At 38.3% G+C, this 57,671-nt stretch carries 52 protein-coding genes and 1 tRNA gene (2 of these 53 cut by a window edge); 28 read left to right on the forward strand and 25 right to left on the reverse strand.

All coding sequences use genetic code 11. The features are described from left to right. From EGI31_RS02270 to EGI31_RS02295, 6 genes are all read left to right on the forward strand, one after another. Positions 1 to 558 carry the end of a molybdopterin molybdotransferase MoeA gene (locus tag EGI31_RS02270; RefSeq protein ID WP_255035510.1) on the forward strand. Its footprint begins 630 nt before the window's first position, so only the last 558 of its 1,188 coding nucleotides appear in the window; its start codon lies off the left edge, out of view; the stop codon is at positions 556 to 558. An 18-nt stretch (positions 559 to 576) separates the two neighbouring features. Continuing rightward, complete coding sequence (locus EGI31_RS02275) at positions 577 to 1,170, forward strand: 5-formyltetrahydrofolate cyclo-ligase (RefSeq protein ID WP_255035511.1); 594 nt, start codon at positions 577 to 579, stop codon at positions 1,168 to 1,170. Between the two features lie 231 nt (positions 1,171 to 1,401). Next, a complete protein-coding gene (locus tag EGI31_RS02280) occupies positions 1,402 to 2,394 on the forward strand; it encodes an aspartate-semialdehyde dehydrogenase (protein ID WP_255035512.1) in 993 nt (330 codons plus the stop codon). Positions 2,395 to 2,516: 122 nt separating this feature from the next. After that, a complete protein-coding gene (locus EGI31_RS02285; RefSeq protein ID WP_255035513.1) occupies positions 2,517 to 2,861 on the forward strand; it encodes a hypothetical protein in 345 nt (114 codons plus the stop codon). A gap of 50 nt (positions 2,862 to 2,911) precedes the next feature. Beyond that, a complete protein-coding gene (gene bla / locus EGI31_RS02290) occupies positions 2,912 to 3,787 on the forward strand; it encodes a class A beta-lactamase, subclass A2 (protein ID WP_255035514.1) in 876 nt (291 codons plus the stop codon). Continuing rightward, positions 3,784 to 4,626 (forward strand): hypothetical protein, encoded by an 843-nt coding sequence (locus EGI31_RS02295; RefSeq protein ID WP_255035515.1) that lies wholly within the window; start codon positions 3,784 to 3,786, stop codon positions 4,624 to 4,626. The genes bla and EGI31_RS02295 overlap by 4 nt, the downstream gene beginning before the upstream one ends. A 1-nt stretch (position 4,627) precedes the next feature. Here EGI31_RS02295 and EGI31_RS02300 read toward each other — a convergent pair whose 3' ends face one another. The 5 genes from EGI31_RS02300 to EGI31_RS02320 form a co-directional block, all read right to left on the reverse strand. Further along, entirely contained in the window at positions 4,628 to 5,266 is a 639-nt protein-coding gene (locus tag EGI31_RS02300; protein ID WP_255035516.1) for a GNAT family N-acetyltransferase, read from the reverse strand. Positions 5,267 to 5,433: 167 nt separating this feature from the next. Then, positions 5,434 to 6,198 (reverse strand): ThuA domain-containing protein, encoded by a 765-nt coding sequence (locus EGI31_RS02305; protein ID WP_255035517.1) that lies wholly within the window; start codon positions 6,196 to 6,198, stop codon positions 5,434 to 5,436. Between the two features lie 127 nt (positions 6,199 to 6,325). After that, complete coding sequence (gene nhaD / locus EGI31_RS02310) at positions 6,326 to 7,603, reverse strand: sodium:proton antiporter NhaD (RefSeq protein WP_255035518.1); 1,278 nt, start codon at positions 7,601 to 7,603, stop codon at positions 6,326 to 6,328. Positions 7,604 to 7,747: 144 nt separating this feature from the next. Continuing rightward, a complete protein-coding gene (locus EGI31_RS02315; RefSeq protein WP_255035520.1) occupies positions 7,748 to 9,037 on the reverse strand; it encodes a Gfo/Idh/MocA family protein in 1,290 nt (429 codons plus the stop codon). Positions 9,038 to 9,285: 248 nt separating this feature from the next. After that, complete coding sequence (locus EGI31_RS02320; RefSeq protein WP_255035521.1) at positions 9,286 to 10,065, reverse strand: (Fe-S)-binding protein; 780 nt, start codon at positions 10,063 to 10,065, stop codon at positions 9,286 to 9,288. 235 nt (positions 10,066 to 10,300) lie between these two features. Here EGI31_RS02320 and EGI31_RS02325 point away from each other — a divergent pair, with 235 nt between their 5' ends. Further along, positions 10,301 to 11,752, forward strand: a complete 1,452-nt coding sequence (locus tag EGI31_RS02325) for a tagaturonate reductase (protein ID WP_255035522.1) — start codon at positions 10,301 to 10,303, stop codon at positions 11,750 to 11,752. A 76-nt stretch (positions 11,753 to 11,828) separates the two neighbouring features. On the opposite strand, the gene EGI31_RS02330 is transcribed toward EGI31_RS02325, so the two are convergent. The 6 genes from EGI31_RS02330 to EGI31_RS02355 form a co-directional block, all read right to left on the reverse strand. Further along, on the reverse strand, positions 11,829 to 12,596 hold the full coding sequence (locus EGI31_RS02330; protein ID WP_255035523.1) for a DUF2189 domain-containing protein: 768 nt from the start codon (positions 12,594 to 12,596) through the stop codon (positions 11,829 to 11,831). A 129-nt stretch (positions 12,597 to 12,725) separates the two neighbouring features. Further along, positions 12,726 to 13,985 carry an ATP-dependent Clp protease ATP-binding subunit ClpX gene (clpX, locus tag EGI31_RS02335; protein ID WP_255035524.1) on the reverse strand — a complete coding sequence of 420 codons (1,260 nt, stop codon included), beginning with the start codon at positions 13,983 to 13,985 and terminating at the stop codon, positions 12,726 to 12,728. Between the two features lie 107 nt (positions 13,986 to 14,092). Continuing rightward, positions 14,093 to 14,857, reverse strand: a complete 765-nt coding sequence (locus EGI31_RS02340; RefSeq protein ID WP_255035525.1) for a sterol desaturase family protein — start codon at positions 14,855 to 14,857, stop codon at positions 14,093 to 14,095. Positions 14,858 to 14,979: 122 nt separating this feature from the next. Beyond that, complete coding sequence (locus tag EGI31_RS02345; RefSeq protein ID WP_255035526.1) at positions 14,980 to 15,651, reverse strand: ClpP family protease; 672 nt, start codon at positions 15,649 to 15,651, stop codon at positions 14,980 to 14,982. A gap of 121 nt (positions 15,652 to 15,772) precedes the next feature. Further along, complete coding sequence (locus tag EGI31_RS02350) at positions 15,773 to 17,116, reverse strand: trigger factor (protein WP_255035527.1); 1,344 nt, start codon at positions 17,114 to 17,116, stop codon at positions 15,773 to 15,775. 75 nt (positions 17,117 to 17,191) lie between these two features. Then, positions 17,192 to 17,273, reverse strand: a tRNA-Leu gene (locus tag EGI31_RS02355). Positions 17,274 to 17,478: 205 nt separating this feature from the next. Between EGI31_RS02355 and EGI31_RS02360 the strand changes: the two genes are divergently transcribed. The 6 genes from EGI31_RS02360 to EGI31_RS02385 all read left to right on the forward strand — a co-directional run bounded on the left by EGI31_RS02360 (position 17,479) and on the right by EGI31_RS02385 (position 23,399). Next, the gene (locus EGI31_RS02360) at positions 17,479 to 19,746 is read left to right on the forward strand and encodes a RelA/SpoT family protein (RefSeq protein WP_255035528.1); all 2,268 of its coding nucleotides are present in this window, start codon (positions 17,479 to 17,481) and stop codon (positions 19,744 to 19,746) included. A 7-nt stretch (positions 19,747 to 19,753) separates the two neighbouring features. Then, positions 19,754 to 20,296: a hypothetical protein gene (locus tag EGI31_RS02365; protein ID WP_255035529.1), complete on the forward strand. Its 543-nt coding sequence runs from the start codon at positions 19,754 to 19,756 to the stop codon at positions 20,294 to 20,296. An 80-nt stretch (positions 20,297 to 20,376) separates the two neighbouring features. Next, positions 20,377 to 20,847 (forward strand): Fur family transcriptional regulator, encoded by a 471-nt coding sequence (locus EGI31_RS02370; RefSeq protein ID WP_255035530.1) that lies wholly within the window; start codon positions 20,377 to 20,379, stop codon positions 20,845 to 20,847. Positions 20,848 to 20,869: 22 nt separating this feature from the next. Then, positions 20,870 to 22,150 carry an adenylosuccinate synthase gene (locus EGI31_RS02375; RefSeq protein WP_255035531.1) on the forward strand — a complete coding sequence of 427 codons (1,281 nt, stop codon included), beginning with the start codon at positions 20,870 to 20,872 and terminating at the stop codon, positions 22,148 to 22,150. Beyond that, on the forward strand, positions 22,147 to 22,671 hold the full coding sequence (locus tag EGI31_RS02380; protein WP_255035532.1) for a hypothetical protein: 525 nt from the start codon (positions 22,147 to 22,149) through the stop codon (positions 22,669 to 22,671). The genes EGI31_RS02375 and EGI31_RS02380 overlap by 4 nt, the downstream gene beginning before the upstream one ends. A gap of 260 nt (positions 22,672 to 22,931) precedes the next feature. Next, positions 22,932 to 23,399, forward strand: a complete 468-nt coding sequence (locus tag EGI31_RS02385) for a LytR/AlgR family response regulator transcription factor (RefSeq protein ID WP_255035533.1) — start codon at positions 22,932 to 22,934, stop codon at positions 23,397 to 23,399. A gap of 86 nt (positions 23,400 to 23,485) precedes the next feature. Here the strand turns inward: EGI31_RS02385 and EGI31_RS02390 are convergent, their stop codons facing one another. After that, positions 23,486 to 26,458, reverse strand: a complete 2,973-nt coding sequence (locus tag EGI31_RS02390) for a serine hydrolase domain-containing protein (RefSeq protein WP_255035534.1) — start codon at positions 26,456 to 26,458, stop codon at positions 23,486 to 23,488. Between the two features lie 224 nt (positions 26,459 to 26,682). Between EGI31_RS02390 and EGI31_RS02395 the strand changes: the two genes are divergently transcribed. The 3 genes from EGI31_RS02395 to EGI31_RS25275 all read left to right on the forward strand — a co-directional run bounded on the left by EGI31_RS02395 (position 26,683) and on the right by EGI31_RS25275 (position 30,885). Then, the gene (locus EGI31_RS02395; protein WP_255035535.1) at positions 26,683 to 28,299 is read left to right on the forward strand and encodes an ABC-F family ATP-binding cassette domain-containing protein; all 1,617 of its coding nucleotides are present in this window, start codon (positions 26,683 to 26,685) and stop codon (positions 28,297 to 28,299) included. Positions 28,300 to 28,468: 169 nt separating this feature from the next. Next, a complete protein-coding gene (locus EGI31_RS02400; RefSeq protein WP_255035536.1) occupies positions 28,469 to 29,350 on the forward strand; it encodes a tetratricopeptide repeat protein in 882 nt (293 codons plus the stop codon). A 110-nt stretch (positions 29,351 to 29,460) separates the two neighbouring features. Then, the gene (locus tag EGI31_RS25275) at positions 29,461 to 30,885 is read left to right on the forward strand and encodes an amidohydrolase family protein (protein ID WP_255035537.1); all 1,425 of its coding nucleotides are present in this window, start codon (positions 29,461 to 29,463) and stop codon (positions 30,883 to 30,885) included. Between the two features lie 88 nt (positions 30,886 to 30,973). Here the strand turns inward: EGI31_RS25275 and fabG are convergent, their stop codons facing one another. From fabG to EGI31_RS02430, 5 genes are all read right to left on the reverse strand, one after another. Continuing rightward, positions 30,974 to 31,708: a 3-oxoacyl-[acyl-carrier-protein] reductase gene (gene fabG, locus EGI31_RS02410; RefSeq protein WP_255035538.1), complete on the reverse strand. Its 735-nt coding sequence runs from the start codon at positions 31,706 to 31,708 to the stop codon at positions 30,974 to 30,976. Positions 31,709 to 31,776: 68 nt separating this feature from the next. Further along, positions 31,777 to 32,871 (reverse strand): glycine cleavage system aminomethyltransferase GcvT, encoded by a 1,095-nt coding sequence (gene gcvT, locus EGI31_RS02415; RefSeq protein WP_255035539.1) that lies wholly within the window; start codon positions 32,869 to 32,871, stop codon positions 31,777 to 31,779. A gap of 205 nt (positions 32,872 to 33,076) precedes the next feature. Then, the gene (locus EGI31_RS02420; protein ID WP_255035540.1) at positions 33,077 to 33,715 is read right to left on the reverse strand and encodes a pyridoxamine 5'-phosphate oxidase family protein; all 639 of its coding nucleotides are present in this window, start codon (positions 33,713 to 33,715) and stop codon (positions 33,077 to 33,079) included. 34 nt (positions 33,716 to 33,749) lie between these two features. Continuing rightward, positions 33,750 to 34,382, reverse strand: coding sequence for a LysE family translocator (locus tag EGI31_RS02425; RefSeq protein ID WP_255035541.1), 633 nt, complete (start codon positions 34,380 to 34,382; stop codon positions 33,750 to 33,752). Then, positions 34,379 to 34,798 (reverse strand): GNAT family N-acetyltransferase, encoded by a 420-nt coding sequence (locus EGI31_RS02430; RefSeq protein WP_255035542.1) that lies wholly within the window; start codon positions 34,796 to 34,798, stop codon positions 34,379 to 34,381. The genes EGI31_RS02425 and EGI31_RS02430 overlap by 4 nt, the downstream gene beginning before the upstream one ends. A gap of 83 nt (positions 34,799 to 34,881) precedes the next feature. Between EGI31_RS02430 and EGI31_RS02435 the strand changes: the two genes are divergently transcribed. Then, on the forward strand, positions 34,882 to 36,357 hold the full coding sequence (locus EGI31_RS02435; protein ID WP_255035543.1) for an aminotransferase-like domain-containing protein: 1,476 nt from the start codon (positions 34,882 to 34,884) through the stop codon (positions 36,355 to 36,357). A 211-nt stretch (positions 36,358 to 36,568) separates the two neighbouring features. Beyond that, positions 36,569 to 36,988, forward strand: a complete 420-nt coding sequence (locus EGI31_RS02440) for a hypothetical protein (protein ID WP_255035544.1) — start codon at positions 36,569 to 36,571, stop codon at positions 36,986 to 36,988. A gap of 16 nt (positions 36,989 to 37,004) precedes the next feature. On the opposite strand, the gene EGI31_RS02445 is transcribed toward EGI31_RS02440, so the two are convergent. Further along, on the reverse strand, positions 37,005 to 38,285 hold the full coding sequence (locus EGI31_RS02445; protein WP_255035545.1) for an NAD(P)/FAD-dependent oxidoreductase: 1,281 nt from the start codon (positions 38,283 to 38,285) through the stop codon (positions 37,005 to 37,007). A gap of 170 nt (positions 38,286 to 38,455) precedes the next feature. Here EGI31_RS02445 and EGI31_RS02450 point away from each other — a divergent pair, with 170 nt between their 5' ends. The 4 genes from EGI31_RS02450 (at position 38,456) to EGI31_RS02465 (ending at position 40,996) form a co-directional block, all read left to right on the forward strand. Beyond that, positions 38,456 to 39,280 (forward strand): SGNH/GDSL hydrolase family protein, encoded by an 825-nt coding sequence (locus tag EGI31_RS02450; RefSeq protein ID WP_255035546.1) that lies wholly within the window; start codon positions 38,456 to 38,458, stop codon positions 39,278 to 39,280. 54 nt (positions 39,281 to 39,334) lie between these two features. Then, on the forward strand, positions 39,335 to 40,051 hold the full coding sequence (locus EGI31_RS02455) for a glucosamine-6-phosphate deaminase (protein WP_255035547.1): 717 nt from the start codon (positions 39,335 to 39,337) through the stop codon (positions 40,049 to 40,051). Positions 40,052 to 40,060: 9 nt separating this feature from the next. Further along, the gene (gene arfB / locus EGI31_RS02460) at positions 40,061 to 40,474 is read left to right on the forward strand and encodes an alternative ribosome rescue aminoacyl-tRNA hydrolase ArfB (RefSeq protein ID WP_255035548.1); all 414 of its coding nucleotides are present in this window, start codon (positions 40,061 to 40,063) and stop codon (positions 40,472 to 40,474) included. Positions 40,475 to 40,639: 165 nt separating this feature from the next. Then, on the forward strand, positions 40,640 to 40,996 hold the full coding sequence (locus tag EGI31_RS02465) for a protease inhibitor I42 family protein (protein WP_255035549.1): 357 nt from the start codon (positions 40,640 to 40,642) through the stop codon (positions 40,994 to 40,996). A gap of 57 nt (positions 40,997 to 41,053) precedes the next feature. On the opposite strand, the gene EGI31_RS02470 is transcribed toward EGI31_RS02465, so the two are convergent. Further along, the gene (locus EGI31_RS02470) at positions 41,054 to 42,478 is read right to left on the reverse strand and encodes an amidohydrolase (protein WP_255035550.1); all 1,425 of its coding nucleotides are present in this window, start codon (positions 42,476 to 42,478) and stop codon (positions 41,054 to 41,056) included. 56 nt (positions 42,479 to 42,534) lie between these two features. Next, positions 42,535 to 43,086: a YqgE/AlgH family protein gene (locus EGI31_RS02475; protein WP_255035551.1), complete on the reverse strand. Its 552-nt coding sequence runs from the start codon at positions 43,084 to 43,086 to the stop codon at positions 42,535 to 42,537. Positions 43,087 to 43,191: 105 nt separating this feature from the next. On the opposite strand from EGI31_RS02475, the gene EGI31_RS02480 reads away from it, so the two are divergent. Beyond that, positions 43,192 to 44,277, forward strand: coding sequence for a Gfo/Idh/MocA family protein (locus EGI31_RS02480; protein ID WP_255035552.1), 1,086 nt, complete (start codon positions 43,192 to 43,194; stop codon positions 44,275 to 44,277). Positions 44,278 to 44,414: 137 nt separating this feature from the next. Continuing rightward, positions 44,415 to 46,592 carry a metallophosphoesterase family protein gene (locus EGI31_RS02485; protein ID WP_255035553.1) on the forward strand — a complete coding sequence of 726 codons (2,178 nt, stop codon included), beginning with the start codon at positions 44,415 to 44,417 and terminating at the stop codon, positions 46,590 to 46,592. 31 nt (positions 46,593 to 46,623) lie between these two features. Here the strand turns inward: EGI31_RS02485 and EGI31_RS02490 are convergent, their stop codons facing one another. After that, a complete protein-coding gene (locus tag EGI31_RS02490) occupies positions 46,624 to 48,039 on the reverse strand; it encodes an AAA family ATPase (RefSeq protein WP_255035554.1) in 1,416 nt (471 codons plus the stop codon). A 264-nt stretch (positions 48,040 to 48,303) separates the two neighbouring features. On the opposite strand from EGI31_RS02490, the gene EGI31_RS02495 reads away from it, so the two are divergent. Further along, positions 48,304 to 49,815, forward strand: coding sequence for a serine hydrolase domain-containing protein (locus EGI31_RS02495; RefSeq protein ID WP_255035555.1), 1,512 nt, complete (start codon positions 48,304 to 48,306; stop codon positions 49,813 to 49,815). Between the two features lie 2 nt (positions 49,816 to 49,817). Here EGI31_RS02495 and EGI31_RS02500 read toward each other — a convergent pair whose 3' ends face one another. Then, positions 49,818 to 51,494: a GH39 family glycosyl hydrolase gene (locus tag EGI31_RS02500; RefSeq protein WP_255035556.1), complete on the reverse strand. Its 1,677-nt coding sequence runs from the start codon at positions 51,492 to 51,494 to the stop codon at positions 49,818 to 49,820. 123 nt (positions 51,495 to 51,617) lie between these two features. Here EGI31_RS02500 and EGI31_RS02505 point away from each other — a divergent pair, with 123 nt between their 5' ends. After that, positions 51,618 to 53,696, forward strand: coding sequence for a molybdopterin-dependent oxidoreductase (locus EGI31_RS02505; protein WP_255035557.1), 2,079 nt, complete (start codon positions 51,618 to 51,620; stop codon positions 53,694 to 53,696). A 91-nt stretch (positions 53,697 to 53,787) separates the two neighbouring features. Continuing rightward, entirely contained in the window at positions 53,788 to 54,252 is a 465-nt protein-coding gene (locus EGI31_RS02510) for a DUF4190 domain-containing protein (RefSeq protein WP_255035558.1), read from the forward strand. An 85-nt stretch (positions 54,253 to 54,337) separates the two neighbouring features. Here the strand turns inward: EGI31_RS02510 and EGI31_RS02515 are convergent, their stop codons facing one another. Further along, positions 54,338 to 54,727 carry a hypothetical protein gene (locus EGI31_RS02515; protein WP_255035559.1) on the reverse strand — a complete coding sequence of 130 codons (390 nt, stop codon included), beginning with the start codon at positions 54,725 to 54,727 and terminating at the stop codon, positions 54,338 to 54,340. 21 nt (positions 54,728 to 54,748) lie between these two features. Then, positions 54,749 to 56,371 (reverse strand): S41 family peptidase, encoded by a 1,623-nt coding sequence (locus EGI31_RS02520; protein WP_255035560.1) that lies wholly within the window; start codon positions 56,369 to 56,371, stop codon positions 54,749 to 54,751. Positions 56,372 to 56,691: 320 nt separating this feature from the next. Between EGI31_RS02520 and EGI31_RS02525 the strand changes: the two genes are divergently transcribed. Next, on the forward strand, positions 56,692 to 57,291 hold the full coding sequence (locus tag EGI31_RS02525; protein WP_255035561.1) for a hypothetical protein: 600 nt from the start codon (positions 56,692 to 56,694) through the stop codon (positions 57,289 to 57,291). Between the two features lie 46 nt (positions 57,292 to 57,337). On the opposite strand, the gene EGI31_RS02530 is transcribed toward EGI31_RS02525, so the two are convergent. Continuing rightward, a protein-coding gene (locus tag EGI31_RS02530) for an SDR family oxidoreductase (protein ID WP_255035562.1) crosses the window boundary here: on the reverse strand, positions 57,338 to 57,671 show its 3' end. Its footprint extends 530 nt past the window's final position; only the last 334 of its 864 coding nucleotides appear in the window; the start codon falls outside the window, past its right edge — the gene reads right to left on this strand; it ends in the stop codon at positions 57,338 to 57,340.

Here is a 57,671-nt window from a genome sequence, read left to right on the forward strand (position 1 = left end):
AATGTCTCTGTCTCATATTTTCATATTGCTGATGATTTAGAAAACTCCATCTTGAAAATCGCTGAATTGCTGAAAAACTTTGAAGTTTTGATTTTTTCAGGTGGAGTATCAATGGGTAAAAAAGATTTTATTCCTGAAGCTTTAAAAGCCAATAATGTCGAAACTATTTTCCACAAAATAGCCCAGAAGCCGGGCAAGCCGATGTGGTTTGGTAAAACGGCAAAAAACATGGTATTTGCTCTACCTGGAAATCCGGTTTCAACTTATCTCTGTACCATCCTTTATGTTTTGCCTTTTTTAGAGAAATGCTTGGGTTCATTAAAAAAAGATTTTGAAAAAGTAATTCTAGGAGAAGACATCCAGTTCAAACCACAACTAAGCTATTTTTTACAAGTAAAAATCGAAAACGTTGCGGGTACTTTAATGGCATTTCCGCTTAAGCACAATGGCTCTGGAGACTTTATAAGCCTTAGCGATGCCGATGGATTTGTAGAATTACCAAACTCCGAAGATATTTTATTTAAAAAAGGTCAAATTGTAAATTTTTTCGCAATATGATTAAAATCGCAACAAACTGTGAGAAAAACTGAAGCAAGAGTGCACTTTAAAGACCTCCGAAAGGGTCTAAATTCTCAAGAAATTGAAAAAATGAACGGGCGGATACGCGACCTGCTGTTTAGTAGACTCATGATTCACCGCTATTCGCCAATTCATTTGTATTTACCTATAAAAAGAAATAATGAGGTAGATTCTCTTCTGATTTTAGAAACCCTTCGTCGGGATTTTGCTCCTGATATTTATATTTCCAAAAGCTTAGATAATGGTGAATTGCTCCATGTAAAATTTGAAGCCACCACCAATCTAGAAACTAACCGATGGGGAATTGACGAACCCTTAGACTTAACCGATTCCCTTAGTTCGGAGGCCTTCTTTGAACTATTCAAAACCGAAGACATTCTGATTTTTGTTCCTCTCTTGGCTTTCGACAAAAAAGGAAATCGAGTGGGCTATGGCAAAGGTTATTACGATAGATTTCTACAATACGCCACCAAAGACACCACCATTGTTGGACTTTCGCTTTTCGAACCAATAGATTCTATTGATGATACCGACCAATTTGATGTAAGAATGCATTTTTGTATTACTCCAGAACGCATTTGGGCTTGGTAAAACCCTTTCGCTATATTGATTATCGGCATCATTTACTACTATTAGACCAATTGAAAAATCGTTTCACTAATATAGCCCTCCTATTTCATTTCAAAATTCTTTTTCTTAATTTTGCATCCCATTTACACCCATCAATACGTTTACAACAAATTCAACAAAAAGAGAATAGACCTCTCTCTTTATCAATAATTTAAATACCCTGCCATGGGTCGGGGGGTAAGATTAATTATCATGAAAGTTGCAGTAGTAGGAGCTACCGGTCTAGTGGGTGGCGAAATCTTGAAAGTTTTGGCGGAAAGAAATTTCCCAGTATCCGAAATCATCCCAGTTGCCTCTGAGCGTAGTATCGGGAAAAAAATCTTATTTAAGGGCCAAGAATTTACCGTTGTAGGTTATGACGATGCCATCAAAATGAAACCCAATGTCGCTATTTTCTCAGCTGGTGGTGGTACATCTCTAGAAATGGCACCCAAATTTGCCGAGGCCGGCATTACGGTTATCGACAATTCCTCGGCTTGGCGTATGGACCCAACCAAAAAATTGGTGGTGCCAGAGGTAAACGCTGATGTGTTGACCGCAGAAGACAAAATCATTGCAAATCCAAACTGCTCAACCATACAGATGGTGGTAGTAATGAAGCCTTTGCACGAAAAATACAAAATCAAACGAGTGGTGGTATCTACCTATCAGTCTGTTACGGGTACTGGTAAAGCTGCTGTTGACCAACTTTTTGCTGAAAGAGCTGGTGACGATAGCGTTGCTAAAGTGTATCCTCATAAAATCGACCTGAATGTTCTTCCTCATATCGATGTGTTCCAGGACAATGGTTACACCAAAGAAGAAATGAAGATGATCAAAGAAACCAACAAAATCATGGGCGACGATAGCATCAAGGTTACAGCTACCACGGTTCGTATTCCTACTATTGGTGGTCACTCTGAGGCGGTAAACATCGAGTTTGAGAATGATTTTGATTTGGCAACTGTTCGTGAATTACTGGCAGCTACTGAAGGTGTGATTGTACAAGACGACCCTGCCAATTTCCTTTATCCAATGCCCATCACAGCACACGGGAAAGACGAGGTTTTTGTAGGCCGTATCCGTCGAGACGAATCTCAGGCTAATACACTAAACCTTTGGTGTGTAGCAGACAACCTTCGTAAAGGTGCCGCCACAAATGCCGTTCAAATTGCAGAATACCTTTTGAAAAAAGGAATGATTTGATTGTGAAGGTTAAAAGATAATACTAAAATCCCGCTGAGCAATTGGCGGGATTTTTTTGTTTCAAAAACTTTTCTTGCCTTTTTTCATAAATAAGAATAACTTTAGGATATTATCACTTCTCCATGCGAATTGTATTGTTGATATTTATTATAATCGGAGTTTTGAGCGAAGCAAATGCCCAAAGGAAGGGACTATTGTTTAGCGAAAAAATCGATTTTGATAAACAGCCAAAGCAAATAGTTGAAAAACAAGAAGCCGAAATAACCGAAGAAATGGATAGGTTTTTAGGCTTTGGATTTCATTTTTCAGTAAAAAAAGTTCCTTTAGAATCGCAAAACTCCGACCGAAAAAACAAAATTAAAGAGGGCATTTCGTTACAGTTAGGGTTTCAGATGCCCAAATATCTAAGAACCAAACCTCCAGAAAAACTCTTGAAAGCAGGCTGGAAAATGGGTCTAAATCTTTAAATTTCTTACTTCTAAAAGAATCACAAATACCTTTAAAATCATCATTTTTTATGCGTTTTTTAAAAGTTCTAGTTCTGTTTTCCATCTCGATAAATGTTTTTGGTCAAACATTAGAAAATACTTTTCAGAAAATCTTAAAAGATCGAAATGCCAAAGTTGGGGTATCCGTTTATGATTTTAAAACCAAAAAATCTTATGGTATCAACCAAACCGAGCATTTCCCCATGCAAAGTGTTTTTAAGTTTCACATTGCTCTGGCGGTTTTGGATTTGGTTGACAAGGGTAATTTAAGCTTGGCACAGAAGGTTTACATTTCAAAAGAACGCATGCAGCCCGATTGGTACAGTCCTTTGCGAGATAAATACCCACAAGGAAATGTAAAACTAACACTTGCCGAAATTCTAAAACCAACCGTATCTGAGAGCGACAATGTAGGTTGTGAAGTTTTACTCGACCTTATTGGTGGGCCAAAAGTGGTAGACGATTATCTCAAAAAAATAGGCATGAAAGACGTACAAATTAAACACAATGAAACCGTTATGCAGGCCTCTTGGGAGCCACAGTTTGAAAATTACTCTTCGCCAAACTCTGCGGTAGAGCTCTTAAAAGCCTTAAACAATGGAAAAATATTATCGTCGAAAAGTAGAGCATTTGTTCAAAAATTGCTTCTGGAGACCTCCACTGGCCCAAATAGATTAAAAGGATTGTTACCAAAAGGAACTGTCGTTTCACACAAAACTGGAACCTCGGGTAACAACAAACAAACTGGCGAAATGGCCGCAGTAAACGATATCGGTATAATTACTTTACCAAACGGAAACCAGTTTGCGATAGCCGTTTTTGTGAGCAAATCGAAAGAAAAAATAGAAACCAACGAAAGAATTATTGCTGAAATAGCGAAGGCTACCTATGATTTTTTAAAATGAGCGATTACGAAATTTTAGTGGGTGAGTTTACCTCATGGACTTTACCAAAAGAAAAATGGACACACGAGGCCCATTTGATTGTAGCCATCTGGTATTGCAAAACCTATGATTTGCCAAAGGCTTTGGATTTGTTACGATATCATATCAAAACCTACAATACTTCGGTAGGAACGCCCAATTCCGAAACACAAGGTTACCATGAAACCCTGACTCGGTTTTGGCTTTTGATAGCCGCAAATTTTGTGAAATTAAACGAAACAAAAACGTTTGAAGAAACTGCTGAGGTGTTTGTAAATTCAGATTGGGCAAGTCGAAATCTGGCTTTTAACTATTATACCCAGGAGACTTTATTTTCATTTGAGGCAAGAAAAGAATGGGTAGAGCCTGATTTGGAAAAGCTGCCGATTGAGAATGAATTTGCTTTTTTGCCAGAAAAACACCACTTACTTTCTGATGTAGAATTTTCCCAACAGTTTTACAACAAAACCCTTAGCCCTGAGATTTTTACACACGAGGCACACTTAAGATTGGCTTGGATAATGATTCAAAATCATGGCCTCAAACTCGGTGCAGAAATAATTTGCGAACAGATTTTGGCTTTTGTAAAACCTCTTGGAGCGGAGGAAAAGTTTAATAAAACCTTAACCGTTGCCTCCATGAACATGGTCAACCATTTTATGGAAAAGGCCAAAACTGATACTTTTCTGGATTTTATTCAAGCCTTTCCACCATTAAAATATGGCTTCAAACAATTGCTAGATCAACACTATAGTTTTGACATTTTAAAAGACGAAAGGACTAGGAAGGAATATATTGAACCGGATTTGCTTGTGTTTTAAATTATAAAAACTTTGAAACTTGAACCTTTTTAGCAATGGAAGAGACTATTTTTAATAGGTTGTCTTCATCCTCACCCGAAATCCCATATAGCTCAGAATAAAGTACTTTTACCAACCTATGGATTTCTTGTCCAGAAAACTCGCTTTCTACATTCTTTGGTACTACCATTAGGATTTGTTCGGTTGGGAGAGTCTTGTCTAATGCGGGTAGAATATATTTTACGTCTTTCAGCCAATATGCACCATTTTTTTGGTAAAAAGCTATTCGTTTTATTCTTGAAGGTTTGTCTTCTCCATATTCTGGATCATCCACTTCCATCAAAAGGTGTTTATGGTGCCTCTTGGAATAGCTTTTTAGAAATTCAAAGAGCCTCTCTCCTATTTGTTGGCCTCGGTGATTTTCCTTGACGGCCAAATAGTCTAAAAGTAAAAAATCAGACCCACGTAAATCAAACAAGAACCCAATGCCTACCACTTCATTATTGATTTTAGCTGCAAAAAGTACTTCTTTGTCTTCTTTAAGTCTGATTTTTAATGTTTCTAAAGTCTGACGCTCGTTTGCTGGAAATGACGTTTCATAGATTTGAAAGATCTCTTCAAGAGTATCTTTTTGGTCTATTTCTATCTTTGTTATGTCCATTTTTTATTCTGGCCCAGAGTTTCTCAGAGGTTTTCTTTTTATTCACTTTGCGATTTTGAGTTTCACAAAGTTTTCGCTTTGCTCATTTTGGTTTTTTAAACACATAGGCACATAGAAAACTAAGATTTTTATCTAAATGCCTTGTGCCTAAATGCCTTTTGCTTTTTTTACTCAATCCCCTTCCCTGTAGCAGCCCAATAGATGCCGCCATAGATGTGGTCAAGGAAGGTTTGATCTGAGAATGTGGAAGGAATATGACCTAAAGCTGTATAAAATGCTCTTCCACCATCATAAGGGTGATACCAACTGATAGGGTGGACTGCTCCCATGCCTTTGCCTTCGTTTGGTCCCCATTTGGCAGCAGGGTTATATGTTTTTTCGTCAACGGTTACCAGAATTTTCAAATCATTGGATTTTGCTGGAGTTTGGAACTCGTACCATTCGTCGGTCCAAAGGAGTTTTTTCGGGAAACGCTCCATTCCTGGGAAATTGCTGTCTTGTACTCTCAAATAGGCCGTTTGGTTTGCTGGATGAATTTTGAACATCATGCCCACCATTTTGGTGTACCAAGGCCATTCATATTCGGTGTCTGAGGCACTATGAATACCTACCCAGCCTTTGCCTGCTTGTATAAATTTCTCGACTGCTTTTTGTTGTTCGTCGTTCAAAACATCTGCGGTGGTGTTCAAGAAAATTATAACCTGATACTTCTCTAGATTTTTCTCATTGATAAACATGGTGTTTTCTTGCCAATCGACATCGAAGAAATGTCTTTCTCCCATTTTTCGGATGGCCTCCACGCCTTCATGAATTGACTCATGGTGCCAGCCTGCGGTTTTTGTAAACAATAAAACTTTGAATTGTTTTTGAGAAAATGCCGAAATGCTAAATAGAAATAGCACAGCTAAAGATAAAAAATACTTGTTTTTCATGATAATTTTGATTGGTTGAATATTAATATCCAAAAATACGAAAAGATTTGGTTTGTGGTCGTCCTAAACACAAAAGACCTTCAGGCCGTTGCCTAGAGGTCTTTTTCTATCGATTAATTTCTAAAAACTAAAATATCATTTTTTGCAATAAAAACACGCCAATTCCCGCAAAATATCCTATCAAAGCCAGCCAACTCATTTTTTTTAGATACCAGAAGAATTCTATTTTGGCAATTCCCATGGCAGCAACACCTGCCGCCGAGCCGATGATCAAAATACTTCCGCCTGTACCCGCACAAAAAGCCAAAAGCTCCCAAAATGGATCATCCATCGGAAATTGTTCTAAGCTATACATACCCATGGCTGCAGCCACCAATGGCACGTTGTCAACAATTGCGGACAAAAGACCTATTATAGTCACCACTACAGTTTGATTTTTTAGATTATCGGTTAGCCAAGTGGCCACGGAGGTTAACATTCCCATGGTTTGTAATGCTCCTACGGCCAATAATATTCCAAGAAAAAACAAAATGCTTGGCATGTCTATTTTTTCTATGACTCTGAAAATTGACAGCCTGTTTTTTACATCTTCCGATTTGTTCTTAATCAAGGTCTCTGCCACAGCCCAAATGGTTCCTAATGCCAATAACATCCCCATAAATGGAGGCAAATGAGTGACCGATTTAAAAACTGGAACTGATAATAAACCTATTAGTCCAACCCAAAATATTATGTTTTTGCCAAATGTAACTTCTTCAGAATCAGTATTTTTGCTATTTTCTTCTTTTATAGGCAATGTACCTTTCATTTGAGAAGAAAGTACTAGTAAGGGTATCAGCAGACTCACAATTGAAGGTAAAAACAATTGTGAAATAATATTACCAGTTGAAATTTGTCCACCAATCCAAAGCATAGTCGTTGTAACGTCACCAATTGGAGACCATGCTCCACCAGCATTGGCAGCAATAACAATCATTCCCACATACATCAGTCTCAATTTACTATCATGTACTATTTTGCTTACAAGGGTAGCCATCACTATGGTTGTAGTAAGGTTATCCAAAAGTGACGACATAAAGAAAGTAATTAAGGCAATAATCCATAATAGCCCTGATTGACTTTTGGTGCTTATTCGATCGGTAATTATCTCAAAACCACCATAGGTAGCTATAAGCTCAACAATGGTCATGGCTCCCATTAAAAAGAACAAAATGCTAGCAATTTCGCTCAAATGTTCGTTCAGATGATGCAAGGTTTCCTCTATATTGGTAGATACCAAAGCTACAATGGTCCAGCAGAGTACACCTGTCAATAATGCCGATGCCGACTTATTAATTGATAATTTATGCTCTAACACGATAGCTGCATAACCAATGATAAAAATGAGAACTATCAGTCCTTCCATGCGATTTCTTTAATTGTTGTACCTCAAAAATACGGGGTTTATATTTATGAGCCTTCGTACAATTTGGAGTTTTGCTAAAAAACAGCTACCAAAAATTGAAATAATCCAGTTTATATATAAAAAAATTAAATTATTCCAGGTTTATCAAGCATTTATGAGGTTCCATTCGTTTCTGTATGGCCTCCACAGCAATTTATTTGCTTTTTTGTTTTTGATAAATCGCTCAGTTTCAGGATTCCATTTCAGTGATTTACCCAACCTATACGAAATCAAGCCCAAATGCATCGGCAGGGTCATTTTTCTGGCGTATTCGAGATTACTTTCTGGTTGCTTTCTGCTCTTTACGGAATCTATGAAGTTTTGCTGATGCCCCGGAGAACGGATTATAGAAATAGGAACATCCGGAACATCGAGCATAGTAATGCCATTGATTGTAATTTCTTTGCTACCATAATCACATATTAACGTTCCTTTTTCTCCCTCAAAATACGCCCCAATGCCTCTGGTAGCGGCTCCAGGAACATTTGGCGGTGTAGATGTCCAGAAAATTTTCAAATCATCAAATTCGTATTCTATTTCAATAGTCTTAGGTGCATCTCCTACTCCATCTGGCTTTTCGCCCTTGGCAGTAACCTTTCGGAGGTTTTGAGGATTTAGAGACATCCAAACAATATCTGCAATATGACACCAAAAATCCTGAAAAACTCCACCCGAATAATCCAAAAAGTAGCGATAAGTAAAATGCACTCTCTCAGCTGAATATTCGTGATAAGGAGCCGGCCCGAGCCACATGTCATAGTTGAGATTGGCTGGTGGTTTTTGATAATTTGAAGGACCTAGAACCGGCGGAAGGCCTGTTTTCCAAAGTCTAACCGTCTTTATTTTTCCCAAAACACCCGACTTTATGATTTCCTGTACCCGGTGATAATTGTCTCCTGCGTGTATCTGTGTACCGAGCTGAAATATTTTATTATGCTTTTTTTGTGCCGTCAACATCATTTGGCCTTCTTTTACGCTGTACGAAAGTGGCTTTTCACCGTAAACATCTTTGCCAGCCTCGAAAGCCAAAATGGCCAATTGGGCGTGCCAATGGTCAGGCGTAGCCACCGTAATGGCATCTATATCTTTTCTATCCAAAACCCTTCGAAAATCATCAAAAAGCTCAAGTTTTCGGTCTGGATATTTTTCAGAGTATTTTTTGGCAGTGCTGTTGAGATGGTCGGAGTCTAAATCACAAATACCCACCACGTCAACCTCGGCTAAAGCTGCGAACCAATTCAAGTGGCTATTGCCCATGCCACCAAGGCCAATATGTGCTACTCGCACTTTGTCGCTAGCCGCAATTCTCTTTGCAAAACTAGGAAAGGCAGCCATTCCAAGGGAAGCTAAGCCGGCTTTTTGAAGGAATTCTCTACGGGATGTAAGATTTTTCATATTCTTTATAAGGTTGAATTATTTAGAATATGAAAGTACGTGATTTTTGATTTGTGTAAAACAATTTTCCAAAATTGTTTAGACATCCTCAAATAACAAAGAAAGGATTTTTAGAATTTAACGGTAGACTCAAAACTTTTGAATATTGATACACAAACTAGACAGACATTTATTTGTGCTTCGAAATAATTTAGCACAGGGTTTTCACACAAGCCTAAATCAGGTCCGACCTGCGATCTGACCGTAGCTTACAAACTTTCCGCCAAAAGCTCGGCCAAGTCATAAACCTTTACCTCGTGTTCCTTCTCTTTATTTTTCACGCCATCAGACATCATCACCATGCAAAACGGACAAGCTACGGCTATGGCTTTTGAACCTGTGGACAAGGCATCTTCAATTCTTTCAATATTTACGTCTTTTGTGCCTTTTTCTGGTTCTTTAAACATCTGTCCACCGCCTGCTCCACAGCAAAGGCCGTTGGTTTTGCATTTTTTCATCTCTACCAACTCCGCATCCAAAGCTTTTATTAATTCACGTGGGGCTTCATAAATGTCGTTGGCACGACCTAGGTAGCAAGAATCGTGGTAAGTAATTTTCTGGCCTTTGAATGACCCACCTTCTACCTTAAGTTTTCCAGAATTTATAAGCTCCTGCAAATAAGTTGAATGGTGGATAACATCGTAAGTTCCTCCCAATTCTGGATATTCGTTTTTGAGGGTATTAAAACAATGCGGACAGGCAGTTACTATTTTTTTCACCCCATATCCGTTCAGAACTTGAATGTTCTGTTGAGCGAGCATCTGAAAAGTAAACTCATTGCCTGCTCGTCGAGCCGGATCTCCTGTACAGGCCTCCTCAGTACCCAAAACAGCAAATTTTATGTCCAAATGATTCAAGATTTTTACAAATGCACGGGTCACCTTCTTATACCTATCGTCAAACGAACCTGCACATCCTACCCAAAAGAGTATTTCTGGTTCTTGACCGTTAGCCATCATGTCGGCCATTGTTGCTACTTTGTAATCCATAATTATTTAAGATTTAAAACAAAAATAGTATGCTTGCATAACAATTGCAAATTGTTTTATTTTTTATTGTTCGGTTCCATGAGAAAATAGTACTATTTTGATGTGCCACCAACACAATGGTACAAATATGACCACCCAAGGGCATTTGTTGTCAATTTATCACCGAATAATAGTTGGATTTTACTAAAAATTAAGGCAAAAATTTGATATTTTTGAGGTTTAAAATAAACATTCAATGCTTAACAGAACCACTAAAAATATTACCACAAAATATCCCGAAAAAGTCCTCCAATTTGGTACCGGAGTGCTCCTCCGAGGTTTGATAGACTACTTCATTGACAAAGGCAACAAAGCAGGGGTTTATGATGGCAGTGTGGTAATGGTTAAGACTACTGGTCCAGATGTTTCTGAATTCACTAACCAAGATAACCTTTATACCATTTCGGTAAGGGGTTTAGAAAACGGCCAAACAGTAGAGGAAGATATTGTGGTAGATTGTATCAGCCGAACATTGAGTACCAAAACCCATTGGGAAGAAATATTAAAAACAGCGGAAAATGCTGATATACAATTGGTTGTATCCAATACCACCGAAGCGGGTCTGCAATATGTAGAGGAAAACATATTGGAAAGTTGCCCAGAATCCTTCCCAGGAAAACTGACAGCTTGGCTACATAAAAGGTTTATGACCAATCAAGCGGAAACGTTGGTAATTCCGACTGAATTGATTGTTAACAACGGAGGCATTTTGAAAGAAATCGTTTATAAACACGTTGCAGCAAACAACTTAGGCGATTCGTTTTTAGTTTGGCTAAACCAAAAGGTGAAATTCTGCAGTTCGTTGGTAGATAGAATAGTGCCTGGCAAACCAAATGAGGAAGAAACGAATAAACTTTTTGATAAAATTGGCTATGAGGACACCCTGATAATCAAAGCCGAAGTGTACAGATTGTGGGCTATTGAGGGTGAAGGTATTGAAGATTTACTTGGTTTTGCGGAAGCTGACAATGGGGTAAAAATCGCTAAAAATATTGAGAAGTACCGCGAATTAAAACTTCGTTTGCTAAATGCTCCTCACACTTTGTTGTGTGGAATGGCCTACCTGTCTGGTTTCAGACTTGTGAAAGAAGCCCTGTGCGACGAAATGATGGAAAAGTATATCACCATATTGATGTTGACAGAATTGGGACCAGCTATTCCACTAAATCTTGACCAAAAAACTACTCACCGTTATGGAAGAGAGGTAATGGATAGATTCAGAAATCCATACCTCGAACACCAATGGCTGAGCATTACGCTTCAGTACACCTTAAAAATGAAAGCCCGTGCAATTCCTTTATTGCTAAATTACTACGAAACTTTTGATTCTGTTCCGCAATACTTTGCGAGGTGTTTTGCTGCTTACCTGTTATTTATGAAAGTAACAAAAGAAGAAAATGGCAAATATTATGGCGAACATGAAGGTGAAGAATATCAAATTAACTGCGACTCTGCTCCGTACTTCAAATCGGTGTGGGAACACAATTCAGCTCATGAAGTAGTGTCTTTGGTTCTCAGAAATCAAGAAATATGGGGTTGTGACTTAACTACTCTAAAAGGCTTCGAAAGTAATGTTGAAAATCATTTGTCTAACATGATGATGTGTGGCGTAAAAGATGTAGTGTCCGCCCTAAATGTGTACGCATAAGAGAGGTCAATAAACACAAAAAAGCCTTTGATTTACTTTCAAAGGCTTTTTTGTTATAAACACTCAGATGGCTGATTTAAATCCCCTCGCCTATTTGGCTAATCTCGTCAGAAACTTTCCCATCCTCTGGTAATCCACAAATATCTTCAAAGGCAGCGTATAAACTACAAATACCCAGTGGTAATGTAAAAATAATTCCGATACCCAAAAGCAAAAATCCAGCGGCAGTAACTACCCCAACAACTATTAAAAATAACAGCATCATAAACCAATTTTTACCCACCAATTTCCTGCTGATTTCCATAGCCGCCCACGATTCTTTGTTATGAAAAACGGCAATTAAAGATGCAAAACACCAGCTAACGGCAAAATATACCATTACCAACAATCCAACTCCCAAAATTGGAAGTGGTCCCGCAAGTATAGCACTAATTATTTCGCTCGAATCACTGTCTCTCAAAGCAAAAATACTTACGCCCACCGAAATCAAAAAGGGCATCATGCAAACCACAAAAACCAACATCGTAATTAGAGAAATAACGATTATCTTTCCTGCATAATTAAATCCTCCAAAAAAAGTATTGAATGTAGGAAGTGTATTTTCTTGTGAAATTTGTTTCGAAACCAAATAAAAACCAAATACCAAACACGGAGAAATTACCAAGGAACTTATAATATTCAAAAAGGGAATCATATTTACAACAGTGGTTATCAGAAAATACAAGACCGTATAGCCTATGTATGCTCCCATATTGGCCTTGAAAATCTCGTAACCGCGGGATATGTAATCACCAATTTTTACTTCGTATCCGCTTGCTAAACTGCTAGTTAGTTTTTGTGACATATTAATAGAGGTTTTAATTTAAAATGGTGCAATTTAGAGATTACTTTTAAAATTCCAAGAAGCTTATTCGCATAAAACAAAAAACCCCCGACATTAAATGACGAGGGTTAGATAAATATTTTCAAATCTTTATGCCACCAATTTCACCTCATAAAAGGTAGAGTGCTCGAACTTCCGCTGAGCGTAATCTTTGGTAACCACAAAAGATTTTATACTCTTGTCAGATGGCAACTCAAACATGGCGTCTGTCAAAATAGCTTCACAAATAGAACGCAAACCTCTTGCTCCAAGATTAAACACAATGGCTTGGTCTACTATGTAGTCCAAAGACTCGTCGTTAAATTCAAGCTTTATTCCTTCCATATCAAACAGTTTTTTGTATTGTTTAATCAGAGCATTCTGTGGTTCGGTAAGAATCTTGCGAAGAGTTTCTTTATCCAACGGATTCAGATAAGTCAAAAGTGGCAAACGGCCGATTAACTCTGGAATCAAACCAAACGACTTCAGGTCTTGCTGTGTTACAAACTTCAAAAGACTATCTTCGTTGTTGAAGTCAAGTCCTTTGGCATCTACTTTGAAGCCAATCGGTGCTTTGTTAATTCTTTTACCAATATGACGAGCTATACCATCAAAAGCACCGCCACATATAAACAGTATATTCTCTGTATTAACCTGTACCAGCTGTTGGTCTGGGTGTTTTCTTCCTCCTTGTGGTGGCACACCTACTATTGAACCCTCCAGAAGCTTCAATAATCCTTGCTGTACACCTTCGCCGCTAACATCTCTTGTGATAGATGGATTATCAGATTTTCTAGCAATTTTGTCTATTTCATCTATGTAAACTATGCCCCTTTCGGCTAGTTCCGCATTGTAATCTGCCGCCTGAAGCAATCTGCTCAGTATACTCTCTACGTCTTCACCTACATAACCGGCTTCAGTAAGAACAGTAGCATCGGCAATGGCAAATGGTACTTGGAGCATTCTGGCAATAGTTCTTGCCAAGTAAGTTTTACCTGTACCCGTCTCGCCCACCATAATGATGTTCGACTTTTCTATGTTTACGTCCTCGTCGCCTTTAGGCTGCGAAAGTCTCTTGTAGTGATTATAGACAGCAACAGACAACACCTTCTTGGCTTCGTCTTGACCAATAATAAACTTATCGAGGTATTTTTTTAGTTCGATAGGTGGTTTTATGTCGAATTTAGGAATGTCTCCTTTTTTCTTCTTTTTGGACTTTGGCCCTACACCATAAAGTTCTTGCTGAATCAGTTCATAACCTTGCTCAATGCAAAGGTTACATATATGCCCATCTGTACCCGAAAGTAGCAGCTCTACTTCATTTTTCTTTCTCCCACAAAAAGAGCAGTTGGGTTCTTTATTTGATGCCATTTCTTAATATTTTTACAAAAATAATGGTTTTTGGTGGTGAAACCAATCTTATACACAATATGCAACGTAAGAAGCCAGAGTTTCTAAATAATTTTGCAAAAATAACCCTAAGGCCTTGGTAATGATTGAAATTTAGAGTCGTAATTCGTAGAAACAGTACCCATCCATCTATCCCAAAACATAAAATACAAGCCGTAATTTCCTTTAAAATATTGATGATGAAGATTATGGCTGACTGAGGTATTCATCCATTTACCCAAAATGGTTTTTTCAAATCCACTCGGATAAAGCTCCCAACCTAAGTGTCCGTAAACATTGTAAGCCGTCATAAAAAGTAAAAATGCCACTAAAACATAAAAATGAACGGGAATAGTAAAAGCAAAAATCACAAAAATTCCAGCCTCCACAATGGCCTCGGTGGGCTGAAAAGCAAACGATGCCCATGGCGACGGGTTGGTAGATTGGTGGTGGACGTGGTGAAAAAACTTGAAAACTCTGGGGTGATGCATAAGTCTGTGTACCCAATAAAAGTAGGTATCGTGCATCAAAAGAAGTAAAAAAAATGAAATAAAGAGATAAAAATACCCATACTGCGAGGCCTCGTAGTAAGTATGTGTATATGGCCTAACCACTGGATTATAAAGTCCAACTCCCACCAAGGTAAAAATCAAAAATGTTAACACCGAATAAGCAATTTCTCTCAAATAATCTTTGTTTTTCGGAAATCTCTGCTGGATTTTAGATAAGCTAAATTGCTTTTTAAAAACGACATAAAATATCAAGAAGGCCACCCCAGCTAAAAACAGATAACGAAGTAAATTGGCCATAAAGACTATACCAGCAAATTCAAACGTTGAAAATTCTTTTGGCATTTTTCAAATGAAATTTAAAACCTAAAAAACTAGCTATCATAAACTTACAATAAAATCCTTTAAAAAAGAAAAAGCTCTCCATTTCTGAAGAGCTATTGGCGAATAACTTATTTGATCTTAAATCAATTTCTGTACAAAACCTCGTCAATCAAACCGTAGGCTTTGGCCTCCTCTGCTTTCATCCAGTAGTCTCTGTCAGAGTCAGCTTCTATTTCTTCAAATGTTTTACCTGAGTGTTTCGCAAGAATTTCATAAAGTTCTTTTCTCAACTCAATGATTTGTTTCACGGTTATTTCCATGTCGCGTGACTGTCCTTGAGCTCCACCGCTTGGTTGGTGAATCATCACACGGGCATGAGGCAATGCCGTACGCTTGCCAGCTGCACCACCTGCTAACAACACCGCTCCCATAGAGGCCGCTAATGAAGTACAAATGGTAGCTACTTCAGGTCTTACATATTGCATGGTATCGTACATTCCAAGACCAGCATAAACTGATCCACCCGGACTATTGATGTACATTAAAATGTCTTTTTTGGCATCTACCGACTCTAAAAACAACAACTGAGCAACAACGATATTGGCGATTTGGTCGTCAACACCAGTTCCCAAGAATATGATTCTGTCCATAATCAAACGAGAGAATACATCAATGGCTGCAAAACGCATCGGTCTTTCTTCGATAATGTTGGGAGTCATGTTGGTTACATTGTGCTTCATGTAGTCGTCTATCATCAGACCACTCATTCCTTGGTGATGCACTGCATATTTTCTAAATTCTTCTCCTAAATGCATTTTATTAAATTTGTTTATCTTAAAACTATCTAAATTATCTAAAAGTTCAATACCCCAAAACGAAAAAATCGGGTTTGAGCGAACCCAGTACCCGATTTTTATTCCTAATATTTCAAGAAAATTATACTTTGTATTTCTCCGAGGCTATCTCGTTAAATTCTTCTACCATCACCGTCTTGGTTTCTTTCTTCACCTTTTCCTTAACAAAACTCAAGACTTTTCTACCAAATGCTTTCTCGTAATGCTTCTTGGTGGCTTCATTGTTTTTCTCGCCCAATTGTTTCTTGGCCATGCTGTCAATGAATTCCTCCATGCCTTCAAAACCACCCTGCTGTCCAAAATATCCTCTGATTTCGTTTTTCACTTCTTCCAAAACGTCATCATACTGAATTTTCAGGTCGTTTTGTTTGGCTATCTCAGTTCTGATCAAATCCAATTTTAAACCTCTCGCTATGGAATCGTATTCCTTTTCTACGTCTTCTACTGTAGCTTTTCCTTGGTTTATCTCAACCAACCATTTCTTTAAAAACTCAGTCGGAAGCTCGATTGGTGTGCTGTCCAAAAGCATTTTATCTACATCAAAATCTAACAAAAAGTCAGATTCTCTGCTGTAATTTCCTTTGATAATTTCGGTAAGTTGGTTCAAAAACTCCTCTTCGCTAGTGGCTTTTCCTGGCCCTAAAACTTTATCAAAAAGCTCTTGCGTTAATTCAGAAGGTTTCATTCTTGTGATTTTTTCAACCACAAATTCGAATTCTCCTTGTAACGCAGCTGCGTCTTCGTCAGATTTACCAGTAGCAAAACCTAATTCTTTGTCCGTCTCAAAAATAGTCTGTATGTCCAATTTTAAAGAACTACCTTTTTCAAGACCCACAAATAGTTTTTGCGTTTCTGGTTTTACTTTATCGGTTGGAATTCCCGACTGAAACATAAAATCAGTTGACTCTTGGCTAAGTTTTCCAAAAATTATGTCACCTATCTCTGCTTCTTCTGGCTCTGTTTCTACTCCAAATCTGTTTTTAAGATCTTCAATGGTCTCGTTTATCTGTTTTTCAGAAGGCTGAATCTCATATTGCGTCAGGGTCGGAAGTTTTTCTAAATCCACAACAAAATCAGAAGCAAAACCAATTTCATACTCAAAAACGAACTCTTTCTGAGCTGCCCAGTCAATTTTATATGCGTCTTCTTTGGGAGTTGGTTCACCAACTACGTTAAGTTTATTTTCTTGAATAGTTGAATTCACAGCATCACTGGCCACTTTGATAACCTCGTCAACCAAAACTCCCTTACCGTAAATACTCTTAATATATTGAAGAGGCACATGTCCCGGTCTGAATCCTTTAACTTGAGCCGTTTTTGCGTATTCTTTAAGTTTTTTATCTACTAAGCCTTTGTAATCTTCCTCGCCAACTTCTACTGTCAGGTTAGCCAATGTAGAAGAAACTTTGTCAAATTTTGTTTGCATTTACTTGAATTTTTGTTCGAACTCTATAAAATTTAAAAACCCTTCAACCATACTTGAGGATTGAAGGGTTAGAAGTACGGGCGGAGGGAATCGAACCCCCACGCCTTGCGGCACTAGATCCTAAGTCTAGCACGTCTACCAGTTCCGCCACGCCCGCAAATGAATACGTCTTTCGATTATTCGGGGTGCAAAGTTAGATTTATTTTTTTATTAATCAAAAAAACCCCAAATGTTTTTTGAGAATTTTAATGAAATTTCTTTTTAAGCAAACCTAAACGCGATTTTGTTTTAGAAAATATTAGTTTTTGCATACATTAGCAGAAATTACGTCTATTTAAGAAGGAGGAAAATAATTGATGGGATTGAGCAAAGAAAACATATTACCCGTTGAATCGCCACATGAATACTACACTGAGGCCGAAAAAAAGGAAATAACCAAGTGGTATAAGAAAATTTTGCGTGGGGCCAAGGAGCATATCAAAGAAGGTGACACCAAATTGATAAGGAAAGCTCTGGACATTTCTATGGAGGCCCACAAAGAAATGCGACGTAAATCTGGCGAACCGTACATCTATCATCCACTAGAAGTAGCCTATATCTGTGTGGAAGAAATAGGCCTCGGTCCCACCTCTATTATATGTGCACTCCTTCATGATGTGGTTGAAGACACTGCCATAACTTTAGCCGAAATAGAAAAGGACTTTGGCCCTAAAGTGGCACAAATTATAGATGGGCTGACCAAAATCGCAGAGAACTTCGAGCAGACACAATCTGCTCAAGCCGAGAATTTTAGAAAAATGCTCTTGACCCTTTCGCAAGATGTAAGAGTAATTTTGATTAAACTTGCAGACAGACTACATAACATGCGTACACTGGGTAGCATGGCTCGCAACTCTCAGCTCAAGATTGCTCACGAGACCATATATATTTACGCACCGCTCGCACACAGATTGGGACTATACCAAATCAAGTCAGAACTTGAAGATCTTTATCTAAAATATACCGAGCCTGAAGTTTATAAAGACATTTCGTCAAGGCTGAATACCTCCAAAACCGCAAGAAAGAAATTAATCGACGGTTTTATGAGGCCTATATCAAAACGACTCAAAGAAGCCAAGCTTGATTTCTACATAAAAGGTAGGCCGAAGCACATTTATTCTATTTGGAAAAAACTGAATGCACAAAATGTAACCTTCGAGAACATCTACGACCTTTTTGCGATACGTATAATACTTCGAGGTATTCCTCCACAAGAAAAAGAAAAGGAAAAAGCAGCCTGTTGGCAGGCGTACTCCATAGTTACAGATGAGTATAGGCCCAACCCTGATCGATTGAAAGATTGGATTTCAACTCCACGAGCCAACGGGTATGAGTCTCTACACACCACCGTTATGAGCAATGCGGGTGTGTGGGTTGAGGTGCAAATTCGTACCGAAAGAATGGATGAAATCGCCGAAAAGGGATATGCCGCACACTGGAAATATAAGGGAGCGGATACTTCGCTTGATAAACCTCTGGATAATTGGCTGAACCAAGTACGAGATACGCTTGCTTCAAAAGACAGCTCGGCCATTGAGTTTTTAGAAGATTTTAGAGGTAATCTTTTCAATGAGGAAATATTTGTTTTTACGCCAAAAGGTGACCTCAAAGTACTGAGAAAAGGAGCAACAGTTTTAGACTTTGCGTTTGACGTACATACCGAAATCGGTAGGAAATGTACAGCAGGAAAGGTAAATAGCCATTTGGTGCCGATTAGTCATGTCTTGCAAAATGGCGACCAAGTGGAGATTTTGACCACCAAAAACCAAAAACCATCCGAAGACTGGCTCAGGTTTGTAGTAACCTCAAAAGCCAAAGCAAGAATAAAAGATACCCTCAAAGAATCAAACAAGGGCTATATAACCGAGGGTAAAGAAATAATAATTAAGAAACTAAAAAACCTTGGCTTAGAAAATAACCTTGAGACTTTTAACCAACTGAGGGCGTTTTTTAACAAGAAAGACTACAATGAACTCTTTTATTTCTTTGGGAAAGGTTACATTCTACCTGATGAGATCAAGAAGTTCAAACACGAAAGAGAGGCCCTTGTTAATCGTCAGAAAAAAATTGTAATCGACGAAAAGGCCTTCAAAGATGCCAAGAGTTTTGAAAAAGAAATAAAACAAACCAAAGGCAATGACACCCTGCTCATCGGTGACGACATGCAGCACATAGACTTTACTCTTTCCAGGTGTTGCAATCCAATTCCAGGTGATGACGTGTTTGGATTTTTGACTATAAACGAGGGTATAAAAATCCACCGAAATCTCTGTCCAAATGCCCAACAATTGCTTTCGAACTATGGCAATAGGGTGATAAAAGCCCGTTGGGCGAGTCAAATTGAAAAGTCTTATTTGGTTTCGATAGACTTGAGCGGCATCGACAGGGTGGGTATGATTCAGGATATTTCAAAAGTGATTTCGGGCGAACTCCACATAAACATGAGGGGTTTGTCCGTAGAAACATTCGATGGAATATTTGAGGGAAAAATTAAAGTTTATGTCTTTGATACCAAGCATTTGGATATTCTGATGTCAAAATTGGAGGAAATAGATGGTGTAAGTAATGTATCAAGAGGACAAACCGAATAAATAGGCCATGAATAAATCAAAAATATTAAAAACATCCATTTTCATTTTTACACTAATTATAAGTCTTAATACCTATAGCCAAGACTCAACTTTTGTTGCAAGTTTAACACATCAAAGAGGATTTATTGACACCAGAATTCTACACCTCGGCGTAAAATCTTCATCAAAAAACACATTGGCGTTGTTTGAACAAGCCAATGCCCAGAAGTCTATAAAACTTTACAAAAAATCGAAATACTTTCTGCCCGTAGGGCCACCATTGGTTCTAGGAGGAATATATTTAGGCTATGACGCCATAAAAGGCACAAAAATGCAAGCAGAAGTCGATGGTAAACTGTACACTTATTATGTCCGACCGATAGAACAACTTTTAGGCGGAATTGCGGTTTTCGCGGTAGGCATATGCATGATAGAATACGCCAACGAATTCAAGGCCAAGTCGGTGGATTTGTACAACGAAAATCAAAAAAACAAACAGAAATCAGACAAACTTGACCTCAAAGTAGGTTTCACGCCATCGGGTAAGGTTGGCCTTTATGCTAACTTTTAACAATTTTATTTTTTCTACCATTAAATCCCTTAATTTTGCATTTTAAAATTACCTAAGAAGCAATTTGGCTCACAAACGCTATGGTATTAGACAATAACAAAAATTTTCAAGCGGCTAAGCAGATTTTTACCGCTTACCTTGAAAATAAACAGTTGAGAAAAACCCCCGAAAGGTATGCTATCCTTGAAGAAATATACAACAGAGGCGACCACTTCGATGTGGAGGACTTGTATATCTCGATGAAAAACAAAAAGTACCAAGTAAGTAGAGCCACGGTGTACAATACCCTTGATCTTCTGGTAGAATGCGACCTCGTAACCAAGCACCAGTTTGGTAAAAACCTGGCCCAATATGAAAAATCTTATGGGTTTAAGCAGCACGATCACCTGATATGTATGGACTGTAACAAAGTGAAAGAATTCTGTGATCCAAGAGTTCAAAATATTCAAAATATGGTGGGCGATTTCCTAAATTTCGAAGTGATGCATCATTCACTTATATTTTATGGAAACTGCAAAAACGCCGAATGCGAAAATCGAGTAAAGAATTAATATTAAAATATAACGTAAATTAATGGTTGACATTTTATTAGGACTTCAATGGGGCGACGAGGGCAAAGGGAAGATTGTAGACGTTTTGGCTCCTGATTATAAAGTGGTTGCACGTTTTCAAGGTGGTCCAAATGCTGGCCATACGCTTGAGTTTGATGGTAAAAAGCACGTTTTACACCAAATTCCTTCGGGAATATTTCGTGATGATTGCATAAATATTATTGGCAATGGAGTGGTGTTGGATCCCATCATTTTCAAAAAGGAAATTGATGGCTTGGCTTCTTACAACATTGATTTCAAGAAAAACCTCTTCATTTCGAAGAAAACGGCCATCATCATACCTACGCACCGACTACTTGATGCCGCCTACGAGCAGGCAAAAGGAAGTGCAAAGATTGGCTCAACTTTGAAAGGAATAGGACCAACATATTCAGACAAGGTTTCGCGTCAGGGTTTAAGACTTGGAGATATTCTTTCTGTAAATTTCAAAGAAAAATACCAAAAACTCGTAAACAGCCATAAGCAGATATTAGACTTTTATAAGTATGAATATAGCTTGGAAGAAGCCGAAAAAGAGTTTTTTGCAGCACTTGAATTTATCAAAACTTTCAACTTGGTTGATGGTGAATATCTTATAAACAGCCAATTGTCCGAAAAAGGCACAAAAGTTTTGGCCGAAGGAGCTCAGGGTTCATTACTTGATATCGACTTCGGCTCTTACCCATTTGTAACTAGCTCAAGCACTACAGCAGCAGGTGTTTGCTCAGGTTTGGGTGTAGCCCCTTCGAAAATAAACGAAGTATATGGTATCTTCAAAGCTTACTGCACCAGAGTAGGTTCGGGACCATTTCCAACTGAACTATTGGAAGAAACTGGCGAAAAAATGCGTAAAGAAGGTAAAGAGTTCGGAAGCACTACGGGTCGCCCTCGTAGATGTGGGTGGATGGATTTACCTGCTCTGAAGTATTCAATTATGCTCAACGGCGTTACGCAGTTGGTTATGATGAAAGTAGACGTGTTGAATATTTTTGACGAAATCAGTATCTGTACGCACTATGAACTACCAGACGGTAGCACCACCGAGGAGCTTCCATTTGACATTTGTGATGTTGAAGTAAAACCAATTTACAAGACCTTCAAAGGCTGGAACTGCTCATTGGAAAATATTACGGATTTTGACAAAATGCCAGAAGAGCTAAAAGCTTATACGGCCTACATAGAAAAAGAAGTTGGCGTACCTGTTACTTATGTTTCTACAGGCCCTGATCGTACGGCCACCCTTACGCGAGCATCTGGTTTATGAATAAATATTTAGCAGGTTATGTTTTTGCTGGAGAAACTATCTTCAACATAAAAACGACAGGTTCGGTGTCGCAGGATATAGTTCAGCAACCCGAACCTGTCGCAAAGCCTGCAACCTTGCCACCACCAGTAGTTGTTGAACAGATCAAAACCGCACCAGTGGTGGTTGCACGATCTACTGAGAAGCTCGTTTTGGTGGTAAATAATATTTCCGATTCCGAAAAAGAGCTTTTGTCCAAAATATTGCAATCGGTCAAACAGAATCTGGAAAGTGCTATAATATTAGACATTTCTTCCGCTGAATCATTAAAATTAAGTGATTATACCTCTGCAAAAGAAATAATCAGCTTTGGAGTAGCCATGAGCAAACTTGGTAACGACCTTTTGCTGTTTCCATATCAAAGTCAAGAAAAACTATCCTTAAAGTACTTGTTAGTAGATGACTTAAAAACCATTCAGGCCAATCAAAAAGACGAGAAACGCCTGCTTTGGGCAGCATTAAAATCTTTCTATGGCTTGTAAGAGTTTTTGTCAAGTGTTTGTATAAAAAATTTATTAAGTGGTAAATTCTGCCACTTTTTTTTGTGCCATTAGTCCCTTAAATAATTATCGAAAGAGGCGAAATCGACAAATAACACCCTTTGATAATTATTTTAAATATTTCTCCGTCACTTATCCTAAAATCTCTGCCATTTATCGAATCACATTATGATTGGATAAATTTGGAGACAATATTGCATCTGTATTCAAAACAAAGCTTTCCTAAATAAATAATATACAAGATGAAACTACTTTATTCAAAACCGATGATGATGAGTACTCCAATGAGGTTGCCGTCTGTAGGTGTTCTATCCACCGAAACCGATATGCAAATGCGTGTTGCAGGCAAAAAAAACTTGATAGACCTTAATGATATTGTGTATTTAAAAAGTGCCAAGAACTACACCATTTTTAAGCTCAGAAGCGGCAAGGATGTTATTAGTTCAAAAACACTTGGAATATTCGAAGAAGAATTGAAAGGGGTATCAAATTTTGTTAGACCTCACAGATCTTACATTGTAAACTTCGATTTTGTTAAGGATCTTTTGTTCAATTGCCGTGGCGGTGAATTATTTATGGACAAAGAAGTTATTAATATCTCTCGTAGAAAAGCGGCAGATTTCAGAAGACATTATAGACGTTTTCTGACAGCATCTGGTAAAAACGTAAGTACTACAATCAGAATGAAGACTAAACTGAGAGTGTCTTAATTTAAGCACTTAGACGTTAATTTTTACTTTTTGGGTTACTAGTAATGAAGCGTAGCACTGCCACGCTTCATTTTTTTTGCTAAACCCTATTCTATCATGGATTCATAAACCACGTCATGGATTCTCTTACGGGTTTTGTTTTTTAATATTTTGTTATTTTCCGCAGAAGGATACACTCTATTCGACAAAAATATGTAAATCAATTCTTTCTCAGGATCTACCCAAGCAGCTGTTCCAGTAAAACCTGTATGTCCGTAGGTACTTGGAGAAGCATACTGCGATACACTTCCGTCGTCTGGGCTTGGTTTATTCCAACCAAGTCCTCTGTGACTAATTGCAGACTGTTTTTTGCTAAAAAAATCAATCGTTTGAGGTGAAAAGAACCTAATATCGTCATACTGGCCCTTGTTGAGATTCATTTGAAGAAGCCTTACCAAGTCCCATGAATTGCTAAATAAACCGGCATGACCTGCCACTCCACCTAGTAATGCGGCGTTAGGATCATGAACTGTGCCTTTAATGGTTGTTCTTCTGTAATCGTTGGTTACCTCTGTTGGAGCAATGTATTGGTTGGGTTTCCTGTTGGCGATGTTAAATCCTGTATTGTACATGCCCAATGGTGAATATATTTTAGAATCCACAAAAGCATCCAGTGCTTGTCCACTAATCTTTTCCACTACTCGCTGCAAAAGTATCAGGCCAAGGTCTGAGTATAGATATTTTGGTGCACTAGGTGAAGAAACAAGGCTACTTTTTACAATCCAGCTAAACACCGAGTCTTTGATCATGGGTTTTACATACAGGCTATCGGCCACTTTTAAATATGAATTGCCGAGGTTCTCTTTTGCAAAAAACTTGGGATTGCGTTCACCGTGGTTTTCCTTGGTATTGTCATAAAAAGGCACAAATGCCTTTAATCCAGCCTGATGCAAGAGTAAATCCTTAATCGTTATGTCTTTTTTGTTAGAATTCTGGAGTTCTGGCAGATAGAAAGATGCTTTCTGATTGATATCTAACTTTTTCTGGTCATACAGCATCATAATGGCCTGAAGCGTGGCAGTAACTTTCGTCAGCGAGGCAAGGTCGTATATGGTTTGGCCATCAACAGGTTCGTTAGCACCATATCTTTGGTTGCCAAATGACTCAAAGAAAACCACCTTTCCTTTTCTGGCCACTAATACCTGACATCCCGGAAACTCTTGGTTTTCGATGGCATTGTTTGCTATAAAACGTATTTGAGCTAACTTTGATTGATTCATGCCCACATCTGAAGCTATACCTAAGCCAACTCTTCCCAAGTGTTTTGTTTTAATTCCAAAATTTACTTTTCCGTCTAAAGCTAAGGTATTTACCGGAATTTTACCGCTCGAACCATTTACTCCAAAAATAATATTTGCCACTGCAATGTGGGCTTCTGGTTCGTCCTCAAAGCCACAAATGACCGTTTCGAACTCATCAAACAGTTTTAAACTATAAGGATTACCAAAAACACACACTACTACTTTGGTTTGCTTTTGAAGTTCTCTAATAATTTTAATGGTTTCAGGCACCACGCCAAAATTTCTACTGTCTAGGTTGTGCATTTCGTGTATGCCCACAATTACTAGGTCTTTTTGAGCGGCTTGCTCTACTACCCAAGTCCAGTCTGCTGACTTTGAAGGCTTAAACGGAATATTATAATTAGTGATGTTGGAATAATACGACATTGTTTTCTGAAAAACATTATCGGCCTTACCTGCAATGGAAAGTGAAGCGTAGCTTACATTTTGTGAATTTGCTAATGGCACTAAGCCATCGTCATCCTTAACCACGGTGGCAGCTTTGTCAAAAATTTTCTGCGTCAGATCCTTCGAGTTTTGATTGTTAAGGTCTGGTAAAAGATTTCTAAAATCTATCGGTTTATATTTATTCAAACCAGCCCAGTATTTAGACATAAGGATTTTCCTTACTTTATGGTCTAAATCACTTACTGACAAGGTACTATCCAGAAATTTTTGATGTAAGGCCCCATAGGCCACGTCCAAATTTCCGGTTTGAAGAAGCAAATCATTACCCGCCTGAAAAGCCTTTACCTCGGCAGCACCGGTGGGAAAATATTTGAGCAATCCTCTCATATTCAGAGCATCGGTAACCACAAGACCCTTGAAATTCATGTCTCTCTGGAGATACTCTTTAATGATTTTTTCAGAAACACTAGCTGGAGTATTGAGGGAGTTATCAAGAAGTGGCACATGCAAGTGGCCAATCATAACACTGGCTATGCTGTCTTCAATCAACGCCCTGAATGGCATAGTTTCTACCTCATTTATATGTTTAACCGTGTGGTTCAACACCGGTAATGCATAATGTGAGTCTTCGCCCGTGTCGCCATGGCCTGGAAAATGCTTTGCACTGCCCATTACATTGGCTTTTCGCATACCGCGTGCGTATGCCAGCGAAAGATTGGTGACATTTGAAACAGATTCGCCAAAAGATCGAAAGTTAATGACCGGATTTTTGGGGTTTGAGTTGATATCCGCATCTGGAGCAAAATTGATGTGTACACCTAGCCTCTTGCATTGTTTGCCAATTTCAAAGCCCATTTTTTCTATCAAATTTGCATCGCCCGTGGCCCCCAACGTAATGGCCTTAGGAAAAGAAAAAGCGTCGTCCAGCCGCATCCCAAGTCCCCATTCTCCGTCAATACCGATTAGCAGAGGAATTGTAGACGCACTTTGATACCTGTTGGTCAGCTCGGCCTGTTTCAAAGGATTTCCCTGAAAAAAAATCACTCCTCCGATATGATATTTCCTGATTTGCTCCTCCACTCTTCTGTAATCGTTTTCGTTACGGTTCGAAAAAGCCGCTATCATAAACAGTTGACCTATTTTTTGCTCCAAAGTCATGGTAGCAAGGATGCTATCTGCCCAAAGTGCTTGTTTTTGTTTATAATCTAATGGCTTTTTAGAAATCAAAATCTGCTTTGGAGAATTATAGTGCAGACTATTAGCTGAAATGAACAAGGTAAAAATCCCTAATAAAATAGAAAAATTCAAAAAGGCAAACTGGGATTTTTTCATAGTGTTTTGAAGTTTCGAATTACAAAAAAGCACTTTTTCTGAAAGAATTAAAAATTTTTAATTCAACAATAAACCTTGCACTCTTCCAAAAGGCAGTTTAAGAAGATAGAATAGCCCTTTTTCACGAAGAATACATATATTTTTCAGAGTACTTATTATTTTCGTAAATTTGCGGTTCGGTTTGGGGTCTTGTTGATTTCAAACGCCCAATTAATACAAAAAATATGCTGACTGTTTCTAATCTTTCGCTGCAATTTGGAAAGCGAGTTTTGTTTGAAGATGTAAATTTAAAATTTGTTCCTGGCAACGTTTATGGTCTAATCGGAGCCAATGGTGCTGGAAAAACCACCTTCGTTAAAATCCTTTCTGGTGAGTTAGACCCCACTTCTGGCAGAGTTGCTATGGATCCAGGTGAAAGAATGTCAGTTTTAAATCAAAACCAAAACGCCTTCGATGAGTATACGGTTTTAGATACCGTTTTGAGAGGAAACGAAAGGCTATATGAGGTAATGCTTGAGAAAGATGCCATATATCTTAAACCGGATTTTAGCGAGGAAGATGGTAACAGAGCAGCAGAGTTAGAAGGAGAATTTGCGGAAATGAACGGCTGGGAGGCTGAATCTGACGCTGGATCTTTGCTTTCTGGCCTTGGAGTTACAGAAGACCTTCACTATATGCTGATGAAAGACATCAACCCAACCGAAAAAGTAAAGGTGTTGTTGGCTCAAGCCTTATTCGGAAACCCAGACGTGCTGCTTTTAGATGAACCTACGAACAACTTGGATATTGAGTCTATTTTGTGGCTGGAGAATTTCTTGATGAACTTCAAAAACACCGTTATCGTAGTATCTCACGATAGACACTTTTTGGACAACGTATGTACCTACGTGGCTGACTTGGACTTCAAAAAAATATCTATTTATGGTGGAAACTACTCATTCTGGTATGAATCCAGCCAGCTAGCAGCCCGCCAAAAGGCTGATCAGAATAAGAAAGCCGAGGAGAAAAAGAAAGAATTGGAGGATTTTATCCGTCGTTTCTCTGCCAACGTGGCCAAGTCTAAACAAGCTACTGCTCGTCAGAAAATGATCGACAAATTGGATATTACGGCCATCCAGCCATCTTCAAGACGTTATCCGTTTATCGGATTTAAGCCCGAAAGAGAGGTCGGTGACCAAATATTGCAAGTAGATAACTTGAGCTATAAAAACGAAGAAGGCGTTTATCTTTTCAAAGATGTGAGTTTTTGGGTGGGGAAAAACGACAAGATAGCGTTTTTAAGCAAAGACGGACAAGCTGTAACAGCCCTTTTTGATATTTTGAGTGGTAAAAAACAAGCCACCGAAGGTGAGTTTAAGTGGGGCGTAACCATTACTCATGACTACCTTCCTAACGACAACTCAGACTATTTCTCAGACAGCAGCATGATATTGGTAGATTGGCTGAGACAATATTCTGTAGAAAAAGACGAATCGTTTATTAGAGGGTTTTTGGGAAGAATGTTGTTTTCGGGCGAAGAGGCCTTGAAAAAAAGCTCGGTACTTTCTGGAGGAGAAAAACAACGTTGTATGTTCTCTAAAATGATGCTTTCAAACTCCAACGTATTGATATTTGACGAACCCACCAACCACTTGGACTTGGAGTCTATTCAGGCATTGAACAAAGGCATGGAAGACTTTGATAGTAACATATTGTTCGCTTGTCATGACCACCAACTGACCAACTCGGTGGCCAACAGAATCATAGAGATTGGACCAAAAGGCTGTCTCGACAAAATGATGACTTTCGACGAGTTCTTGACAGACGAAAGAATAAAAGGACAAAGAAAAGAGATCTATTAATCTATAAAGATAATAACCTAAGCCACTCCGTTTTTTGGGGTGGCTTTTTTGTTTTAGTCGTTTTTAAGTTGCTAATTTTGAGTGTTTTCTACCTTAAAAAAATTTGGCACGAAAATTTCAAAGAATATTATTAAAAATTAAATATTTTTTGAAAATTAGCGTTTCTAATATGCTTTTAATAAAAGATAAGGCTTTGGTTAAAAATATAGTTATAGTTGTTCTTTGTACAGGCTTAGGTGCGATGGTAAATGCCCAGCAAATTGTGCTTAAGTCTCAAGCCATCGGAAACAATTCCATAGTTAAGACGACTGGTATATCCGCTGAAAAAAAAACACTGCAAGCGGCCAGTACTCCGAAGCAAAAACTAGAGTCTCCAACATTAATTGAAGAATCTGCAGAAGTTGTAATTGTAAACAAAACTGCTCCGGTTGGACTAGACATTAACTTTGTTCCTCTTTTTGGTGGTTATTCCAAGTCAGAATCTCAACAAATAGATGACCAACTTTTCATATCTGACTGTGACAAACAGTTCAAGTCTAGGGCTGAGGGTAGCGAATTTTTTTCAAAAATGGGCTGGGATTATTTAGCCGAAGGAGATAAAAACACTGCCATTCACAGATTCAATCTCTCTTGGCTCTTAAGTCCCGACAATGTGGACGTGTACTGGGGGCTCGGGGTTATAGAGTTTCAATCTGCCAATTTTCCAAACGCCATCAAGCTGATGACCAAAGGATTGGAAACCTCAAAAGAACCCAATTATGTACTAATGGTTGACTTGGCCACCGTTTATATAAAAACTGCCCTCAATAATCCGAATTCATTAATAGAATCGGCAAACGCCAGAGACTTGCTTTCAAAATCACTAGAAATTCAGCCAAAATACACACCTGCTTACATGCAACTAACGCTGGTGAATATCATCGAAAACAAATTAGATGATGCCTGGGAGAGTTTTCACAAAGGCTATGAGCTGAATACCAAAGAGGTAAATTACGAGATTTTGGGTGAACTTTTGAAAAGAAAAGCTGACCCGAAGGGCGTGTTTAAGTAAGCTTAAGACCTCTTTTACCTATCTGCACAAAACCAGAGTTTTCTCAAAATCAATTTTTTTTGTAACTTGCAGAGAATTTAAACTATAGTTTAAACTCAACAATCAGCCAAGTGAAGAAAATATACATTCTTTTCGTTTTCAGTTTTTTTTCTGCAAAAAGTCAATCTCTCGACAGTCAATTTGATAAAATTCGTAATAATACTGCTCAATTAAGAGCTTTCTTTTCGGCCATGCCCAAAGGCGGAGATTTGCACCATCACTACGACGGCTCCATTTATACCGAAACATTTATTGAGTATGCCATAAAAAATGATTTCTGGCTTAATATCAACACTTTAATAATTCAAAAAGAACGCCCTATTGATTTACAAAAAGATAAAAACTGGAGAAAAATTTCTGATCTGATTCAGAAATACCAATTTGAATTCTACAAACAGAAATTTCTAGAGCTATGGTCAAGCAAAGATTTTCATCCCTCAAAAGGCCCATCGGATGATCACTTTTTTAGCACTTTCGATGGTTTTATGCCTGCTAAAGACCCCAACCTTGCTACTGGTCTTTTGGAACTAAAAGAAAGAGCCATAAAAGAAAACGTGAGTTATATAGAAACCATGTTTTTGCTTTTCTTCAAGGGTGGAGATGCTCAAAAAATGCAGGCATTCAATCAAAGCCTAAAAAATGCACAACAAAATAAGGATGAGCAAACTCTAAAGACTATTTTGGATGAAATGTATGCTTACTTCAATGCAAATGGAGCACAAAAACAAGCCCAAAAATACAATGAAGACTTGCAAAGAATTCACACTTCCAACGCTATAGACAACGAAAAATTTACGCTTCGCTACCAAAATGCTATCCTCCGTTTAAAACAACCTGCAGAAGTTTTTGGCGATTTAGTGGTGTGTTATCTATCTGATCAAAGCAGTCCGCTGGTCAACGGCGTAAATATTGTTGGTCAAGAGGACCAAGAAGTATCTATGAAAGATTATTGGCTGCATATGCAAATGTACAAATACCTTAACAACAAATTTCCAAAGACAAAAAACGCTCTTCATGCAGGTGAATTGACCCTTGGTTTGGTGAAACCAGAGGAGCTTACCTGGCACATAAATGAGGCTATTTCTGTAGCTAATGCCAGACGAATTGGGCATGGAATAGATTTACCCTTTGAAAAAGATGCGTTTTCACTTTTGAAAAAAATGAAAGAGGAGCAAATTGCAGTAGAAATCAACCTCAAAAGCAACGAATTTATACTGAACGTCAAAAACGACGAACACCCCATTTCGCTATATCATCAACACGGAGTGCCAATGGTCATTTCTACCGACGATGCCGGCGTTTTAAGAACCAACCTCACTGAGCAATACGTTTTACTCGCCAAACGCTATCCCGAGTTTTCTTATTCAGAAATTAAACAATTGGTTTTCAACAGTATCCGCTTTTCTTTTATTGAGGATGAAAGTTTGAAAACTTCTATTTTGAAAAAACTTGAAAACGATTTTCTTGAATTTGAGAAAATAGTTTTTGGAAAGTGATCGAACACGGATTTAACTGATTTGACACGGATAGAATTTTTTTCTATCTACCTTTTTTAACAGCAAATTTAAATTTTTTCCGTCAAACTTACACCATCCCACCATTCACCGAAAGAGTGTGGCCATTGATAAATGAAGCCTCCTCTGATGCCAAAAACAGATATGCATTGGCTATGTCTATCGGTAATCCCATGCGTTTTGAAGGTATTTCGGCCACCATTTTATCTATAACCTCCTGCGGCATAAGATCTGTCATATCGGTTTTTATGAAGCCTGGTGCTACTGCGTTTGCTGTAATGTTGTGTTTTCCGAATTCCTTGGCCCACGTTTTTACCATTCCGATTATCGCAGCTTTTGTAGCTACGTAATTGGTTTGACCAAAATTACCTGAAATTCCGACTATTGACGAGGTGCAAATTATTCTACCAAACTTTTGATCTACCATGTAGGGAACAACTGCTTTTGTGCAGTTAAATACACCCGTCAAATTCACGTCAATTACCGATTGCCACTCATCTTGAGTCATTTTGAGCATGCTTTTATCACGGGTGATTCCAGCATTGTTGATCAAAATATCTATTCTATGATGTTGTTTGATGATTGCCGAAACTGCTGTTTCGATAGCCGAAAGGTCTGTTACTGCCACTTTCATAAACTGACAGTTTCCCCCTGCTTTTACTATTTCAGCAGCAGTTTCTTGACCAGCGTCAAGTAAATCCCAGATGATAACCGTTGCTCCTTCTTTAGCAAATAATTCGGCCGAAGCCTTGCCGATTCCTCTGGCTCCTCCAGTGATGATGGCTACTTTATTGTTTAGTTTCATTTTGTTTTAAGGTTGATATTTTGAAAAACTTGCCAATTTTATTGAAAAAACAGACTCGGGCTATAATATTACACCCCAGGCTTCACAAAAGGCAATTTGACCACTAGTGCTTTCACCAATTTTTCTCTGATTTTTACAAAGATTTCTGTTCCTGCTTTGCTGAATTCGGTTTTTACAAAACCCATCGCAATGCCCTTATTCAAAGTTGGTGATTGCGTACCTGAGGTAATTTCTCCAATCCTATTTCCATCAGCGTCACAGATTTCGTAGTGACTACGAGGTATTCCACGGTCAATCATTTCAAGGCCAACCAATTTTTGCTTTAAACCAGCTTGCTTTTGAGCCAAAAGATTTTCGCTATTGATAAAACTTTTGGTGAATTTAGTGACCCAACCCAAGCCTGCTTCAAGCGGCGATGTAGTATCTGTGATGTCGTTGCCATAAAGACAATAGCCCATTTCAAGTCTCAAGGTATCTCTTGCTCCTAAGCCAATTGGTTTGATATCAAACTCTGCTCCTGCTTCAAAAATTTTCTTCCAAACCTCTTCTGCAACTTCATTAGGCAGATAAATCTCGAATCCACCCGCTCCAGTGTAGCCAGTAGCCGAAATTGTAATGTTTTGATGTCCTGCAAATTCGCCTTTTACGAAAGTGTAATAGTCCATTGCAGACAAATCGATACTGGTCAGCTTTTGGAGTGTTGCGGTAGCTTTAGGGCCTTGAACAGCAAATAAGCTCGTTGTATCTGAAAGGTCTGTCATTTCAACGCCAAATGTGTTGTGGCTTGAAATCCAGTTCCAATCTTTTTCGATATTGCCCGCATTGACCACCAACATGTATTCGTTGTCTTGGATTTTGTAAACCAAAAGGTCATCTACTACGCCACCCTCATTATTGGGTAAGTAAGCATATTGTATTTTTCCGTCAAACAAAACAGAAGCGTCGTTTGAGGTTACATATTGAATCAAATCCAAGGCTTTTTCACCTTTCAGGTGGAACTCACCCATGTGCGACACGTCAAACACACCCACGCCTTCACGCACACAACGGTGTTCTTCGTTGTCAGACGAATATCTAACGGGCATGTAAAAGCCTGCAAAAGGCACCATTTTGCCACCAATCGATTCGTGAAAGTCACTGAGAGTTATTTTCTTTGCATCCATTTGTTGATTTTTGTTTTTTTTTACAAATATAATATTTGCTTTCAACAAATGGCTTTGGCTTTCTGGCTTTCTGAAAATTATTGGTTTTTATGATTTATGAGTCAATGTCTCTCAGTTAAAGTATTTGTTTCAGATTATACCTCACCCTAAATCCCTCTCCACAGAAGAGGGACTTAAAATCTGTACTTAACTAAACGGCATTGATTTATGAGGAATAATTCAAATGCTCTGGCAAAGGAATATTAAGACTGTTTTCGTCAGCAAGTGGAGTTAGCCTTTTGCACGGTATAGGAATAATTCCCGACCAAATGGGAAGTTCTTTGTCCGCTTCATCGTCGTTAGGCATGCCTGTACGCATACGGGCCGATGCTTCTGATATTTGGAAAGACAAAAGTGTGGTTTTATTGACCTCGCTGGCTTTCATGGGACGAAGATAATCCCAACTGTTCGGTACTATTTTCTCTGTCAATTCCTTAAAAAAAGAAGCTTTTTCTTCGAAGTTTTCGTGCTTTATGACATTTGAAAAGATAATAACTGATCTGTAGTTTACAGAATGATGAAATGCAGACTTGGCCACCACCAAAGCATCGGTGAGCATTACAGAAATGCAAACAGGGATTCCTGACTCTATTCCTCGCAAAAAATGACTACCCACCGATCCATGAATGTATAATCTATCTCCCTTCCGAACGAAAGCCGTTGGGATAGAATAGGGCTGATTGTCAACAGAATAACTGATCGTACAAAATAGGGCTTCGTCTAAAATTGAATTCACTAATTCCTCATCATATTGTGTACGTTTCGGCATTCTGCTTGTGGTGGTACGCGGGGTTTGTTGTATCATAATTCTATTTAATTTGTCTCAAAAAAATTCTTTTTCACTTTTTATCTAAAGCCATCTTAAGGGCAAGACTTGCCAAAATTGTTGCCATAAACCATCTCTGAATTTTAAGGTATACTGGGTTCTTATTAAACCATTGTGCACATTTTGCAGCCGAGAGTACTATCAACAAATTAACCATAAAACTAACAGCCATTTGTGTTAGCCCCAATTGTATACTTTGGCTGAACACAGAGCCATTTTCTGTTTTTATAAATTGCGGAAAAAATGAAACATAAAAAAAGGCAATCTTAGGATTTAAAACATTGGTAAAAAAACCCATGCTAAAGAGTTTTGGGGGATTATCAATTGTAAGGTTGTTTTGAGCCTGAAATACGTTTTTCCCTGAAATTTTAATTGCCTCAAACGCCAAATACAATAGATAAAAAACTCCCACCGTCTTTAAAATAAAGTAAGTAAAAGGTATTGACATTAAAATAGTTGTGAGCCCAAATGAAACCAAAATTATATGAAAGAGAAATCCAGAAATCACTCCGAGTAGCGAAATAAATCCTGCTTTTTTTCCTTGACTGATAGAACGTGAAATTAAATAAATCATGTTAGGGCCGGGCGTAATAACTAAGCCAAAAGCAGCCAATATGAAAATTACGAGTTCATTTGAAGGTATCATAACTCTAATCTAAAATGGTGGTAAACAATCTTCATTCCTTTGTTGAGGTAAAGTCTGTGAGCATCAAATCGTTGATGGCCCGAGTCCAAATGAACGGCAGGCAATCCTTCCGTTTTCGCAATTTCCACCACAAAATCAAAAAGTGCTCCAGCGTGACCTTTTCCCCTTGCTTCGGGCAAGGTGCTGAGGTCATCAATATAAATATACCTACCCTCAAAAAGCGTAGTCATGTATCTGAATCCGCAAGCAGAAATGGCTTTTCCATTTTCTTCAATGAATGCAAGCCGGTAAGATTCTTTCTTCATTTCTGGAATCAATGAAAGGAACCGATCCAAGGTCAAATGCGGCCGCAAGGCCTGAATAACTTCCAAGCATTTCTTTAAATCTTCTTCTGTTTCTGCAAATTTTATTTCCATCCTGTTTTTTATTACACCACAAAACTATACTTTTACTGGCTCACACAAATCGTCCAATATTTACAAAACGAGTAGTCCAATTTATGTTTCCTTTCAAATCAAATATTACGATAGATAAATCACTAAAAACACCTATTTATCAGCAGGTTTCTCAACAATTGATGGTTTTGATACGTGAAGGAAAACTGTCTTTTGGTCAAAAACTGCTCAGTTCAAGGGCCTTAAGTGAAGCCTTGGGCGTTCATCGAAAAACCATTACTCAAGTTTATGACGAACTTATAAGCCAAGGATGGCTCGAAACCAAACAAGGAAATGGGACTTTCGTGGCTCAAAATCTACCTGAAATAATCCCTCAGTTTTTGGAAGAAAATCAAAAAAACGAAAAGTCAAAAATTGCTGGATTTGCATTTGAAAAGAAAGATTTCCTCATCAGAGAAGTTATAAAAGCCACGGAAAAACTTCATCTCGACGACGGCTTTCCTGATCCAAGACTGGCCCCTTTGGCGGACTTGGCAAGAGCTTACCGCAGCAATTTGATACTTGGAAACTCTTATCAAAAACTCGGCTATGGCGACACAAAAGGAAGTCTTTGGCTAAGAAAAGAACTCGCAAAGTATTTGAATGAAACTCGAGGACTGAATATCAATGAAAACAATTTGCTGATAGTGAGAGGCACGATAATGGGGCTATATCTGACGAGTTTGGCCTTTATAAAAACTGGAGATAAAGTGGCCATCGGAGAGTCAAGCTGGCAAAGTGCCAACATCAGTTTCTTGCAAGTTGGTGCAGAACTTTTGAAAGTGCCGATAGATGAAAACGGCCTTGATGTGGACGCTCTGGAAGATTTGTGCCAAAGCAATACAATCAGATTAATTTATATAACCTCGCACCACAACTACCCTACCACTGTCACGCTAAAAGCCGACAGAAGAATAAAACTACTTCAACTTGCTCAAAAATATAAGTTCATCATCTTCGAGGACGATTACGACTATGATTTTCATTATCAGAGTCGTCCATTGATGCCGTTGGCAAGTGCAGATAACCAAGGCATGGTTTTGTATTCTGGTTCATTTACCAAAAGTATCTCTCCTGCCTTTCGAGTAGGTTATTTGGTAGCCACAGAAGATGTCATTGACCATTTGGCACACTACAGAAGAATCATCGACCGGCAAGGCGACAATATGCTCGAAACCGCTATAGCCCAACTTCTACACGAAGGAATAATACAGAAACACTTACGCAAAGGACTTAAAGAATATAAAAACCGGCGAGATTTTTTCTGTGAAGAACTAAAACGAGTTTTTCAAGACCAAGTTCAGTTTCAAATACCAGAAGGCGGAATGTCTGTTTGGGTAAAGTTTGAAGATGAAATAGATATGCAGAAAACTGCTGAAACAGCACTAAAAAATGGCCTTTACCTTTCGAATGGCTTTCATCACAATGTAGAAGGGAAGATTAAAAACTATACCCGACTTGGCTTTGCTTCGTCTACTGTTGAAGAGTTAAAAGAGGCCATAGGGATGTTGAAAAGGTCGTTGGAGTTCACTTCGATTTGACATTTAGATTTCTACTTCGAAAATATAATGTAGAATTCCGTTATTTTTATATCCATAATGTACAAACATTCTCGAATTTTTCTTTCCTAATATTAATTATTGGCATCATGCAGCGAGAAAACAATTTAAATAAATTTCAACCTCCAAAGAAAATGCCTTCATATATAGTTAACTTTCAAGACTTTAATAAACCAAAAATTAGTTACAAAAAATGAAACTTAATATTTCTGAAGAATTTATCTCTAGAAACAGAGGCACGGTAATATATTTAATTTTATTATTGACTGGATTTTTAATGACCAAATGGAACCAAAAAAAACATTATAATAATACTATCGATTCTCCCGTATTTGTAACTGGTTATACACTTGCCTTTGAAAAAGCTGGCTACAGGCAATCTGATTATTTTAGGTTTCAATATAAATATAAAGGTACTTTATATGAAAAGTCAGACTTGTCAAATGTTTATATTAATGATTACAACAAATTCTTTAACGGTAAACCCTTTCCAGTAATTCTAAATCCAAAATTTCCTGACAATGGCGAAATGTTATTTTTTCGTACGGATTTCGAAAAATATGGATATCGGCAACCTGATAGTCTTCTTTGGGTAAATAATTATAAGAAATAGGGTTATTTAATCTCTTTTACTCCTTAAACTTAGGCTTAATAATCAGTCTCAAAGACTGATCATAAGTAACATAATTCCAAAGCCAGTTGATGAAAATGAGGATTTTGTTTTTTACACCCAAAATAGACATCAGGTGCACAAACATCCATACATACCAGGCAAATGTGCCTTGGAACTTCCAAAATGGCAAATCCACCACGGCAAGGTGTCGCCCAATGGTGGCCATAGAACCTAAGTCTTTGTATTTGAATGGCTTCGGACTATGATTGTTGATAATTTTCGTGAAATTTTGAGCCAATAGTTTGCCTTGCTGAATGGCCGGCTGAGCCATTTGTGGGTGTCCGTTCGGGAATTCCGTATCTGCAGTCATTAGTGCCAAATCTCCCAAAGCGAAGATGTTTTTAAAACCTTCTACTTGGTTAAATTCATTTACTTTTATTCTTCCTCCTCGGCCAAAAATTTCTGGAGAAAAACCTGTTATCGCATTGGCTTTTACTCCTGCAGCCCAAACTACATTGTTGGTTCTTATTTTTTCATCCGTACTGGTGTAGGCATATTCACCGTCAAAATCCACAATTCTTACTCCGTTTTTCACGATTACACCCAATTTTTCGAGGTATTCTTTCCCTTTGGCCGATGCGTCGTCGGACATTACTTCCAATACTTCAGGCGACGACTCAAAAAGGTAGATTTTCATCAAATTGAAATCCAATTCGGGATAATCCTTTGGCAAAATGATCTTTTTCATTTCGGCCAAAGTACCCGAAACCTCCACACCTGTAGGTCCGCCGCCAACGACCACCATATTCATTAGCCCCTCTCGCTCTAATGGGTCTTGCGTGGTTAAAGCATCTTCCAGATTTTGCAAAACACGGTTTCTAAGAAAAATAGCTTCTGAAACTGATTTCATTGGAATGGCCTTATCTATCATATTTTGCATTCCAAAAAAGTTGGTATCGGTTCCCAATCCCAAAACAAGAAAATCATAAGAAATTTCTCCCAAATCTGTAGTAATCGATTGTTTTGAGGTGTCCACAGAATTTACTTTCGTAATTCTGATGTGTACATTGGGCATGTGTTGAAATATCTTTCGCAATGGAAACGAAATAGAACTCGGCTCTAAGCCCGCCATCGCAACCTGATAAAATAGCGGCTGAAATTGGTGGTAATTATTTTTATCGATTAATACAATTTGGAAATTTTGCTTGGCGAGTTTTTGAGCAAATACAAGGCCTCCAAAGCCTGCTCCTACTATTACTACTCTTTTCTGATTGGTTTCTGGTATGTTCGGATTCATGTTATTTTAATGAAACAAGATTTTTGAGAAAATAAACAATTCCTTGAAATCTCTATTTTGACGAAGCTATTTACTTTTTAAACAAAATGATTAACAAAAATAGTTTATTTTGGCCATATTTACCCTCAAAAGATTATCTTTCATAGCCTTATAAATATTCAAGCCTCTAAATGAAAAAACTGCTCTTTAGTATCGTCCTTTTTATAGGATTGAGCTCTTTATCTGTTCAAAATGTGAAATGGGTAGCTATTGGCGATTCCATTACTTATCTCAACGACCATCCTGAACAAACGGGCAATCGTGTGAAAAAAGGATATATGACAAGAGTGACCGAAAAACTTCCTCACATTTCTTACATAAACCAAGGCCACAATGGTTGGACAGCCATCAGGATTGCCGAAAAAATAGAAGACCTGAAAATCGAGAAAGCAGATATCTACACCGTTTTTCTTTGTACCAACGATTGGTGGGGCGGAAAACCACTCGGAACTTTGGCTGATTATGATCAAAAGACCGGAGTCGGCACGGTAAATGGGGCTTTCAGGGTAATTCTTGACAAACTCAAAAGCCTAAACAAAGATGCCAAAATTGTCTTGATAACACCCATCCAGAGAGGCGATTTTGTATATTTGTCTAACATGAAAAACAAGGCGTTTGGGTCTTATAAAGACAAAAATGGGCAGTTTTTGGAACAGTTTGCAGAAGCCATAAAAGCAATAGGAAAGTCTGAAAATATTCAAGTAGTGGATTTGTACCACAACAAAAAACTCTCTGTAAAAAACGCTGTGAAATATAAATTACTTAAAGACCCAGAAACGGGTTTGAACAAGAAATTTAAATATCCAGCTTATACAAAAATCGCTTTCAATCCCGAAAAAGACGAATATCCTTATCCTTTAGATGCGGTGGCCATGACCTACGATGGACTCCACCCTTCTGACCAAGGCAACGAGATTATTGCAAAAGCGGTTGTAAAAGCGTTTAGTAAAAAATGATTTTATTTGGCTAATATTGCCAAAACTTTAAATAAAGACCGAAATTAAGTAAAAATGAAGATTGAAATATTTGAAAACCACGAGTCGCTATCAGATGCTGTAGCGAATCATATTCTGGATTTAGTAAGAAAAAAACCAAATGCTACCTTAGTCCTAACCTCAGGAAATACACCCATTTTGGCATATCAAAAAATAACAGAATTGGCAAAAACAGAAGACTTTGTCCATACTTTCATCATAGGTCTAGACGAATGGGTGGGCATATCTGGAGAAAGCGAAGGCAGTTGCAGATATATTGTGGAGCAAAACCTACTGAAACCTCTAAATATTCCTGAATCAAATTATACTTTTTTTGATTCAATGACTGACGATTTGGAATCAGAATGCAAAAGAGTAGATGACTTGATTTTTGTACGAGGCGGTCTTGATTTTATTCTTGTGGGTTTGGGTACAAACGGACATCTCGGGCTAAATGAACCGGGTTCGTCGTTTGATGCATATTGCCAAGTAACTGATTTAGAAGAAATTACAGCAACGGTTGGTCAGAAGTATTTTAATTCAGCAACGCCATTAACAAAAGGAATTACAGTAGGCATAAAACATCTTCTAGAAGCAAAAGAAGCCATGGTTATGGCCAATGGAGGGTCAAAAGCCGAAATAATTAAAAGAATGATTTCGGAAGAAATAAACGAAAAACTGCCGGCTACTGTTTTGAGAAAACATGTAGAAGGTTTGCTGTGGATAGATAAAGCAGCAGCTGCCGATTTGTAATTTTTAGAAATGAAAAATATCGCAAAAATAGATTTCACCGGTGAGGTGGTTTTTAATACTTCGAGAAGTAGCGGAGCTGGAGGTCAAAATGTAAATAAAGTCGAAACCAAAGTAGAATTAAGATTTGATATAAATGCCTCTACCCTTTTGGACGAAACTGAAAAAGAGAAAATAAGAGAAAAACTCAAAAACCAGATTAACCAAGAAGACGAACTTTTGGTGGTTTGCCAAGAAAGCCGGTCGCAGTTAAAAAACAAAGAATTAGCCTTAAAGAAATTCAAGGAACTCTTGATATCGGCTTTAACAGTGCCGAAAAAGCGAAAACCTACCAAACCAACACTAGAAAAAATAGAAAAAAGACTAAAAACCAAGAAAGTAAACGCCGAGAAAAAAGCAATGCGAACAAAACCCATGCACGACTAGTGCAGCACGGCACAAGCGTAGCCGGCCGTAAAGCCGCAATGCATTGCGGCTCAAGAATCGTAACAAGTAATGCATTGTAGTAAACATAATAAGAGACATCCCAGTAAAGCCGCAATGCATTGCGGCTCAAGTATAACAAGTCGCATAGCGATAATAACCAAAACCATGAAAAAAAACCTAAGCATCGCCCTCATCATTATCACGACATGGAGCTGTCAACAAAAACCAAAACTTATGGGAACTACCATCAAAGTAGGAGAAAGCATTACACATGAATTAGAAGGTAATCCAAGCACTGGTTACACATGGCAGTACAAAGCCGAAAATCCTGAAATAGTTAAAATAACCGAGGAAATAGTAAGCGAAAACAAAGATGGAATGGTTGGAACGCCATCGAAGTTTAAATACAAAATAGAAGGTGCTAGTGCCGGTACTGCTCAAATAATATTCACCTACCGAAGATCTTGGGAAACAGATGTTCCCCCGGCTCAATCGGATACTTTGACGGTTAATGTTGAATAATCACTGTGATTTTTGCCTAATGCACGAATAAAACGTGGATTAGTGATGGTCTTAAGCCTATTTTCTATAATCTAATGGTGGCTTTCTATCGCCGGCAAGTGACTTATAATTAAAATCTTTGGATCCACGCATTATGTAAAGTTCTTCTTTAGATTTTTCTACCAAGCTTGTATCCATAAACAAATCTTTTGCTGTTAAGGCCATTGTTTTAGCGGCGTTTATCATTCCTTTGTGGCCAATACTCATACCATTGCAAGCAACGGCTTGCCAACTGTGAGCAGGTACTCCAGGTACCCAAGTAGCGGTGGAAAGTCCAGCCGTGGGAACAACCCAACTCACATCGCCCACATCTGTAGAAGCTGGTGTAGCTAATCCTGAAGTGTACGGTTTTATCTGATCTGCAGACTCTACTGTGGCCAAAGAACTTGAAAAAACGGTCTTCCTGATATCTTCAGCAAACTTCCTTTCTTCTGGTGTAAACTTTACGCCTCCTACCATTTCAAGGTTTTTTTGCATGGCCTTCGCTAATGTCTCATTAGGAAGTAAATTGTACAGACCTGCCATTATCTCAAAACTCATTTTGGTTTCTGTACCCAATGCGGCTGCCTGGGCGGCTTTCTGAACTCTGTTCCAAACTTCTTCCAAGCCCTTGGCTGATGGGTGCCTGACGGTATATTCCACCATGGCATAATCTGGAACAATGTTGGAAGTTAAGCCTCCGTTCTTTATCACATAATGAATCCTTGTTTCAGGAGAAATATGCTCTCTCATGAGGTTGACCATATAATTCATGGCCTCTACGGCGTCTAAGGCCGAACGACCTTTTTCTGGAGCCGCCGAAGCGTGTGCTGCTAAGCCTTCAAAAGTAAAGTTTGTAACCCGATAGGCCAACGATGAGTTTGGACTTGCATTATTATTGTCGCCAGGATGCCAGTTAATTACGGCATCTATGTCTTTAAAAACTCCCGCTTGCACCAAATAGGTTTTCCCACCGCCCGCTCCTTCCTCAGCAGGCGTTCCTATAAGTTTTATTGTACCTTTTATTTTGTTCTTTTCCATCCAAGTTTTGGTAGAAATAGCTGCAGCCACCGAACCTACTCCGAATAAATTATGTCCACAGCCATGCCCATAGCCATTAAGAACTTTAGCCTTTCTGGTCGGAATGGCTTCTTGTGAAAGACCCGGCAAAGCATCCATTTCAGCCAAAATACCGATAGTCGGATAGCCAGTGCCGTAAATTGCTACGAAAGCTGTTGACATTTCTCCAACTCCTTTTTTTACAGAAAACCCATTGGCTTCCAATTCTTTGATTAATAAGGCCCCCGTTTTTTCTTCTAAATAACCAGGCTCGGCCCATTGCCAAATCTGGTCTGACATTTGGGTATATTTCGTAAAGTTTTGGTCGAGATGAGTCACAATCTCATTTTGAGCAAACAGATTTCCTGCAAAAATCAGACAAAACAGAAAGACAATTTTTTTCATAATCTATATTCATTAAAAAACTCAAAACACTTAAAACAGAACTCACAACTAAAGAGTCAATTCAACCTAGGATCTACTGGATAATTGGCCAAAACCTTATAATCACCGCCCATTCGTTTCAGTACCGTTCTCCAAAATTGATTGGTATATTCTTCAAAAATCACATCAGAATTGATATCAGAAACAAACCAGGTGTTTTGTGCTAGTTCATTTTTCAACTGACCAGCTCCCCAACCAGAATAGCCAATGAAAAATCGAATATCTTCGGATTTTATACTCCCAATGCTCAATAAACTTTTAACACTTTCGAAATCCCCCGACCAGAAAATTCCGTTGCCCAAATCGATAGAATCTTCTATCAAATGACCCAAACGATGTACAAAATGCAAGGTATTTTGCTCGACCGGACCACCAATAAAAAGTGGAAATTCTACATAAATGTCGTCAACAACATCTGCTATAGTGTTTTTAGAGACATTGTTTAGTACCAATCCAAACGAGCCCTCGTCGTTGTGTTCACAAATGAGCACCACACTACGTTCGAAGTTTGGGTCTCCAAGAAATGGCTCGGCTATCAGTACATTGCCTGCATTTGGTGTTTCATTCATGAGGAAATTTTGTATTTTTGGCAAATTAGAAATTTCAAACAAATAAAAAACGATTTTTTGAATTTTCTAGAAACTGAATTTTATTTCAACCAAAATAACCTCAAAATGAAGAACAGAAGGGATTTCTTAAAAAGTACAGGACTAATCGCCGCATCGGCCGTTTTTTCGCCGCACGTATTGCTCAAAGCTACCCAGCCACAAAAGACAAAATTAGGTATAGCACTAGTTGGACTTGGCTATTACAGTACCGACTTGATAGCACCAGCTTTACTCAAAACCGAGCATTGCGAACTCAAAGGTATCGTGACGGGTACACCCTCAAAGGTGGAAATCTGGAAAAACAAATACGGTTTAGCAGATAAAAACATTTATGATTACAATAATTACGACCAAATAGCCAACAACCCTGACATCGACATTATCTATGTGATCTTGCCGCCATCGATGCACCGAGAGTTTACTGTTAGAGGAGCGGCTACAGGCAAGCATATTTTCTGCGAAAAACCTATGGCTCCCTCAGTAGCTGACTGCCAAGCCATGATAGATGCTTGTAATAAAAACAAAGTGAAACTATCTATCGGCTACCGTTGTCAGCACGACCCCAACCTACAGCAAGTAATGAAGGTTGCCAAAGAACGTCCTTTTGGAAAGCCTAAAATGATTAATTCTGCAGCAGGGTATTTTGATGGCCGCACTACGCATTGGAAACAAAACAAAGCATTGGGCGGAGGCGTAATGGGCGACATGGGCGTTTATGCCTTGCAAGGAGCACGTATGGCAGCTGGTGAAGAACCTATCAGCGTAATAGCACAAGCCTCCACAACTCGCCCGGAGATTTACAAAGAAGTAGAAGAGACTATGATGTTTCAGTTGGAATTTCCTTCGGGAGCGAGAGCGGCTTGTCAGTCGAGTTTCGGCATAAACATGAACCATTTGCAAGTAAACTACGAAAAAGGTTGGCTAAAAATGGAACCCCAAAGTGGCTACGGCAACAACAAAGGCAGCATGTCAGACGGTACACAGATCAACTTCCCCTTGGCCAGCCAACAACCCAAACAACTGGACGAAGACGCTCTGTCCATTATCGAGAAAAAACCTATGATTGTTCCTGGAGAGGAAGGTTTAAGAGATATTAGGGTGGTGGAAGCTATTTATAAGTCTGTGAAAACAGGTGGTTTGGTGAAGATATGAAATTTTGGAAATTACTCTGGATCTAAAAACATGAGCCCCTGAATAATTCCTAAGATCAAATTATAAATATGCAATTCGTCTTAAAAATGGCCATTTTAAAATCAATTTTTCTTATTCTTGCTTCTGTCTCATTCACAATGGCTCAATCGACCATTGTTGCTGCAGGCGACACTTGGAAATACCTCGATAATGGCTCTGACCAAGGAACAACCTGGCGAAATGCCGGATTTAACGACGCTTTGTGGGCCAGTGGTAATGCAGAATTTGGATATGGCGAAGGAGACGAAACTACCGTGGTGAATTATGGACCTGATCCCAATAACAAATATATCACTACTTATTTTAGAAAGGTAGTCACGCTATCAAGTACTTACAGTAGCTTTCTTTTACGAGGCAAAAGAGACGACGGTGTGGCTGTATATTTCAACGGGGTACAAGTTTTTAAAGATGGACTTGGAGATCCTGTTTTATATAATACTTTAGCCACAAACGCTGCCGACGATGGACAGGTGTGGTTGAGTACAACTTTACCTGGCAATGTTTTACAAATGGGACAAAACACGATAGCCGTAGAGATTCACCAGACGGCATCGAGTAGCTCAGATTTGTCCTTCGACTTCGAGCTTATTGGCCAGAACAGTGTTTTTGTGTCTAGAGGACCATATCTACAAATGGCCTCTTCTACTGGCATGCAGATAAGATATAGAACCATCTCTCTGACCACCAGCAAAATAAACTATGGTACAGACCCGAACAACCTAATCCTGTCTGTTTCAGATAATGCTTTTAAAACCGAGCATATTGTAAATCTGATAGGCCTACAACCGAATACAAAGTACTACTACAACATTGCGAATACCGACCAAATAATTCAAAGCTCGGCCAATCACTATTTTTACACTGCACCAACTATCGGAACCGAGAAGAAAACTAAAGTGTGGGTTACGGGCGATTGTGGAACGGGAACAAGTACTCAAGCAAACGTAAAAAATGCCTTTCTCAACTACGTTGGTAACAACTATATCGACCTTTGGCTTCTTCTTGGGGATAATGCTTACAACTCTGGCTATGATAATGAGTATCAAACATTGTTTTTTGAGCCATATCAAAATAGCCGAACCATGAAGCAAACACCTATTTTTCCTGCTCCCGGAAACCATGACTATTACAGCACATCCCAAGGGAGTAGAAGTGGAGCTTATTTTCAGAATTTTACACTACCCACCAATGGCGAAATTGGTGGTCCACCCTCTTACAATGAAGGTTATTATTCTTATAATTACGCCAATATACACTTCATAAGTCTCGATTCTTACGGGACAGAAACTGCAAGTTTATATCGCTTATCTGATACTCTCAATAGTCCACAGATAACCTGGTTAAAAGCCGATTTGGCCGCAAATACACAAAAATGGACCATCGTCTATTGGCATCATCCTCCTTACACTATGGGTAGCCACAACTCTGACTCAGAGCTAGAGCTTCGATATATTAGAGAAAAAGTGCTCCCTATTCTTGAAAGAAACAACGTAGATTTGGTTCTTTGTGGCCATAGTCATAACTATGAAAGAACACGCTTAATAAAAGGGCACTATGGTCTTGAAAGCTCATTTAGTCCAACTAGTCACAACAAAAGCAACTCAAGCGGTAGATATGATGGTACCGCCGACTCTTGCCCTTATGAAAAAACATCTGGCTTGCCCAACAAAGGCATCGTTTATGTGGTTGCAGGTTCGGCAGGGTGGGTAACTTCCAAACAGGCAACTTATCCCCACGATGCCACAGTTTACTCTAACTCCGAAACTGGGGGTTCAATTTATCTCGAAATTGAAGGAAACCGACTGGATTCTAAGTGGATTTCAGAAAACGGAACGGTTGCTGATCAGTTTACAATTATGAAAGACGTGAATAAAAATTCAGAAATTGAAATTGCACCAAATCAGAGTTCTGTAAACTTACAAGCCTCGTGGATTGGCGATTATATTTGGAATAACCCTGCAGGAAATACAAAAACTATTCAAATAAATCCGATAATTGGTCAGCAATATTTTGTGGAAGATAGTCGTCAATGTTTGAGAGACACTTTCCTAATAAAAGTTAATCCAAACTGTGTGAACAATCACCAATTGACAAAAGTGGTTGGAGGTAATTCAACTTTAGCTTTAAACGCAAGTCAGGCAATTTCGGCTTCTAGCAGCCTTCAAAGTGGGACAACAGTTAACTTTGGAGCAGGTAGGTCTATTTTACTTGAAAATGGATTTCAGGCAAGCAATGGAGGTGTTTTTAAAGCGGAAATAAAAAATTGTGTAAACTAAAGACCTCGTAATACTCTATTGATTATCCTTCTTAAAACAAATCATCCATAGTCAAATCGTTTTGAATGATGGACTTTGCGTATTCGTTTTGAGTGAGACCGTAAGTCGTAATCATCGCCAAAAAAACACTTTTTCTCGTTTTGGTTACTTCTTTAAATAAGCTTTGTTTTGTTCTAAGTTTTAAATCATACTCTTTTGTAATGGTAAAAGGGCTGGTAGAGTATTTTATTTCAAATAGATTAATTATTCGATCTTTTCGATCAATTACCAAATCTATTTGAGCACCTGCTGTTTCTGAATCTGCTGATTTCGTCCAAGTACTTGTTTCGCTATAAATTCCCTCTATTCCCAGTTTACGTTTAATATTTGTGGTGTGGTCCCAACATACTTGCTCAAATGCCAAGCCCGCCCATGCATGGGTAGTTCCTGTGTCAATTATACTGGTCCATACCCCTTCTGAATATTTTGCCGAATGTTCGATAAACTTAAAATAGAACAATGTGTAATAGTCCGCTATCACAAATGTTTTTTTGTTTTTATTTGTTCCTATTGGTACATACGATTTCAGAAAACCACTTTCTTCTAATTCATTAAGTTTTAAACTAAAGTCTCCACTCGACTCCCAACCCAATTTTTTGATTATTTGGTCTCGGGTGGCTCTATTTCCCAACCCATATATTGCCCTTAGTAGTTTTTCATGTTTTTCAGAGTTGTTAAATAACGAAGAAAACACAAATTGAAACTCATTCCTGAGTTGTCCCGTTGGACTAAAACAGGTTTTTTCGATATTCTGAGCAGCACTTAAGCCTTTTTGTATCTGTTCTAAATAAAACGGAATACCCCCAACAGCCATATAAATATTCACTATTTGGTATCTGTCCAAGTTTATTCCTTGAGATTTAAAAAACGCTTCTGTCTCAGCCAATGTAAACGGCTCTATCTTGAATCGATGTGTAATTCTGTTATATAATCCTCCTTTGTTTCGAATGAGCTTGTTTATCATCCAAGAGGCTGCTGAGCCGCACACAAATAGTTTTAGCCCTTGTTGCGAACTTGCCCAAGAATTCCAAAAAAAATCAAGCCCAGTCATAAAATCTGATTTTTTCGTGTCAAACCACGGCAATTCATCCAAAAACAATATCTTCTCTCCTTCAATTTTAGAAAGCTCTTTTTGTAGAAAAGAAAAACATTCTAACCAACTTTTGGGTGGTTCGTATGATGCAGAAAATTGATTATTTATAAATAATGTAAAGTTTAATAACTGCTTTTGGGTATTGCTATTTGCCAGTCCAGTAGCATAAAAAGTAAACTTTTGATTAAAATATTCTTTGATTAAAAACGTCTTTCCCACTCTTCTTCTACCATAAAGTGCCACAAAAGCAGGTTTATCATTATTCATGATTTCTCTAATTCTATCTTGCTCTGGCTGTCTCCCAATTATTTTCATTTCTGTATCTATTACTTCATAATGTTATAAATATACACGATTTAATTGTTTTTTATTTTCCAAAACTATAAAAAATGTTGCGTTTTGGAAAATATTGTGGTTGATTATTTTCCAAAACTATAAAAAATGTTGCGTTTTGGAAAAATCAATGGCGATTGATATGCTTTTTTTAACCCTATATTCAGAATTTCTGTGTCACGAAAAACGGTAGAATCCGTTTCTTTTTTCTATATTTAAGTTTTGAAAAATCGCCTCTTCCAAACTATGACAAAACTAAGCTACTATCTGTTAGGAATTATTTCCTTTTGTGTGTTGCAAAAAGTTTCTGCTCAATCGTCTGCCGAGCAAATGGCTAAGATAAAAGCCGCATTACCCATTATTGATCAAATTTGTAAAGAAAATGCAGAGAAAAATCACCTGCCTAGTTTGGTTTATGGCTTGGTTGTAGATGGACAAATTGTACATTTCAATGCTTTGGGTGTCACGAATTTATCCGAAAAAACACCTGCCAGTCAACAATCGGTTTACCGTATTGCCTCTATGTCAAAGAGCATTACAGCCATGGCCATCTTACAACTTAGAGACGCTGGAAAACTACAATTAGACGATCCTGTACATAAATACATTCCTGAAATAAAAGGACAAAAGTTTTCGATAGATTCACCAGAAATCACAATTAGGCATTTGCTAACTCACGCTGCTGGTTTTCCCGAAGATAACCCTTGGGGCGACAGACAACTGGCCATTTCAGACGATACGATGCTTAAAATGTTCAAAAAGGGCATTTCTTTCTCAAATACCCCTGGTGTAAGTTATGAATATAGCAACATGGGATTCGCTATGTTGGGATATATCATCAAAAAAGTAACAGGAGAAACCTATCAAAACTACACTATAAAACATATTTTGAAACCACTGGGTATGAACAATACCTACTGGGATTATACCAAAGTGCCTAAAAGCCAACTGGCACTTGGATACAGATGGATTGACGATAAATGGGTAGAACAACCCATGCTGGGCGACGGTGCTTATGGAGCTATGGGTGGTATGCTGACCACCATAGAAGATTTTGGAAAATACATGACCTTTCATCTATCTGCTGCAAGCTCCGATAAACCAGAATCTAAAGTATTGAAAAGAAGCTCACTACGAGAAATGCAACAACCTTGGAATTTTGCTCTGCTAAATGTAGAAAACAAAAATGCTCAAGGAAACTCGTGTCCGTTTGTACAAGCTTATGGATATGGACTAAGATGGGTACAAGACTGCGAACACAATATCAACATCGGCCACAGTGGTGGCTTGCCTGGTTTTGGTAGCAACTGGAAAATTTTGCCACAGTATGGCATCGGGTTCGTGTCATTTGCCAATCGCACCTATGCCCCAGCTAATGCTTTGAATACCCAAATTATGGATACCTTAATCGCTTTGGCAGACTTAAAACCTATTTCTTGGGCTGTTTCTGAAGTATTAAAAGAACGTCAAAAACAGCTCGTTTCTCTTCTTCCATCTTGGGAAAAAGCCGAAGCTTCGGGAATTTTTGCAGAAAACTTCTTTTTGGATTATTTCACAAATAGCCTAAAAAAAGAAGCGGAAGCCATTTACCAAAAAGCTGGTAAAATTATGCGAGTAGGCGAAATGATGCCAGAAAATGCACTTCGTGGATCATTTATGCTTGAAGGAGAAAACACCAACATTAAAATTAGCTTCACGCTTTCTCCCGAAAAACCAGCCTTAATTCAGGAATATCATATTTCTGAGGTGAAAAAATAGTTTTACCAATCCATTTTCAACAAAGAAACTCCTTGCCTTGGCAAAATAACGTTCATTTTTAAAATGCCATTTTTGGGTTTTAGATAAACAGGCGAGGTCAAAAGTGTCAACTGACCTGCTTTCTCCAAAGTGCTTATTTGCTCTTTGGACGGGCTTTGGGGAGAACCCATATTCTTCCAAACCTCATAAGAATTGCTGTTTTCATCATCAATTCTGTAATGCTGCAAATTGATAGTTTTGTTTGGTAATCCTGACAAATTCAGTTCTATAGTCGCATCCTCCGCTTTTACGTCGTCGTCGTGATAATTCCAGAGCATCACGGCTGCCGAATTTACATCTTTGCTGGCTAAAGCATCAATATCAGCATTTTTTCCTCTAACGCTCGAGTCTCGCACCATCTCGAAAGTGTAACTCTGGTTACCTTTTACGCTCACTCTTTGTCCCGACATTAGGCCAAACATTCTGAATACATTCAAAACTGGTTTGTCTATTCCGTTGGTAGCCAAATCTCTGAATCCGTAGAAATACGGTTGATTTTCAAACTCGAAAGACCAACTAACCGCCCCCAAAAGATTGGCTTTGAAATGGTCTGCCAAAGCATATTTTCTAGCAAACGATGCAGCGGTATAGCTCGAATACATGGTGCCGTTTCGGTAGGCATTTTGTGGATTGGTCTTCATTCCACAAGCCGCACAGCCTTCTGGATCAGACTCACCAATAATTATGGGAAGATTTTTATATTTTTCGTAAGACGTAACTATTCTGAACCCTTCCGAAATATCTCTCAACTGTGTGCCCATGTTCATTTGCACGTGGTTGTTTACAACTGTGGGTGAACCTTTGGCATGAAAAGTTATAAAATCCAGTGGCGATCCGATTTTGCCAGTCGCGTAGTTTTTTCCCATACTGCAATGATTCAAAAAGACTTTTAGAAATTCTGCCGCTTTGTTCCAATTTGGGCCTGTCGTTTCTGGTCCACCCATTCTGATGGTTGGCAAAGCTCTTTTGGCTGCATCAGCAGTATAGTCGTATAATTTACAATATTCTTCCACGGTTCCGCTCCAATAGCCAATGTTCGGCTCGTTCCAGAGCTCCCAGTACCAACTTTCTACCTCCGCCTTTCCGTAGCGTTCAACCGAATGTTTTACCCAAGCATACACCAAGTCCGCCCATTTTTTATAGTTTTTTGGAGGAAACGTCCACCCTTTAAATATTTCGGTATAATGCATTCCTGGCTTCCATGCGTGTTCGTAAGGCTGTGGTTTGGTAGACAATGCCTCCGGCATAAAACTAAACTGTGCCATGGGTTTTATCCCCCTTTGAAGATATGTATCGAAAATTTTATCAATTATTTTCCAGTCATACACTGGATTTCCATTGGCATCTTCAGTATATACATTTGTTGAGCCCCATTTCAGTGAAAGCGTGTCGTGACCAGAGTTTAGCAGACTGTGAGCCCGGAAATAAACAGGTACCGGACTCAAAGCCGACAACTCAGAAAGCAACTTTTTGCCATCTTTCATATAGGCGTAGTTGGGCTCATCTGCACCGAAAAATGCCCAAAAAGGATACATTTTACCTATCTGTTTATTAAAATCGACGTTGATGGTTTTTGTTTCTTGAGAAAAACTGAGGTTTGCAATGAGTATTGCAAAAATTAAAAACGCTGCTTTTTTCATTTATAGGGTTGAATTGTAGGCATGAAATTAGGGAAAAATAAGCACTTGTTTTCTTGAATTTTACTTTTAAAACTATAAATCCCGAAAAATCACTAATTTGCTAAACTATCAACCTAAAAATCAATGGAAACGCATTTCAGAACTTGCAATCTCTGTGAGGCCATGTGTGGCTTGAAGATTACTCATCAAAACTCAGAAATACTGAAAATAGAAGGTGACTTTGAGGATAATTTTAGCCGAGGGCATATTTGCCCAAAAGCCAATGGCCTGAAAGATATTTACTTAGACAAAGACAGACTGAAATTTCCAATAAAAAAGACTGAAAATGGTTGGCAACAGATTTCTTGGGACGAAGCCTACAGTTTGGTTGTAAGCAAAACTAAGGAAATTCAGGAAAAATATGGACGTGATGCCATTGGTGTGTACCAAGGAAATCCAACGATTCACAACCTTGGTACCACTATGTTTGCTCCTGATTTTTTTAGGTTGTTGAAAACCAAAAATATGTTTTCGGCTACTTCCACTGACCAATTGCCACATCATTTTGCATCGTGGCTGATGTACGGCCACCCGATGCTTTTGCCTGTACCAGATATTGATCACACCGATTATATGCTTATCATCGGAGGAAATCCACTCGCTTCAAATGGTAGCATGATGAGTGTGCCCGATGTAGCACACAGGCTCGAAGCAATCAAAAATAGAGGTGGAAAATATGTGGTTGTTGATCCCAGAAAAACAGAAACAGCCAAACACGCTTCTGAGCATTTTTTTATTAAACCCAATACCGATGCCTTCTTTTTGATTGCCTTGGCGAAAGAAATTTTGGCCATAAAGAATCTCGAATTGGATGAATCAAAATTTACTGGATTAGACCAACTGAAACAGGAAATAAATAATTTTAACCTGAATGACATTGAACAAATAACAGGAATTTCAGGTGAAACAATAAGAACAATTGCGAATGATTTCTGTAGTTCACCGACAGCAGTTTGCTATGGAAGAGTCGGTGTATCTACACAAGCTTTTGGCGGTGTTTGTCTCTGGCTGATTAATGTTATCAACATTATTTCGGATAATTTCGACAAAAAAGGTGGAGCAATGTTTACGCTGCCAGCCATCGATTTTATTGGAAATGCAAAACCCAAAGACAGGTTTTCGAGATGGAAAAGTCGCGTGAGTGGATATCCTGAGTTTATTGGAGAATTGCCAGTGGCCGCATTGGCTGAAGAAATGTTGACCGAGGGAGATGGACAAATAAAAATGTTGTTTACCAATTGTGGAAACCCTGTTTTGTCCACATCTAATGGTGTTCAACTAGAAAAAGCCCTAGAAACGCTCGAGTTGATGGTCTCTTTTGATATCTATCTTAACGAAACCACCTGTCACGCAGATTTAATTCTACCACCAGCCACCGGACTAGAAAACCCACATTATGACCTTACTTTTCATGTGTTGGCCATTAGAAATACCGCCAAATATAGTCCTCCGCTTTTTGAAAAAGCCGAAGGAGCAAAGTATGATTGGGAAATTTTTCAAGAATTACGAAATCTATTTTTAGGCGAAAATCAAACAATAGTTCCACCAGAAGTAAAACTAGATTTGGGTCTAAAATTCGGCCCATACCAACTTTCGATGGATGTTTTAAAACAAAATCCGCATGGTATAGACCTCGGAGCATTGAAACCCATTGCCGAAAATCGTATTCAACAAAAAATAAATCTTTGTCCTGATATATTGGCTAAAGACCTCTCTCGATTACAAGAGGCTAAACATGAATTATTTGCAACGGATTCTAAACAATTTTGGTTGGTTGGTCGCCGACATTTACGAGACAATAACTCTTGGATGCACAATTCTGCAAAACTCATGAAAGGCAAAAACCGATGTACGCTTTTAATTAACCCCGCAGATTCAGACTTTTTGGGTTTAAAAGACCACGAAACCGTTGTGGTGACATCAAGAGTTGGTCAAGTGGAGATTCCTATCGAAATTACTGACGACATTATGCCTGGTGTAGTGAGTATGCCGCATGGATATGGACACCATAGAAAAGGTATAAAACTAGACGTTGCAAAGCAATATGCTGGGGTAAGTATAAATGATCTTTCTGACGAAAAGGTAATTGACCAATTAACTGGAAATTCGGCTTTTAGTGCTGTTAGAGTTAGCGTATTTTCATTACTTGATTTGAAAAAATAAAACGTCATTGGTAATTAATTACCTTAGAATAAGTTTTGTGATGAATTACATTTAGTGTATACCAAATTCACTTTTTTAGCAAAAAAATCCTATGGCTATCAATAACAAATATCTCATTTTATTCACTCTTTTGGGCATCATTTTCCTTTCACATTTGTCTTTTGCTACAACAGAAACTTCTGTCCAAAACCCTGTAAAGCTTGATTCGCTTTTCAATGTGCACAGTACAGCTGGTTTTGCAAGTGATAGCACAAATGTCAAGAAATCTGAATATGAACCATCATCCGTTATTGGGTTCTCTTTTTCCTTGGCAGCTATTTTATCTTGGGGATTTTCCTTTTTTCGTGCTCTAGCTCAACTACAGCTAATTTTTAATCCTGTCCTTCTGGGTATTGTTGGTCTTCTGTTTAGTATAATTGCTTTAGTTAGAATCAAGAAGAACAAACGAAAAGGAAAAAAACTTGCCAAGGCTGGAATTATTCTAACTATTCTTCACGCTCTAGGCTTAGCGGGTTTCATCGTTCTTTTGATGATTGCTTTTAGTGGCCACAATTAAGGCATTTTATACAAAATCGCATTCTTAACTTGATGAATAACAATTGAATAAAGAAAATATAATCGATTCTAAATGTCGAATCCTGCTACGCCTTTTCTCTTGCTAGAATAAAGCATAAAATACCCAGCAAAAATGTGATGGGGGTGGCTATGTATTTTTCAAGATTGTTAATTGCAAAAAGGTTTCCTATTGTGTTTAAGAAGAATAAAAATGTCATTATCCATAATAGGACAGTAATGATTTTAGGAGGAATTTTTAGCTTCAAATATCTTGATTTTACCAATACTACAACAATAAAAAATGCATTTAAAATAATGGAAAATGTCTCAAATACAAGCATTTCCTGTTGGTTTTTTAGCCTTCCGCCCCAAACATTTTCAAAAGGCACCCAGCCAATCAGAACTGAGAAATGAAAAACAATTGTCAAAACAAAAATGACTATCAGGCCTATTTTTATCGAACGATTCTTTGTCATTTCTCAATTCTTTTATTAAAATCAAAACTTACTCATTCCTATTTTTATCATACTGTCGTCTTGATTGATAATCTGGTAAAACTCATTGGTAAGGCCACTTTTCTCGTTGTTTTTCCAAACATTTCTAGCAATCAGAGCCTTTACGTGCGTTTTTATAAATTCTTTCGATTTCTGGTAATCCTTTTCTGAGAACTTTACCTGGTTTTTTGCCCCTATTGCTTTCATATCAGAGAGCATTTTATCGTCGACTTGGAAATTTTTAAGGTAAGTATCAAAACCCATTGCTTGCAGCTTTGCAGTGTTTTGGACGGTGTAGTTCAAACTGTATTCCCTAAAGATGTTTTTGGCAAACATATCCACCAAATACCCCGTATAGTAGCTGGTGTCTTGTGGCACAAATACGTCCGGTGTTACACCACCTCCGCCATAAACTGTCCTGCCACCTTTGGTTTTGAATTTCAGTTTTTGGTTAGACTTTATGCTGTCTTTAACAAAAAGTTCTTTGCTTGCGTATCGGTTGTGCATGTCTTCCATATAATCTTCAGACTTGCCAAGTTCGTAGGGTTTTTGGATACTTCTACCGCTTGGAATGTAATATCTTGAAATGGTCAAACGCAACTCAGAACCATCCGAAAGTTGGATAGGTGCTTGCACAAGGCCCTTTCCGAATGTTCTTCTTCCTACAATAGTCGCACGATCAAAATCTTGCAAGGCTCCACTCACAATCTCGGAAGCCGAAGCACTGCCTTCATCCACCAACACTACTATTTTTCCCTTCTCAAATATGCCCGACTTTGAAGCTTTTACTTCGTAATTATTTGACCGATCTTTTCCTTTGGTATAAACTATGACATCATTTCCGCCCACCAACTCGTCCACCATATCTGTGGCTCGGTCCATATATCCACCTGGATTTCCTCTCAGGTCAATCATCAACTGGGTCATTCCCTTCGATTTCAAGGATCCCAAATGTGCCTTAAACTCATCGTAGGTGGTTTCGGCAAAGCGATTCACTTTTATGTAACCCGTTTTTTTGTCGGGCATCATGTAGGCGGCATCTATTGAGTATGTTGGTATTTTGTCTCTTTTTACATTGAAAGATAAAAGGTTTTTTGTTCCTTTTCTTTTTATGGTCAACTTTACAATAGAGTTTCTAGGACCTCGAAGGCTTTTAAAAACAACATTGGAATTCAGATTTTTTCCAGTTAGGTTAACCGTATCGGCTTTGAGAATAATATCGCCTGTTTTAATTCCAATGGCTTCTGATGGACCTCCAACCAAAGGTGAAACCACAAAGAGCGAATCATTAAAAATGTTGAACTCCACTCCTATTCCGTCAAAACCATTGTGCAAATCTGCACTGGCCAGCTCGGCATCTTGTGGTGGTAAAAATGCAGTGTGAGGATCCAATTTTTCAAGCATTTTTTCTATGCCATACTGCGAAAGCGAGTCGATGTTTACTTCATCCACATAGCTTTTGTTGATGTGCATCAGCACTTCTTTAAAAACTGAGCTTGTGCCGCCAGCATTCGAAATAAAGGTCTTCTTTCCAAAAAAAGTTGCTCCCAAGAATATCCCCAAAACCAACGAAACCGCTACCGCAATGGGTAAAATTATTGACTTTTTATCGTTTTGATAATTCATTTAATTTTATGACAATTAATACATTTAAGAACGCAAATTACCTAATTTTTTGTCTAAACCAGTATTTTAAAGATGCGTTTACAAGCCATTTAATCAAGATTTGCATTTTTTTCAAAACAAACATCTATATTTTCAAATGAAACTTTTACCTTTAGAATACATTTTGTAGACGGTATAGAAACGTTAGAGCCTAAAATAAGTTTCAGCATCGAACGTTTTATCATCTAAAAAATCTGGCAGTTTTCTGTCTATATTCTTTTGAGAATCAATCGAGACGGATTTTTGGCTAGCAACAGTGCTTTATTACCCATAAATTTTTTGTGAAAAAAATCTTATATACACTTTTAATCCTGATTTTTTCATTGGAAGGAATTGGCCAAATCTCGTATCGTACCAGATACCAAAAGGCTATTTTTCTCGAAACCTTCGCAGTTAGTCCCATTTTTTCTTTGAACATGGATCATGCGGTTAATCGCCGAATGAAGTCTTTTACTGATATCCGTTACGGAATAGGCTTTGTGCCTGGGTCAAAAAATAGAGATAGATTTGGTTGGAGCGATAATGGACTTTCTTTGCCCATGTCAGTTACACAAAACTTTTTGGTAAATAATCTCAAACGAAGAATTAAACAGCGGGTTTCGTTGAAATGTAAATCCACTCCATCTAAAATATCAGTTGAGTGGTTTGCTGAAGTTGGAGCTGCTTATACACCAGTATTTTATGGAATTTCAGAGCCTAGACATAATTTTTCGGGAATTATTGGCCTTCGTCAACAAGTTGTTTTTGATATTCCACCTAAACCCAAAGTGGTTTTTTTGAAAGTTCAATATACCCCTAAATATTACAAAGGAAGTTTCTCTTGGAATCCAATAACTGGCTCAACCAATATTTTTGGGATGAGTTTAGGGTTTTCGATATAAAAGGGAGATTTCCACACAAGGTATGTGGAAATCTATTTTATCAAAATTAAAGTTTGTACGCTTCTTTCAAGAAATCCTTAACTGATGTCGGTTTTCTTCCCAAAAACTTCTCTAAAGCATCATAAGGCTTATCAAAATCGTTGTTTTTCATGCCCAATGCAAAACCAAGTGACATTTGGATAATAGGCTCTGGCAAACCAAACTGCTTTAAAGTTTCAACAAAAACTTCTGGCTCTGGGCTGATGTAAGGTACATTTTTACCCGAAAGTTCAGACAAGGTACTGGCGACCTCGTCGAATGAATATGCCACGGCTCCTGTAAGTTTATATGTTTGGTTTTCGTGTCCATGGCCTAACAAAATATGGGCAGCTGCTTCACCC

Origin of the sequence: Lacihabitans soyangensis (assembly GCF_024343775.1) — a bacterium.
Taxonomy (GTDB): domain Bacteria; phylum Bacteroidota; class Bacteroidia; order Cytophagales; family Spirosomataceae; genus Leadbetterella; species Leadbetterella soyangensis.

Coding starts and splice junctions, on each gene's coding strand:
- EGI31_RS02295 (WP_255035515.1), top strand. CDS start 3,784: ATGAGCGATTACGAAATTTTAGTGGGTGAGTTTACCTCATGGACTTTA.
- EGI31_RS02455 (WP_255035547.1), top strand. CDS start 39,335: ATGAAGATTGAAATATTTGAAAACCACGAGTCGCTATCAGATGCTGTA.
- EGI31_RS02285 (WP_255035513.1), top strand. CDS start 2,517: ATGCGAATTGTATTGTTGATATTTATTATAATCGGAGTTTTGAGCGAA.
- EGI31_RS02445 (WP_255035545.1), bottom strand. CDS start 38,285: ATGAATCCGAACATACCAGAAACCAATCAGAAAAGAGTAGTAATAGTA.
- EGI31_RS02505 (WP_255035557.1), top strand. CDS start 51,618: ATGGAAACGCATTTCAGAACTTGCAATCTCTGTGAGGCCATGTGTGGC.
- EGI31_RS02340 (WP_255035525.1), bottom strand. CDS start 14,857: ATGCCAAAAGAATTTTCAACGTTTGAATTTGCTGGTATAGTCTTTATG.
- EGI31_RS02500 (WP_255035556.1), bottom strand. CDS start 51,494: ATGAAAAAAGCAGCGTTTTTAATTTTTGCAATACTCATTGCAAACCTC.
- EGI31_RS02280 (WP_255035512.1), top strand. CDS start 1,402: ATGAAAGTTGCAGTAGTAGGAGCTACCGGTCTAGTGGGTGGCGAAATC.
- EGI31_RS02345 (WP_255035526.1), bottom strand. CDS start 15,651: ATGCATTTAGGAGAAGAATTTAGAAAATATGCAGTGCATCACCAAGGA.
- nhaD (WP_255035518.1), bottom strand. CDS start 7,603: ATGGAAGGACTGATAGTTCTCATTTTTATCATTGGTTATGCAGCTATC.
- EGI31_RS02495 (WP_255035555.1), top strand. CDS start 48,304: ATGACAAAACTAAGCTACTATCTGTTAGGAATTATTTCCTTTTGTGTG.
- EGI31_RS02465 (WP_255035549.1), top strand. CDS start 40,640: ATGAAAAAAAACCTAAGCATCGCCCTCATCATTATCACGACATGGAGC.
- EGI31_RS02480 (WP_255035552.1), top strand. CDS start 43,192: ATGAAGAACAGAAGGGATTTCTTAAAAAGTACAGGACTAATCGCCGCA.
- EGI31_RS02450 (WP_255035546.1), top strand. CDS start 38,456: ATGAAAAAACTGCTCTTTAGTATCGTCCTTTTTATAGGATTGAGCTCT.
- EGI31_RS02370 (WP_255035530.1), top strand. CDS start 20,377: ATGGTATTAGACAATAACAAAAATTTTCAAGCGGCTAAGCAGATTTTT.
- arfB (WP_255035548.1), top strand. CDS start 40,061: ATGAAAAATATCGCAAAAATAGATTTCACCGGTGAGGTGGTTTTTAAT.
- EGI31_RS02325 (WP_255035522.1), top strand. CDS start 10,301: ATGCTTAACAGAACCACTAAAAATATTACCACAAAATATCCCGAAAAA.
- EGI31_RS02430 (WP_255035542.1), bottom strand. CDS start 34,798: ATGGAAATAAAATTTGCAGAAACAGAAGAAGATTTAAAGAAATGCTTG.
- EGI31_RS02305 (WP_255035517.1), bottom strand. CDS start 6,198: ATGAAAAACAAGTATTTTTTATCTTTAGCTGTGCTATTTCTATTTAGC.
- EGI31_RS02395 (WP_255035535.1), top strand. CDS start 26,683: ATGCTGACTGTTTCTAATCTTTCGCTGCAATTTGGAAAGCGAGTTTTG.
- EGI31_RS02510 (WP_255035558.1), top strand. CDS start 53,788: ATGGCTATCAATAACAAATATCTCATTTTATTCACTCTTTTGGGCATC.
- EGI31_RS02380 (WP_255035532.1), top strand. CDS start 22,147: ATGAATAAATATTTAGCAGGTTATGTTTTTGCTGGAGAAACTATCTTC.
- bla (WP_255035514.1), top strand. CDS start 2,912: ATGCGTTTTTTAAAAGTTCTAGTTCTGTTTTCCATCTCGATAAATGTT.
- EGI31_RS02350 (WP_255035527.1), bottom strand. CDS start 17,116: ATGCAAACAAAATTTGACAAAGTTTCTTCTACATTGGCTAACCTGACA.
- EGI31_RS02300 (WP_255035516.1), bottom strand. CDS start 5,266: ATGGACATAACAAAGATAGAAATAGACCAAAAAGATACTCTTGAAGAG.
- gcvT (WP_255035539.1), bottom strand. CDS start 32,871: ATGGATGCAAAGAAAATAACTCTCAGTGACTTTCACGAATCGATTGGT.
- EGI31_RS02470 (WP_255035550.1), bottom strand. CDS start 42,478: ATGAAAAAAATTGTCTTTCTGTTTTGTCTGATTTTTGCAGGAAATCTG.
- EGI31_RS02435 (WP_255035543.1), top strand. CDS start 34,882: ATGTTTCCTTTCAAATCAAATATTACGATAGATAAATCACTAAAAACA.
- EGI31_RS02475 (WP_255035551.1), bottom strand. CDS start 43,086: ATGAATGAAACACCAAATGCAGGCAATGTACTGATAGCCGAGCCATTT.
- fabG (WP_255035538.1), bottom strand. CDS start 31,708: ATGAAACTAAACAATAAAGTAGCCATCATCACTGGAGGAGCCAGAGGA.
- EGI31_RS02385 (WP_255035533.1), top strand. CDS start 22,932: ATGAAACTACTTTATTCAAAACCGATGATGATGAGTACTCCAATGAGG.
- EGI31_RS02420 (WP_255035540.1), bottom strand. CDS start 33,715: ATGATACAACAAACCCCGCGTACCACCACAAGCAGAATGCCGAAACGT.
- EGI31_RS02320 (WP_255035521.1), bottom strand. CDS start 10,065: ATGGATTACAAAGTAGCAACAATGGCCGACATGATGGCTAACGGTCAA.
- EGI31_RS02390 (WP_255035534.1), bottom strand. CDS start 26,458: ATGAAAAAATCCCAGTTTGCCTTTTTGAATTTTTCTATTTTATTAGGG.
- EGI31_RS02330 (WP_255035523.1), bottom strand. CDS start 12,596: ATGTCACAAAAACTAACTAGCAGTTTAGCAAGCGGATACGAAGTAAAA.
- EGI31_RS02315 (WP_255035520.1), bottom strand. CDS start 9,037: ATGAAAAATCTTACATCCCGTAGAGAATTCCTTCAAAAAGCCGGCTTA.
- EGI31_RS02400 (WP_255035536.1), top strand. CDS start 28,469: ATGCTTTTAATAAAAGATAAGGCTTTGGTTAAAAATATAGTTATAGTT.
- EGI31_RS02520 (WP_255035560.1), bottom strand. CDS start 56,371: ATGAATTATCAAAACGATAAAAAGTCAATAATTTTACCCATTGCGGTA.
- EGI31_RS02425 (WP_255035541.1), bottom strand. CDS start 34,382: ATGATACCTTCAAATGAACTCGTAATTTTCATATTGGCTGCTTTTGGC.
- EGI31_RS02490 (WP_255035554.1), bottom strand. CDS start 48,039: ATGAAAATAATTGGGAGACAGCCAGAGCAAGATAGAATTAGAGAAATC.
- EGI31_RS02515 (WP_255035559.1), bottom strand. CDS start 54,727: ATGACAAAGAATCGTTCGATAAAAATAGGCCTGATAGTCATTTTTGTT.
- EGI31_RS02365 (WP_255035529.1), top strand. CDS start 19,754: ATGAATAAATCAAAAATATTAAAAACATCCATTTTCATTTTTACACTA.
- clpX (WP_255035524.1), bottom strand. CDS start 13,985: ATGGCATCAAATAAAGAACCCAACTGCTCTTTTTGTGGGAGAAAGAAA.
- EGI31_RS02440 (WP_255035544.1), top strand. CDS start 36,569: ATGAAACTTAATATTTCTGAAGAATTTATCTCTAGAAACAGAGGCACG.
- EGI31_RS02375 (WP_255035531.1), top strand. CDS start 20,870: ATGGTTGACATTTTATTAGGACTTCAATGGGGCGACGAGGGCAAAGGG.
- EGI31_RS02485 (WP_255035553.1), top strand. CDS start 44,415: ATGGCTCAATCGACCATTGTTGCTGCAGGCGACACTTGGAAATACCTC.